Origin of the sequence: Temperatibacter marinus (genome assembly GCF_031598375.1) — a bacterium.
GTDB lineage: Bacteria > Pseudomonadota > Alphaproteobacteria > Sphingomonadales > Kordiimonadaceae > Temperatibacter > Temperatibacter marinus.
In genome coordinates, this window is record NZ_CP123872.1 from 2,965,077 (window position 1) to 3,022,747 (window position 57,671).

Consider the following 57,671-nt stretch of genomic DNA (forward strand, 5'->3'; position numbering starts at 1 on the left):
CGATCTGAGAAAACAACAGGCCCAGATCCAGGTCCACCTCCGCCATGGGGCGTCGAAAAGGTTTTGTGCAAGTTAAAATGCATGGCATCAACACCAAGATCACCGGGGCAAACTTTACCAGCGATGGCATTAAAATTCGCACCATCGCAGTAGAAATAAGACCCATTATCATGAATGGCGTCGGCAATTTGTCTCACTTCATTTTCAAATAACCCACAGGTATTTGGATTTGTGAGCATAACAGCAGCCACCGTTTCATCCAGAGAAGCTATCAAAGCTTGCATATCTACACGGCCATTATCTTTAGCCGGAATTGCTTTAACTTTATAACCGCAAAAGGCAGCAGTTGCAGGGTTTGTCCCGTGGGCTGACTCCGGACATAAAACGACAGACCGTGCATCTCCCTTCGCTTCATGAGCCTTACGCATGGCCATCACACCGCATAGTTCGCCGTGGGCTCCTGCTTTGGGGGACAAGGCGACAACCGGCATATTTGTCATGCGTGTGAGCCATGTTGAAAGCTCTTCCATGAGCTCAATTGCTCCTTGAACAGTCGACATTGGCTGCAATGGATGAACATTTGAAAATCCAGGCAACCGAGCAATCTTCTCATTGAGACGAGGATTATGCTTCATTGTACAAGAGCCAAGAGGAAAAACACCCATATCAATGCCATAATTTCTACGGCTAAGGCGCGTATAGTGGCGCATAACATCAGGCTCAGCCAAACCAGCGCATCCTATCTCACTTTGACGTTCTACGCCCCCAAGCTGAGCATCGAACTCTTCCAAATCTTCAAAGTCCACGCCAGTCAACTCTGTTGATCCTATTTCATAAATCAAAGGTTCTGCTAAACGTAAACCTTGATGACCTGAGTAACTTTCAAATTTAGTCGTAGTCGCTTCGACATTTTCTAGTCCTGTAGGACGCCCTTCGGAATTCATTGACATCAGAGAACCTCCTTCAAACCAGCAGTCAGTGCCGCAATATCATCATCAGTTACGCATTCAGTTGCTGCCAAAAGAATATGATCATCAAGGCCTGCATTTGGAAATAACCTCCCCCCAGGCACACCCGCGATAATATCTTTCTTCGCAAGTTTTTCCACAACATCCGTAGCATCTCCAGTGATGCGAAGAGTGATTTCATTGAAGAAGGCTTTGTTAAGAACCTCAACACCTTCAATAGAATTTAGCGCTGTTTTCAAATCAAGTGTTTTCTTATGATTAACCATGGCAAGCTGACGTATTCCCTTTTCACCCAAAAGAGACATATGAATTGAAAAAGCTAAAGCGCAAAGGCCTGAATTCGTACATATATTTGACGTCGCTTTTTCGCGGCGGATATGCTGTTCTCTTGTAGAAAGTGTCAAAACAAATCCACGCTTTCCGTCTGCATCAACAGTTTGCCCGCACAGCCGTCCCGGCATTTGGCGAACATATTTCTGGTTCGTTGCGAAAAGACCAACATAAGGACCACCGAAGTTCAGTCCATTTCCGATAGATTGCCCTTCACCTACAACGATATCAGCACCCATCTCACCTGGAGATTTAAGGGCCCCTAGAGAAACAACTTCCGTAAACACAGCCACTAATAATGCCTTGTGAGCATGGGCTTTTTCTGCCACTGCAGTTAGATCACGAACATTGCCAAAAACATCAGGGTTTTGAACGAGGACGCAACTTGTTGTGTCATCAATGGCGTCGATAACAGCCTGAAGTTCCGCCTCTGGATCAGAAGGGTTTGCCGCTTGAGACACCAACTCATCATCCGTATATTGTGTCTGAGTTAGACAAACCTCGCGGTAATGCGGATGAAGATTGCCCGCAAGAATTGCTTTCTTTTTCCTTGTGACACGACGAGCCATCATAATCGCTTCGGCACAGCCTGTGGACCCATCATACATGGAAGCATTGGCTACATCCATCCCTGTAAGCTGCGCAACTTGAGTCTGAAATTCAAAAATCACCTGCAAGGTTCCTTGGGCTATTTCAGGCTGATAAGGAGTATAAGCCGTCAGAAACTCCCCTCTTTGGATCAGGTGATCAACAGAAGAAGGAACATGGTGATGATAAGCGCCTGCACCAACAAAGAAAGGCACTGAGCCGGCTGCAGTATTTTTAGCAGCCAACTTGGACATATGACGCTCAACTTCCAACTCAGTTTTTCGTGTTGGCAAGTCAATTTTAGCGTTTAGAAATTCAGCAGGAACGTCGCTAAACAAAGCATCCACATTTGAGGCGCCAATGGTTGATAGCATATCCTGTCTATCAGCGTCCGAAAGAGGTAAATAACGCATCTAGGGGTCTCCAAAGGAAAAGTTAGAGACGCACACAATAGTCCGTCTCGAAATATGGTTTGGATTAGTCCGCGATGAAATCAGAATAAGCGTCTTCATCCATCATTTCATCAAGTTCATTGCTGTCCGCAATTTTCAACTTAAAGAACCAGCCTGCATCCGTCGCTGAACTGTTCACAAGAGAAGGATCGTCTTCTAGTGCACTATTCACTTCGGTCACTTCACCACTGATAGGTGCATAGACTTCTGAAGCTGCTTTCACAGATTCTACGACAGCGGCATCATCGCCTTGCCCATAAGCGGCCCCGACTTCTGGCAACTCAACAAAAACGACATCACCAAGAGCATTTTGCGCATGGTCTGTAATGCCGATTGTTGCAATATCACCGTCAACTGCGATCCATTCGTGGTCTTCTGTATATTTAATCATCTTTAATCTCCCTGACTAGATTTGATATGATTGATCGTTTGGTTCATGATCTACTTAAGATTTACGTTTATAGCGCTGTTCCACGAAGGGCATCGCAGCAACTTTTGCAGGCATTGCCTTTCCGCGCACTATCAAATTAACTTCGGTCCCCTCTGCTGAATAATCAGCTGGAACATATCCCATCGCAATAGGCCCCCCGACTGTTGGACCAAAACCACCAGAGGTTATCACGCCGATAACTGTACCTTCTGCGTTCGCAATTTCCGTCCCTTCTCGAGCAGGCGCTCTTCCCGACGGTAAGATCCCGACACGGAGGGTGTCGACACCTTCTGCCAGCTCTTTAAGAATTCTATCAGCACCAATGAAATCGCCAGCTTCTTTACGCTTTTTACCCAGGCAAAAAGAAATATTGGCTTCTACAGGGCTTTTAGAGCCATCAAAGTCATGGCCACTTAAACAAAGACCAGGCTCTAATCTTAAGCTGTCTCTCGCGCCGAGACCTATTGCTTCCACATCTTCATGGGCAAGAAGTCGACGTGCAAAGGCATCCGCAAATTCCTCAGGGACTGAGATTTCATAACCGTCTTCGCCCGTATACCCACAGCGAGCAACCCAGCAAACAACGCCTTCAAGGGTCACTGATGTTGCTTCCATAAACCCAAGGTTAGCAACTTCAGGAGCTATCTCAGCAAGGACTGATTCTGCCTGAGGACCTTGCAGGGCAAGCAAGGCTCTATCTTCTAAGGGTTCTAGGTTAAGATTGTCGCCAAGAGACTTCTCGATTAGGTCATAGTCTTTATCTTTGAATGCAGCATTCACGACGATGTAAGCCATGCCATCAGGCTCGTGAGTTCGTGTCACCATCAAATCGTCTTCGATGCCTCCCGCTTCATTTAGAAGGACTGTATACCGCATTTTTCCAGGCTTTAGGACCGCAAGAGCAGAAGGCATAATTTTTTCGAGGTGTTTAATCGGATCACTACCATCATTGGATCGAACGTAAGCCTGTCCCATGTGAGAAACATCAAACAGCCCGGCTTTCTCACGGGTATGATTATGTTCTTTCATCACGCCTAAGGGATATTGAACGGGCATAGCATAGCCAGCAAAAGGGACCATTTTACCGCCCAATTCAACATGGAGATCATATAAGGGTGTCTTTAAAAGAGTATTGGTATCAGTCATAAAATTTCCGTTCAAACAAACTTACAAATTTCGCATTACGTTGCGCTGGCTTTCGCCAGTTGCAAGCCCCCTCTGTCACGGAACCTGAGAGATTTCACGATTTGTAATCGCTTACCCCGTCGGTGAGAATGCTAACACATTCTGCTTTCCAGAGTGGTCTATCTTCTGCGGTCCTGAAGCCTGAGAGTTTCCGGGGCGGTTGCTCCTTCGGCGCTTTTGGAGGACCAAAATCTCTCCCGCTGAAGATATAGAGTTATCTCTATGACCTATGGCGCGAATATAGCCACAAAGATCGAGGAGTCAATCGTCCAATCTTAAATGAAGGAAAAAAGCAAGATTCGAACAAAAAAACGGAAAGAATGACTGATCCTTTCCGTTAAATCTTTGTAATATTACCCTGAGCTAGAGCCGAATCATCCTCAGCGCTTGATATTTCTCATCACCTCATTAGGTGTAAGATTTAGCGCAAGTAAGATTTCATAATCATACTCACGTGCCTGATCTATTGTCGGGACAAGGTGATCAATTGTTTGGCGTTTTGAAGCCCGGCCACTGCGATCAAATGTCAATGTAACAGAATAGGTTTTCTTAGAGATAAGGCTATAATTATCTTTTAATGTTAAGACAAAATAGTCAACCGTGACTGACCGGTCCTTATTCGCAGGCCCTGCAAGAACAGAGATATCAAAGGAAACCTTCGTTGCCACCTGTTCTTCCTGACTACACTCTGTATCAACGCGCGATAAAGTTGCCGTATACTCGATATCCTTAGCTAAGTCGCTATCCCCTTTTATGCGTGTAAAGGTGCCCATATCTCCCATCACAGCAACTGCAGGACAGTGATCAATCGTCACTTCTAGAGGATTCTCACGCGCACATGCCGAGAGGGCTGCTACTGATAGCCCAAGAACAAACCAACGCGATACTGTCTTTAATGACATATATACCCTTTCCTTCCTGCTCCGTATATGCAGGCGATACAATCAAAACTTTGCGCGATCATAGTGTCAACATTTACGACCCGCAAGAGCTAAAACAGCAAATCTTTCGTTTTGAAAAAACTGCCTCTACTCTCATAAGTCATATTTGACGATTGTGGCAAAAAATGGCACTTTGTCTGAAGGGAGATTGATATGGGGATAAATAATTCTGACGACACCCTCTGGATCGCCATTATTGGTGCTGGACCTGCTGGATATTACACAGCAGAAGCCTTGACTAAATTAAATGAAAATGCCCGGGTTGATATCATTGACCGGCTCCCTACCCCATATGGACTGATAAGAGCTGGTGTTGCTCCAGACCATCAATCCATAAAAAATGTAGCACGCCGTTATGAAAGTACTAATGAACAAGAAAATGTGCGTTTTGTGGGCAATCTTTCTTTAGGAAGAGACATCACACTGAAGGAGCTCCTCAATTTATACGATGCCGTCGTACTTGCTACAGGCGCTGCAAAAGATAGAGAACTGGGCATCGACGGTGAAGCATTGCACGGTGTTTATGGCTCAGGCGCCTTTGTAGGCTGGTATAACAGCCATCCTGATTATGCTGATCTTGACCCTCATTTAGATATTTCATCTGTCGCTGTCATAGGTAACGGCAATGTGGCCGTTGATGTTGCCCGAATTCTTGCTAAGACCCCAGCAGAGATGGAAGGAACGGATCTTGCGCGCCATGCCAGAGAAGCCATCAACGCTAGCCCAATCAAAGATATATATCTTATTGGCCGTAGAGGCCCCTTGCATGCAGCCTTCACACCAAAAGAACTTGGGGAATTAAATAAATTGGAAAATTGCGTAGCTCTTCTAGATCCAGATGATATGCCCAGTGAAAAGGCTGTTGAAGACTCTAAAGGAGCGACAAAGAAAAACCTAGCAATTCTAAAAGATCTTGCCACCAACAAGCCTGACGATAAGCCTATAAGATTGCATCTGAAGTTTTTCAGGCGCCCCATGGCTTTACTTGGAGAGGCTTGTGTGTGCGGTATTCGCCTTGAAACCACAGAAGTCAATGACGAAGGCCAGACAACTGGAACTGGAGAGAGTGAAGTCCTGCCTGCTGGGATGGTTGTCAGTTGTATCGGCTATAAAAGCAGTCCAATTGAAGACATCCCTTATGACAAAAATAAGGGACGATTTCTCTCAGATTCATCTGGCAAAATCGCCCCTGGTTTATACAGCAGCGGATGGGCCCGGCGCGGTCCGACGGGGACGATCGGCACGAACAAACCAGATGGTGTTGAGGTTGCAAGAACGATTTTAAATGATATCAAACCAGCAGGAAAACAAGGTCGAAAAGGGCTGAATGCAATCATTAAAGACAGATCCCTCGAGATTGTCACTTTTGAGAATTGGAAAAAAATCGACGAAGCAGAAATCGATGCTGCCTTGGAGTCTGAGAGCCGTCACAAATTTACAAATATTGACACTATGGTCACTGTCGCAAAGAGTAATTAAAAACCATGAGCAAAACTCTGTTACTCGCATTTACCCTCTGGGCTTTTCCTATAGCGGCCTCAGAAAAGCATCCCGCAGGCGACATTCTGCTGGATTGCATGGCCTGTCACACCTTTAATAAGGGCGGCACACATATTTATGGCCCCAATTTATATGGAATTCTTGGGCGCAAAGTAGCTAGCCTTCCTGACTATGGCTATAGTAGCTCTTTAAAAAACCACGACTATGTCTGGAATCGCCTCTCCTTAGAAGCCTTCTTGTTTAATCCTAATACAATGGTGCCCCAGACAAAAATGCATTTTCTCGGCCTTGAAAGTGCTGAAAAAAGGGACCGCATTCTCAAGGCTTTATTTGCAAATTTTGCAGAAGATAACAGCCGATTAAAACATGCTCTTCAACAGGGACATGCCCCTCTTGGTGCTTCTCTCTTCCCCCCCTGTTTGGCTTGCCATACAGCTGCACCCAATCAACCAAAGAAACACGGGCCAAATTTATGGAAGGTTTTTGGCCGTAAAATTGCGAGTTTAGACGGCTTTGACTATTCTGCTCAATTGATCGCAAGAAAAGGTATATGGGATGAAGAAGCCCTCAATCGTTACCTTTTGCAAGAGAAAGGCTTCAGACAAGGCAGCCATCGAGCACACAAAGCTTTGAATTCCACAGAGAAAAGAGCCCATCTGATTGCTTTTTTAAAAAGCCTTAAGGATTAGAGAGATCTTTTCTCCTTTCCTTATAGAGTAAACTCACCAAACCAAAACTCAATAAGAGCAATAAATACCATGCTAACATTTTATCAGGGCTAACAAGTTGCCAGCCGAATTTTTGATTTGGATAGAGCCATATACTACTGAAAGTCGCGATATTCTCTGCAATCCAGACAAAGAAGGCCGTCAAAAATGCTGCCAATAAAAAAGGCATTTTATGTTGCTCGCGACCAACTGTAAATGTGATTGTTGTCTTCCAATAAAGCCCTAAAGAAGCTGTTAAGAGTATATAACGAAGATCCCAAATATAGTGATGAATGAAAAAATTCAAATAAATCAAGAAAGAGAGGGATAAGGTAACCCAAGGCTGAGGAAAAGGATCAAACTTTAATGCCATCAAACGCCAAGCTCTTGCAATAAAGCTTCCAACTGCAGAATACATAAAGCCCGCGAACAACGGTACAGTCCCCAAGGAAAATAAGGCATCTTCAGCCCCTGGGTATGCCCATGAACCGATCGATGGTAAGGTTTTAAAGAGCTCCATCCCTGTTGCGACAAAATGGAAAATGAGGATGACTTTGACTTCTTTAATGCTCTCCATTTTTGTCACAACAAGAAATATCTGAGTGAGAACGGCGGTCAAAAGAAGGAAATCATATCGATGCAGGAAAAAGTCACTTGGATATATAAATTCTGTGAGAATGATAAAAAAGAGTAAGACAGCTCCAAAGACTGAGGCCCGTGCCTGAATCATGCCAAAGGCAATCAATTGCGTATGGAGATGGGCCATTTCTCTTTTATCCTCTGTAAGGCCTCTGGTTTAGCCTTTTTTCTTTTCCAACTTTTTAATTATGCCACTAAAATTTAAGAGACACTCATCCCCAACGAAGAGCCCTCCACTTGAAAAGATCATAGAGCCAGTTTCCCGCGTGACCTGCCCTTTTCCTTCTATAAGGTCGCCTACCTGCGCCCCCTTTAAGAAGTCAGCCGTCATAGAAACTGTAACGGCATTAAACTCACCAACAATCAAGTCTCTTGCAAAGGCAAATATAGCTACATCAGCCAGCGTCATCAAAGCCCCGCCGTGTATCGTCTTATGACCATTTAAATGTTTTTCTTCAACAACAAGGGCTGTCACCCACGACCCATCTTCTTGTTTCTTCATCAGAAAAGGACCATTATTTTCCTCAAATGGCTCGATTATATCCATATCCCAGGTATGATACCCTTGATCGCGTAAATCTTGAACAGTTGTCATATCATATCCACTTCTACTATACTCGCAACGATCCCCCGCAGGCCATCCTCAAATGTTTTATAATAAACCACAAGAACTTTCCCTAATGACATCTCTACAGCCCAAGGGTAGCCACAATCATGGCCATGACTGTCTTCACAGATAACATATTCTTCGGCGTCATCGAGGGCCTGATTTTTTTCCACGATCTTATATCGAACACCATAAGGAGCACTGCGATAGCCATAGCTTAAGAAAAGACGTCCATCCTGTAGAATGAGTGGATCATAGGGATGCCCTCTGGTTTGATGCACTTGCGGCTGTTTTGTCTTTAAGGTGTCAAGAGCCCCTCTAGCAGTCACAAGGTGATCGCCTCCCTCTAGGCCTTTCGTCCGGTGAAAGACAGTGAATTGATTTTCATCCGGCCAGTTTGCAAGCGCAGGCTCTCTTAAATGTATGGCGGGCATACAAAGGGTATCTCCTACCTCTCCCCACGTCTCACCTTCATCTAAAGATTGATAAAACTGAGTCACTTCAGGCGCACGACTTTCTTTGTCCTCTTTATAGACCGACAAGAGGATAGTCCCTTCTCGTGTTTGTATGGCACGCCCGCGAACAGGTCCTCCTTGCAAAGCTTTTTTTGCAATTTTATTCCCTTTGAAATAAGACGGTACCGGCAAAAGCGTCCGTGCGGACCAGCTTTGGCCGTTATCATCTGACGTCCGGCTGTAGCTCCCCCAAAACAAGTAATCGACGCCATAAAATTTATTACGTCTTGGATGACAACCCTGTGCCTTCAAGGCCTCATAATATTCAGGCAAAACTGGATAAAACATGAACCCATAGTGTATAATCCGTCCAGACGATAAAGTTAATAAATTGGCTTCTTGATCTGCCGCCTCTGGGTCACAAGGAAGAATAGACACTTCCCCGTCTTGCTTCAAATTTCGATCAAGTCTTATGAGAGCAATATGAGAGCGAGAGTGGATGTGATCAACCGAATTAAAATGATCTTTGAGGGGCAGGTCCTCATCTTTATTGACAAGCCAGCGGTGATCAGGTGCACGCCTAAAAGCAACAAGAATATCCCCAGAATGAGTCATCGTCACGCTGGGGAATGTCGCATAGAAGCAAGCTTCTTTATAGAGAGTGAAGGTTTTTACCGGAAACACTGTCTCGCCTAAAACCTTCTATCGCCGCCAATAATATCGCCGATACCTCCCAATATTGATCCTTCACCCTTATCAAGACCACCGCCTTGAGGGGCCGCTGCAAGAACACGTCCTGCAAGTCTAGAGAAGGGTAAACTTTGCAGCCATACTTTGCCAGGACCTTGAAGCCGAGCGAAGAATACGCCCTCTCCGCCGAAAATCATCGACTTAACACCGCCAACACTTTCTATATCCATATCGACATCTGCTGTCATTGCCGCGAGACACCCTGTATCAACATGCAGAATTTCACCCGGTTTTAGTTCTTTTTCGATCACAGTTCCTCCCACATGAACAAAGACCCAGCCATCTCCTTCAAGTTTTTGCATGATGAAACCTTCGCCGCCGAAAAGCCCTGTCATGATCTTTTTCTGGAAATGAATACCCACCGATACGCCTTTTGCGGCACAGAGAAAACTATCTTTTTGGCAAATAAGCTGCCCTCCCATATCATCAAGTTTCATGGGAATGATATTGCCAGGATAGGGCGACGCGAAGGCAACATGGGCTTTTCCGTGTCCCTCATGTGTAAAGACAGTCGTGAAAAGACTTTCTCCTGTCAGCAATCGCTTCCCGGCACCTAAGAGTTTGCCCATGAAACCGCCCTCTTGACCAGAGCCATCGCCAAACACAGCATTCATCGTGATCGTGGGCGCTTTATACATCATTGTTCCCGCCTCAGCGATAGCACTTTCACCGGGATCTAATTCGATCTCAACAAATTGCATCTCACTGCCCTTCACTTCATAATCAATGTCGTCATTGATACTCTCGCTTCTATAGTGACGGCTGCTTGTGGTTGTTGGAATATGGCTCATTCTTCTCTCCTCACTGATTTATAGTTATACTACTTACTTAAGCATCCAAACCTAGCTTTTTAAGTTCAGATTGAATTTTATTTGCAGAATTATCAGTTCCGATGGAATAAGAAGCAATACGACTGAGATAGGTATATGATAAGCCTGTTTCTTTATGCCATTGATTGAAGGTAGCTTGAATAGCCGTTAAATCCCTTTTGGATGTTGGATTTTCTGCAATATCAACGCCCGCATCTCTGATGGCCCAAATTACATCGCGAGAGAGAATAAAACTATCCTTACCAAGAAAGCGCAGTAAAAACATTCCTGTATTCCCTCCTAGACGGCTGCCGTGTTTCTTTAGATAGGCCATCAAATCAATCTGTTGATCTGCTCCATAACTGGCCATAAACCGTGCAAAAGACCCATGCTCTTCAGAAATATGGCTCACAAATCGAGCATTTTCCCAAACCGCCTTAATTTTTTGCCAATTTCGGACCACACGCTTGTCTTTTACATATGCTTCCCACTCATCTGGAGAGAGTTGAACCAATTTATCAACATCAAAACCAAAATAGGCCTCTTCGAATTGCGGCCATTTTTTAGTAATAACAGACCAGTTAAAGCCAGCCTGGTTGATCACGCGACACATCATGGATAAAACACGATCGTCTGGAATTTCTTCAAAAGCATGAGTTTGAGGTATGTCCTCTAACAGAGCCTGCAACGCCTTTTCCCCTCCTTTTCTTAAAAGAGCCCGATCCATTATTGATTGAAATGATGCTGTCATATTTTTTCCTCCCGAATTCTTTCTGTCTTATCAGAAAAATACTCAGGAAAAAAGGTTGACGTTCAAGGACCTAGCACCCAAATTAACAAGAGGCATCATATTTACAAAGCGAGGCACTCATGAAGGGTATTTGGGAAATCATAAAAGCTATTGGCAAATTCATACAAGGAACAGGCACGTTCGCCTTGGGCACTCTTGTTCTTCTCCTGTTAGTTTTTGCTCTCGCTGGCTCTCAGAGATCTTCTGAGCTCAAGGCAGGGGTGAGTGTTCCCAAAGGCGCCGTCCTACTCCTTAATCCAAGAGGAAATATTGTTGAACTCAAACAAGAAGTGTCCCCCTTTGATATCGCTTTAACAGAATTTTCGAATGCGCCAGTTGAAACGTCAATTCATGATATCCTCAAAGCCATTCACAATGCTAAGAATGATAAACGTATCGGGGCTATTGCTCTATATACGGATAGTATGGGCGGGGCTGGCATTGCTCATCTCCATGACATTGTCGATGCGCTTAAGGATTTTAAGACAACAGATAAACCGGTTTATGCTATTTCATCCAGCTATTCTCAAGGCGACTATTTAATAGCAAGCCAAGCAGATCAAATCTTTATGAACAAGGCTGGTAGCGCTCTGCTCACTGGCTACAATGCAAATCTAACATACTTTAAAGGCATGCTTGATAAAGTAGGCGTCACAGTGAATATCTTTCATGTTGGCGACTATAAGAGTGCGATTGAGCCCTATGAACGCACCAGTATGAGTGATGAAGCACGGGCTTCTTATGAGTTTCTTTTCAACGGCCTCTGGAACGATTATCTAAGCGTCATATCTGAAGCCCGCGGCATGGACAAAGCAGCACTTCAACAGCATCTGGACCAATTCCCCGAAGAGTTTAAAACCGTGAAAGGGAATTTTGCTGAATATGCACTTAAGACACGCTTGGTCGACACATTAGCTTCTCGTGTAGATTATCGTAATGTCTTGGCGGATAAACATGGTCAATCAGGCGATACCTTCAAACAAATTAGCATGCAAAATTACCTGAGAGCGACAAAAGATTGGAACAGTTCCTCTTCAAGTAATGAAATTCCAGTGTTGATCGCTCAAGGCAATATTGTTGGTGGATATGGCAACGTTACTGTTGTCGCAGCAGAGACTGTTGCCCGTGACATTCGACGCCTCAGAAAAGATGAAAACACGAAAGCCATTGTCCTAAGGGTCAATAGCCCAGGTGGGTCTGCTTATGCTTCAGAGATTATCAGACAAGAACTTGTTGCCGCCCAAGCTCAGGGCATTCCTGTGGTTGTGTCTATGGGACCTGTGGCAGCTTCTGGTGGGTATTGGATCAGCGCTGAGGCCGATGAAATTTGGGCGAGTCCCACGACAATTACAGGGTCCATTGGTATCTTTGGAATGATCCCAACATTTGAAAAAGTCACTTCTGAAATAGGTATTAGCAGTGATAGTGTGGGAACCAGCAAATGGATGAAGGGCATGGGCATAGCAGACCCTCTCAACGAAGCTTACAGTTCTGTCATTTCTGCTAATATACAGAATGGTTACGACGAATTCCTTGACCTTGTGGCGAGGGGGCGAAACATGACGAAGGAAACTGTTCATGAAATCGCTCAAGGACGCGTATGGACTGGTCGCCAAGCTCTAGAAAATGGGCTAGTCGATAAACTTGGCACCCTAGACGATGCTATCAATGCAGCGGCGAAGCTCGCAGATATTGAAAATTATAACAGTTATATCGTAAAAGATGCGCCTGACGAATTTGATGAAATGCTCAAGCAGCTTCTTCGCAGAAATTCTGATACCAATGCGCCGAAGATAAATCCTGCACAAAAAGTCCTTAAAGCATTTAAAAAGGAATTTGAATTCTTGTCCCTCTTTAACGATCCCCAAGGACGGTATATCTTATGCACTGGGTGTGGAGTCCAAGAATGAGTGAGGAAAAAATTCCGAAATCTGATGAAGAATGGCGGGAGAAGCTAAACCCTGCTGAATATGAAATCGCCCGATGTGGGGGCACTGAGCGTGCCTTCACAGGTCGATACTGGGACACGAAAACCCCTGGTATATATGAATGCGTCGGGTGCGGACAAAATTTATTTGATAGTAAAACCAAATATGATAGCGGCTCAGGATGGCCAAGTTATTATGAACCGATCAGTGAAAATGCCGTAAAAGAAACACGGGATGTCTCTCATGGAATGGTACGAATAGAAGTTGTCTGCGGACGCTGTGAAAGCCATCTTGGCCATGTCTTTCCAGACGGCCCGCCTCCTACCGGCCTTCGCTATTGTATAAATAGTGCCAGTTTAAATTTACAAGAAACATAAAAAAAGGCGGTCACAAATTATCTGGACCGCCTTCTGAAAATTGACCTGTTCGCTAATGGACAGGCTCTACTTCTTTATCATTGCCGTCTTCGCCCTTATCCTCGATCAACTTGCGTTTCTCAGCGGCTACTAATTTCGGTTTAGGGGCATGAGGAATAATTTCAAACGTGAGTTCACCCTCTTTCATACCGATTGTCACTTCTCCGCCTTTTTTCAATTTTCCAAAGAGCAATTCATCCGCAAGCGGTTTTTTAATGTGATCTTGGATCACACGACTAAGAGGACGTGCCCCATACAATTTGTCATATCCTTTTTTGGCGAGCCATGCCTTAGCTGCTTCAGTCAAGGCAAATTCAACACCCCGGTCCGCCAGCTGCATCTCAAGTTGAAGAACAAACTTCTCAACAACGCGTTCAACAATTTCCGGAGGTAAATAATCAAAGGCCACTGTTGCATCAAGGCGGTTTCTAAATTCTGGGGTGAACATCTTTTTGATGGCTTCCTCATCGGCCCCATCATTGGTCTCACGGCCAAAACCTATAGCTGATTTAGCCATATCTGCAGCGCCAGCATTGGTTGTCATGATCAAGATCACATTTCGGAAATCAATCTTCTTCCCGTTATGGTCAGTCAAACTGCCATTATCCATCACCTGTAGCAGGATGTTAAATAGGTCAGGATGCGCTTTTTCAATTTCATCCAGTAAAAGAACGGCATGCGGCGTTTGATCAATAGCATCGGTCAATAAACCGCCCTGATCAAAACCAACGTAACCAGGAGGGGCGCCAATCAAACGAGAAACACTATGACGTTCCATATATTCAGACATATCAAAGCGATGCAACTCAACACCCAAAAGGGTTGAGAGTTGACGGGCCACTTCTGTTTTCCCAACACCTGTAGGACCAGAAAATAGATATGAGCCGATAGGTTTGTTTGGCTCTCTTAGGCCAGCCCTTGATAATTTAATCGCGGCTGTCAGTGTTTCAATGGCCGCATCTTGGCCGTAAACTACCCGCTTCAAATCATCTTGAATCGTTTCCATGACACGGGCTTCATCTCTGGTCACATTTTTCGGAGGTATGCGTGCAATTTTAGCAACAACTGCTTCAATATCTTTTGTGCTAACCGTCTTCTTTCTACGGGATTGAGGCAAAAGCATTTGTGCAGCCCCAGTTTCATCAATCACATCGATCGCACTATCAGGCAGTTTCCGATCTCCAATATAGCGTTCTGACAATTCAACAGCTGTTTTAATCGCGTCCGCTGTATATCGAATACTATGATGTTCTTCAAATTTTGGCTTTAAGCCCATTAATATTTTAATGGCATCATTTACAGATGGCTCATTCACATCAATTTTTTGGAAGCGGCGCAAGAGAGCACGATCCTTTTCAAAATGGCTGCGATACTCTTTATACGTTGTCGAGCCCATGCAGCGCAAAGCACCACTTGATAAGGATGGTTTTAACAAATTAGAAGCGTCCATTGCACCGCCACTTGTGGCACCAGCGCCAACGACGGTATGTATTTCATCAATAAAGAGCACAGCATTGTCAATGGCCTCTATTTCTTTAACGATCGCCTTCATTCGCTCTTCAAAATCACCGCGGTATCGTGTCCCCGCTAAGATTGTGCCCATATCCAGAGAGTATATGACGGCCTCATTTAAGACTTCCGGTACGTCTCCTTCAACGATACGAAGTGCCAATCCCTCAGCAATAGCAGTTTTACCAACGCCAGGATCACCGACAAGAAGAGGATTATTCTTTGAGCGACGACATAAAATCTGAACCACACGTTCGAGCTCACTGGTCCGGCCTATTAAGGGGTCAATCTTACCCTCTTTTGCTTTTTGGTTTAAATCAACGGCATATTTAGCGAGAGCACTCTCTTTACCACTGTCTTTGCCAGATGTGTTTTGCTCTTCGTTGATAAATTCATCGTCCTCTGCCCCTTGTGGAGGACGGGCTTCCCCTTCCCCTGATTTAGAGATCCCGTGAGACATAAAACTGACAGCATCCAGACGGCTCATGTCCTGTTCCTGAAGAAAATAAACAGCGTGGCTTTCTCGTTCAGCGAAGATGGCGATCAATAAATTAGCGCCTGTCATCAGATCTCGTCCTGAGGACTGCACATGAAGAATTGCACGTTGCACTACCCGTTGAAAACCAGCAGTAGGGCTTGCTTCCATATCATCTGCATCAAGCACTAAACTTTCAAGGTCACTGTCTAAAAACTCAATCAGACGCTTTCTGAGCGCTTCCACGGAAACTTCACAGGCTTTGAAAACATCAATAGCATCAGGATCATCTAACAAAGACAAAAGAAGATGTTCAAGTGTCGCGAATTCATGATGTCGTTCATTCGCATAATCAAGAGCGCGATGTAATGTTTGTTCTAAATGCGGTGAAAAGCTTGCCAATTTTCAATCCTTAATAATTTACTTTTAACTCAATCCATACCTTTGATGACTGTCTTTGCATAAATCAGGCCATATATTTGATATTGGGCAGTCTTATTCTTTTTCAAGAGTACATTGCAAAGGATGCTGATTTTGCCTTGCATAGGACATGACTTGAGACACTTTAGTTTCCGCAATGTCGAGAGGAAAGATACCGCAGATACCAACTCCTTTATGATGAACATGAAGCATGACTTCTGTCGCCTGCTCTGATGTCATGCGGAAAAAAGATTGTAAAACCTCAATAACAAACTCCATTGGAGTATAATCATCATTAAGCATCAAGACTTTATACATTGATGGTTTTTTCGTCTTGGCTTCAGGACGCGTTAAAACGCCTGTGCCGTCATTCCCATCATTGCCATCGTCATTATCATATTCTGCCATGCATAACTCCAACATTCCTTAAACTTAGTTTACCCATATCTAAGAAGATTTAAACATATTTTTCATTATTTATATAAAGTAAAGCAAAGTGAATTAAAGGTGGAACCTGAAGTCTGAAGATCATTTGAGTGATTTCCAACTGCACGAGGATGCTATTCATCAATTAGTATTTTCTTAGCTTCATTGAGTTTGGCTGCAAGCCAGTCGCTCCCTCCTTTATCTGGATGGTTCTGGCTTATGAGTTTTTTATAGGCTGCCTTGATGTCTTTTTCGGTCGCTGTTTCATCAAGTCCAAGCACCTCAAGGGCCTCCTTACGCGACATAGAGCCCCTCTTATGCTGAGAAGAAAAACCAGTTGCTCCAAGAACTGTTGGTAAACGTGAAAGTTTCACAGCCATTCCTCCTAAAAACAGAAAGACAGGGATAAAGCCAGCTCGTCCTGTTAAGACTGCAAGAAGGCTCAGGCCACTCAAAAGGATAAGCACCGTCAACCCTAGCGACTTCATTCCTTTAGTGATCGATGTTGTTTCTGCGCGTGCAAGCCACTGCAAAATAACATAAATTACAAGCGCAAATACTAACCCTGCCACCAACCAAATCATTCAGAACCATCACTTTCTTTAACTGGTACGTCTTTCCTAAAAGGTAAATTTAAAGCATCGATGAGTGTTCTCAATTCCTGTCGAGCTGCCACATGCGACATTGTCAGACCTTTTCCGTCCATAACCCCTTCAGTTTTAAGATCCAGAAGCGTTAAACCATTCAGAAAGAGCTCTCTATAAATTACTCGTTCGCCGAGTCCTGGAACAAATCTAAAGCCTATACGCTGCCTCAAATCGCCAAGAACATTTTCTACATTTTCCATATTTTTTGCCCTAAGGGAAGAGAGCCTGTTTCGCAGCACAACCCAATCAATTTTAGATCCATCAGCACTCATACGACGTTGACGCGCTTTCCAGACCATTTCCGCATAAAAACTAGGGCCGGCAACTTTCATTGTCTTTGGATCCACTTTTGCTAACAAGTCAACATCGACAAAGCTGTCATTCACTGGGGTAATGAGCGTATCTGCTGCTGTATGCGCCATTCTTGCTAAAAACGTATCAGCGCCTGGGCAATCTACAATAATGATGTCCACATGGTCAGCCATTTCTGAATAAGTCATCTCAAAACGCTCTTTTTCTTCTTGTTCGCTGTCATCTTTATGCCGTTTATCAGACCGCGCTACTACGCGTTCGATCGGCATGGCAAGATCAACACCCTTTTGCTTGCAGAAACTGCGTCTATTTTCAATATAGCGAGTAAGCGTTTGTTGGCGACCATCCAGGTCAATTGTACCAACTCGATAGCCTTCATGCAGCAAAGCCGTCACAATATGCAAAGCTGTTGTAGATTTTCCTGATCCACCTTTTTCGTTACCCAAAACTATTAAATAAGGTCGAGACACTATGATACTCCTGATAAACAGCCTGATGGCTAAATCAAATAAACCGAATAGATCTTGCTTTTGCCATATTCAGAAAGCACATGACAACCACATAATTATTGAAACATTGATTTAATTCGCCATATAGTAGGAAAATTAAGAAATATCTGGGCCAATGAAACAATCAAGTGCGACAACAGGACTTATTTCCTTTTATCTTATCCTAAGCCTCTCTGTACCGGCGGTCCTGTCTTTGTGGCTTCTGTCTAATGCCCGAATGACCGCCATTAAAGGGGATGAGCCTAATTATCTATCACACCAATTGCCCGCCGAAGACAGTGCTAGTGTGAATAGTCAATTGCATTACAAGCTAGAAGATATTCACAAAGGTAAATTGGTAATCCCACGTTCCTTTTTATCAACCTTGCCAAAGAGTTTAAAAAACGAACCCAACGTGCGCGTAAAAAAAGACTTGTTTGTCAAGACCATGCTCCCTCTTATTTTGCGGGCAAATGAGCTTATAGTCGAGGACCGAATGAAGCTAATTGCTATGGATAAAAAGCTTCATAAAGGTGGAAAATTGAGCAAAAGAGAAATTAGATGGATCACGCCCCTCTTTAAAAAATACCGCGTTAAATACAAACCAACAAAAGACATTACACATCTTCATATTGAGAGTCTTTTTATCAAAATGGACATTATTCCTCCCTCTCTTGCCTTAGCTCAAGCTGCGATTGAAAGTGGTTGGGGTACAAGTTATTTCTCGCAGAATTATCAAGCGTTATTCGGGCAGTGGACATGGAATGCAAAAGATAAGGGCGTTGTCCCCGCAAATCGTCCAGACGGCATGACTCACCGTATCAGAGCCTTTGATTTCCTACTGGACAGTGTTATATCATATATGACCAATTTAAATAGACACAATGCCTATCAGGGGCTTAGAGATCGTCGTATTGAATTGAAAAAACATAGCTTGCCGATTACAGGCCCAGGCTTAGCACCTGCTTTGGAAAAATATTCTGAAAAAGGAGAAAGATATGTCACGGACCTCTTGAATATCATCTCATATAATAAGTTCACAAAATATGATCTTGCACGATTAGAAAATTCTGACATTAAAATGGCATCAATTGAATAGATATTTCCCATGAGCACTCCGAAAATTGTTAGAACAAAAAAAGAGCTACAAACTCATGTGCAGCGCTGGCATCGCGCTGGCCAAAAAGTGGGATTAGTCCCTACTATGGGAGCCCTGCATCACGGCCATCTTTCCTTGGTGGATTATATTGCTCACTCTGTGGACAAAATTATTGCGACCATCTTTGTCAATCCTACTCAATTCGGAGCAGGCGAAGATTTAGACAGCTATCCTCGTCAGGAAAAACAAGATTTAGAGGCCTTGTCTCGAACGGCCTGTGATTTGGTATTTATCCCTGATGCGTCAGAAATATACCCAGATGGTTTTTCCACGACAGTCAGCCTATCCGGCATCACTGAAATATTAGAAGGAGCAAAACGGCCTGGGCATTTTGATGGGGTTGCTACAGTTGTAACCAAACTTTTACTCATGAGCCGATGTAACGTGGCTGTCTTTGGGGAAAAGGACTATCAACAACTCGCCGTCATCAAACAAGTCACCAAAGACCTTGATCTTCCTGTGACAATTCTAGGGGCTCCCTTGATCAGAGAAAAGGACGGATTGGCCGCCAGCAGTAGGAATGCTTACCTCTCTGAGAAAGAAAGGGCAATTGCGGCTCATCTTAATCAAGTCTTAAAAGAATGCGTCACCCTGATTCACACAGGCACTCCTCTTAGAGAAGCAGAAAGAATTGCCCGGCAATCCCTCTTAGATATTGGCTTTGAAAGCATTGATTATATCACCATCGTCGATCCTACCAGTTTAAAGCAACTTGATAGTGTCACTGACATAAACACTGCACGCCTCTTGGCTGTCGCAAGACTAGGGCGCGTAAGATTACTCGATAATATGCCCGTTTAGGCCTTAGTCGGGCTTATATTTTAGACTTTAAAATTAGTATAATCATATGCTGCAATCGGCTGGCCACCAGCCATGCCGAATCTGGCATCAAGAGCCAAGTCGTTAAAGCTGCTGAAAAGAACTGGCACTTCATCGCGCCAAATAACATCAATCCCTTGCGTAATCACATACATTAAATCTGGAAATCTGAAAAAATGTTCAAACTCATAGCCACCTTTTATGAGTAACAGAGACGCACGAGCCACATAAATCATTCGTTCGATATACGTCAAGCCAAAGGTTTCTGGCATGCCTTCCAGTTCATTTTGGATCTGCAGCAGTACATCGCGCATCAAGACCGTATTTAAGGCAATACGATCATCTAAGGCACGAATATTTTCTTGTTCTGCCCTTAAACAAAAAAGCGCCCTTCTTCGCAAGTCAGGGGGGAGGCCTTTAAACTCTGAAGCAATCCAAATAGCAAGACGAGAGGAAAAGGTCGCATCGACCATATCATAAGGAATGACATCGTCCATACCAGCCTCTACAGATGTAAGAAGGGCGTGTTTATCTTCACATCCTCCCACTTGGATTTTAACCACATTATCAAGGCCGCGAGCATGCATTTCATGAAAGAGTTCTGCAGCCGTGTGTGGCTCTTCACCAAATTCATCGCAGGCAACAACCATCATCATTGGGTATTTATCAATGTAAGCGAGTGCCGTATATAAATCATGCGCTACCATTGGCATCAGCGCCATTTTTTGCGCCAAAAAGAGCAAATTTTCGCCAACCATCTGATTATCATGCACGATTAATACTGGTTCTACTGCCATGTATGTTTCCTGAGCCTCTATTCTTGCCTACTCACTATATAAATAAAAAATTTGATTGCAAAGAATTGCGGGGATTTTTTCGCAAATCGTGAAGATTTTATAAACTATAGCGGTGGGAGAACGACTGTCGCTAAGCCAAGAAAAGCAAAGAACCCAATTACATCTGTGATTGTGGTCACAAAGACACTGGAAGCAATTGCTGGGTCCTGTCCAAGTTTATCAATGGAGAGAGGAATTAAAATTCCACACAACCCTGCACACATCAGGTTAAAAATCATGGCCGCTGCAAACACACTTCCAAGCAGAGGGTTTCCAAACCATAAAACAGCAACCCCCCCAGAAATCAATGATAGGAATATCCCGTTAATCATGGCGACTTTAAACTCTTTCCAAACGGAGCGACTGGCATTTGCAGGACTGATTTCTTTGGTCGCAAGTGCGCGGACGGTCACTGTCATTGTTTGAGTTGCCGCATTGCCCCCCATACTGGCTACAATGGGCATGAGCACAGCAAGAGCCACTAATTTTTCTATGGTTTGCTCATAGAGACCGATGACCAGTGATGCGAGAATAGCGGTCAACAAATTAACAAAAAGCCATTTAAATCTGTCTTTCGAGATAGAAAAAACACTATCTCCCATAGATTCCTCACCGACCCCAGCAAGAGCAAGAATGTCTTCTTCGGCCTCCTCCTCGATGACATCCACAACATCATCGACAGTGATCATGCCTACAAGGCGATTATTTTCATCCGTCACGGCAGCAGATATGAGGTGATATTTTGTAAAGCGATACGCCACTTCTTCCTGATCAGCCATCACATTCACTGTTGGCGGGTCTTGCTCCATAATACTTTGGATTTTAGTACTGCGACGCGCCCTCATTATCTTAGCTAAAGACACTTTACCTACTGGATGATGGATGGGAGAAACTACAAAGACATCATAAAAGTCCTCAGGTAAATCGCTGCTTTGATCCCGCAGAAGATCAATGGCCTGGCCCACACTCCAAAACTCTGGTAACGCAACCAAATCCTTTTGCATCATACGACCGGCAGAGTCCTCAGGATAACTTAAGCTTTCTTTAATAGCCTCACGATCATCGTGAGGTAAAGCGCTCAATACTTCTGATCGATCTTCCTCATCAAGCTCTTCAATCACGTAAACGGCGTCATCAATTTCCATGTCAGTGACAGCGTCTGCGATTTGTTCATTGGAGAGCTGATCGTAAAGATCATCCTGAGCTGATCCTTCAATTTCTGACAGCACTTCGGGATCAAGCTTTTCACCCAAAAGGCGGATTAGATCTCGACGCTCTTTATAGGAAAGAACCTCCATAAGGTCAGCAACATCTGCTGCATTATAGGGCTCTAGGAAGTTGAAGACGTTATCAGGACTATCACTCTCGATATGAGCGACAAGCTCATCAATGAAGTCTTTATCCTGATGAAGTTCAATATACACTTCAGCATGAGAAAGCTCATCGGCGCGACTGTCTTCATGCGTAAAATTTGACTCTGTCATGCCCTTCCCTTTCGTCACTACTCTCTGTTAATTTGTTCCTTATCACTAAGCCTCGCTCAAGGGAAACTTCTTTTATAGGATTACCATAAAATAGATTAAATCTATGATTTTTATTACAAACTGCTGTTAATTAAATCTACAAATTGCTTTTGCACAGGCCGATGCCATAAAGATTCACTATCGAGAACAGCTTTAAACTTCTGATCACTGCCCCCTTCTCCAAAGAGCGATTCTGCTTCTCTTGGCATCTCAAGTGCTTGAGTAATTGCCTTCATAATTGATGCTTTATCGCTCTGAGATTTAAGTAAAGTCTTTGGCTGAGCCCGATTTGACTGCCGGGATCCTATATCGATCGCTGGCACACCAAAATAAGGGGCTTCCATTACGCCACTTGAACTATTTCCGACCATAAAGGAGGCTTGCTTCATCAAAGACAAGAAATATTCAAAACGCATTGACGGAAAAATTTTAAACTGATCGTGACCCTCAAATTCTTTATATGCTTCTAGAATTCGGTCAGCCCCTAAGTCATTATTTGGATAGATCACAATATAATTTTTACCACTCTCCTTAAGGGCGGAGACCAATTCCATGGCCTTGGCATATCGCCCTGACGTTTCTGTCGTTACAGGGTGATAAAGCAGGATACCATATTCCTGAAAAGTAATGTCATATCTTTGCTTCACCTCTTCAAGAGAAGGGAGCGCATCAGATCTCATAATATCCATATCCGGAGATCCAATCACATGGACTGCTGTTTCTTCTTCGCCGAGTTGCATTAACCTTAATTTTGCTTTGGCATTAGCAACAAAATGATATCCGGACAATTTTGTGACAGCATGGCGCAAGGTTTCATCAATAGTTCCAGATATTTCACCGCCTTCAATGTGACCGACACGTACATTTGACAAGGCTCCAACAGCCGCGCCAGCCAAGGCTTCTAAGCGATCCCCGTGAACAATGATCATATCCGGCTGAATTTCTTTAACATAATCAGATAAGCCACTGATGGTCTTCCCTAAGATGGCATCCATACTGTCGTATTCATTTTGATTGATATATTTAAAGAGATTTCTAAATCCTGACTTTTCAACCTCAGAACAGGTATACCCATATTTTTGTAACATATGCATGCCCGTCACAAAAAGGTGGACTTCATAGTCTTCGCTCTGCTGCAGTATAGAAATAAGCGACTTTAGCTTACCAAAATCAGCACGTGTTCCGGTTAAAAAGACGACACGCTTTTTACCTTCCTCAAGGATGTTAGCTTCTGTCATTATTCTTCCTCTACTGAACGTCTTGGGCTCTGAGTTGATGATCGGCAGGAATGTTAGCTGTCACCTTTTGTCCCAGCAACCCTTCAAAATCATCCGCTTTAAATTCACCTGTCCCTGGACGCTTCACCCAAATATTTTCCATTGTAAGAACTTCTCCAGCCTGAATAGGCTTAATCGTTACAACCGAGGCAAAAGCAAAATCTGCAGTCACAATTTCTTCTTGGACTAAACCCTTTTGTCCTCCTCGTGCTTTTTGGAGCACTGAGGCGCCTTCAATTAAATCAGACATTGCCTCAGGATCCATGGAACAAACAATATCGGGGCCTTCTCTTTCCATAGTATCTGTAAAGTGACGCTCTAAAATGTCGGCGCCGACAGCCACAGCTCCTAAACAAGCATAGTTTCCTACTGTGTGATCAGATAAACCAACCACAGCATCAGGAAAAGCTTCTTTCAACTCTTGTACCCCTCCTAAGCGCACGAGTTCAGGAGGGGTAGGATAGATATTTGTACAATGCAACAAGGCAAAAGGCACCCCTGCATCTCGCATAATCTCAACGCTAGGGCGAATTGAGCTGATATCATTCATACCAGTGGACAGAATGATTGGCTTTCCAAATCCTGCCACATGCTTCACAAGAGGATAATTATTACATTCGCCTGAGCCAATTTTATAGGCTGCAACATCTAATGTTTCCAAGAAGTCTGCAGCCGCTCTTGAAAAGGGTGTACTAATAAAGATAACGCCAAGGCTTTCTGTATAGTCTTTCAGTGCTTTTTCATTTTCTGGAGTTAAGGCACAATCATCCATGATTTCATAGATAGAAATATCAGCATTGCCCGGAATCACTGCTTTTGCGTGGCCACTCATCTCATCTTCAACAATGTGGGTCTGGTGCTTTATTATTTCTGCGCCTGCATCAGCAGCAGCCTTAACCATTTGTTTAGCTGTCTCTAGATCACCGCCGTGATTAATGCCAATCTCCGCTATAACCAATGGAGGTTCAGCTGGACCAATTTTACGATTACCTATAAAAAATTCAGCCATCTTTTAGTTTCCGTTTCTTCATCAATATCTGTGCAAGTTCCAGGTCATCCGGAGTATCTATATCAAGACTATCTTTCACACTCATTACATAGGGTATAACCCCTGTTCTTGGAAAGTGTCTTTCCTTCATGAACAGCTCTACATCAAAGATATAGATCGCGCCATTCGGCATATAAAGTTTAGGGAGCTTCTGGCGAGGTGTGTAAGGCGCCTGATCGCTCCAAAAACCATGCAGGGTACCATTTTCCGAGATTTCAAAAGCTTTCATTGGATGTTCCGATGGCTCTGTGACGCTCACAATCGGCGCTTCATCATGGGCTTGACTTTTTTGCAAAGCCCTCAGGATATGATCTTCTGTTCGAAAGGGGCTCGTAGGTTGCAACAATAGTCCTTGAACCTTCTCAGGAAGATCCAGTTGATAGAGAAATAAATGACTTAAACTATCTGCTGTGGTTGTCTCATCTTGAGCCAGTTCTGCAGGACGTTTATAACATTCCGCCCCGTAACCACGCGCTACTTCTAGAATTTCATCATCATCGCTGGTGACAATAACGCGATCAACGAGACCGCTTTTGCGTGCTGCCAAAATCGAATAGGCAATAAGCGGCATGCCATTTAAATCGACAATATTCTTTTTAGGGATACCCTTGGATCCCCCTCTTGCAGGAATGATTGCCCATATCGGTTTTAGATCTTCACTCACAGTCTGCCCCTAAATCCTCTCTAACTTATAGTACAATAAGGATAAAACACCCTCAGAGGCAAGCTTATTTCTAGGAAGCTGCTTTCACCATCTCTTGAAGTTCCTCCCTATATTGTTGGAATAATTTATTCCACTCATCATAAAAGGGAACAACGTCTGGTCGGGCGTTCGGAAACATGGGTATTCTATCATCGCAGCCAAGGCGCGTATAATTCATCCGTTTTGCAAACATCCAAGTCCGTGTACCTGCTGTCGCTCCTATTATACCGGGCGTAATGCCGGGGGAAATGATCAGATCTAAATTAGCCGCAATGGCATAATTCGTTTCAATATCGGCTTTAATATCGAAATCGTCCCAAACATGAATGGTGGCACCTGATTTTTCTTCTAATCTTTGCAGTTCTTCAGAGACATCACCGTATTGAAGGTTGATGAAATTAACCCCCTCAACGCTTAATATAGGTAAGTAATCTTCCTCAACAGCATAACTGACTTTACGGGAGGCTGACATATTCCCAGAACGCCATGCAATTCCAACATTGATTTTGCCAGGCAATTCAGCAAGTCGTTCCTTCCATTTTTCAATTTCAGATTCTGCTGCGCGTAAGTAGCCGCCTTTATAAACAGGCATCGTCTCTAAATTATTCCACATATACCGAGCAGGTTCCGCTATGGGTGTATAACAATCAATCTTGATTTCTCCAGATTTCATCAGTTTATCAATTTCAGGAAAACCCCTATAAATAAATCCTAAATGTTTTTTCGTTCCATAGCTGACGATGGTCGCGTCAGGAAAAGCTCTCTGGAAAAGGCTAACAAGCCTGCGTTCCACCCCTACATAGACTTTCTCTGCCTGTTCAATCAATTGCTTTACTGTCGCACCGTATAAAATCTCATCACCAATCCCTTGTTCTGCGCAAACAAGAATTGTTTTTCCGGCTAAATCCTCACCCTTCCACTCAGGAAGGTTATGCGTATAGATCATCGATTGATTTTTAGTGGCCTTTCGGATATTTGAATTCCGGTATGAATAATATTTCCATCCTTCTTCTAGATATCCTTGGTCCAAAAGCAGATGCGCCAAACCGATATAAGGTTCAATATTAGAAGCTTCTAATTCTACAGCTTTTTTGGCACAGTCTATGGCCTCTTGAACATCATCAGTGGCGATTGACATATTGCTCCAAATCATGCTGAGAGAAGGATCGAGCCGTGCAGCCTCTCTTAAGAAAACCATAGATTTATCGTAGCCATCTCTATATTGGACCTGAATAGCTAACGTATTCCAAAGTAACGCAGAGTCTGGAAACATTTGAATCACTTCTTGCAAAAAGGCAATTGAGTCATCAAATTTCTCCAAATCCCCAAGAGAGGTAGCCAAGTTATTATAAAATAAGACATTATGCGGCGCATATTCAATGCCTAAGCGATGTAATTTTACAGACATATCATGCATCTGCATGTCCATAGCTAAACGACCTAGCACCATGAAGAGATCAGAATCTGGCTTATTCACCTGCAAACATCGCTCTATCACTTCGAACGCAACATTGCGAATTCCCAACTTTACAAGACAATCCGCTATATAGGTCAAATATTCTGTATTTGTAGGATCCAAGTCCCAAACATCCATGAATAAACTAAGAGACTTTTTATAATCATCCTGCTCATAAGCAATCAGGGCGTTCTTAGCTTTAGAGAACCGCTTTTTTAAAGCTTTCATCTCTTTTTTTGACAAATTATTTAAATCAATTTCAGTCATAGGCTTACTTGTATCTGGCATTTTGGGCTCCCTTGTGCAGGTTGCATTAGTCAAACGCCCCATCCTAAATTATTTTATAGGGACGATGGTCTCTGCACTTCTATCTGCAAAAGGCTTGCCATATTAATCAAAGGCTGAACTTATTATGGTTCCATTTATTGCTTTTATCAAAATTATTTTATGCTACACTATAAAAAACAAGCATTTAGCTAGAAAAAGCTATTAAAATACGGGGAGTCTTGTCTATGGCCTTGAAACTTTCTTTAAAGCCAGATGAAAAATTAGTCATAAATGGCGCGGTTGTTGCAAATGGAGAAAGGCGGGCAACTTTGATTGTCCATAATAAAGCGTCAATCTTGCGTGAAAAAGATATCATGCAAGAGGATGAAGTCTCTACACCAGCACGTCGGATCTATTTCCCGGTTATGCTGATGTATATGGATAACAGCGCAACAAATAAATATTATGATGAGTTTGTTCTCAGAATGACAGAATTTATGAGCGCTATTACCACTCCATCCGCGATTGAGTTGTGTGTATCAATAAGCCGAGAAGTAATGGATAGAAATTACTACAAAGCATTGATAAATTGTAAAAAGTTGATGAAGTTCGAGACGGAGAGATTGAACGGGTCAACATAGGAAGCGTAACATGTCATATAATGCCTATCAGAAAGCTCAGCAAAGTACAGAGACCCATGCTGAAGTTGAATATAGACTATTTGCAACAGTGACGAGAGCCCTTATTTCTGTTGAAGAAAAAGAACGCTATGACCCTGAATTTGTTAAAGCTCTAGATTGGAACAGAAGAATGTGGTCTACCCTTTCTTCTGATTGCGGTACAGAAGGCAACAATCTCCCTAAAGAATTGAGAGCCAGTATTATCTCCCTTGCCATATGGGTTTCTAAACATTCTTCTCACGTAGCGCGTGGCAGCGAGAGTATTACAGATCTAATCGCCATCAATAAAACCATCATGGAAGGCTTGCAACTTCAAATCCAGAACAGTAAACCTACCAAGGCCGCAACACCAACCAACTCTGGCTACCAAACATCTCAAAGCCCACAGTCCCAGAACCAAACAGCTAGCGCACAACCGCCTACTTTCAAGTCCACTAGTATTTAATAGGCAATATATACCCTTATGAGGCAATATTTTCCCCATTAACGGCATAATTTACCTACTCGGCACTAGAGAACGGCGCACTTTACCACTTACCCAGCACCCCCACCTTGTCCAACCTCCCTATTTTCTTCTTTATAAACAGTGCATTACGATTTATTGCCCTACATTATGTTAAAACTGGCACAATCAATGCAAATGTCTAGCTGAGGCAAAAAGTGCCTTATGAGCAAAATGCTCATTCGTTTTAGAAGTAAACACTAATCTCAGAATGGAGATATATTATGGGTTTTTCAGTAAACACCAATGCGGGCGCGTTCGCGGCCCTTCAAAACCTTTCCGGTACAAATAAAAAGCTAGAAATGACACAGACACAGATTAATACTGGTCAAAAAGTGTCATCTTCGAAAGACAATGCTGCTATCTTCGCTATCGCTCAGAAATTGCGTAGTGACGTTGCTGGCCTTGGCGCTGTACAAGGATCACTTGACCGTGCTCTTTCTACAATTGACGTTGCGATTGCTGCTGGTGAAGCAGTATCTGACCTACTGATTGAAATGAAAGAGAAAGCTGTATCTGCGAAAGACACTGGTCTGGACAGTACAAGCCGTGCATCTTTGAACGATGACTTTACTCAGCTACGTGATCAGATTACATCGATTGTTAGTAACGCTGAATTTAACGGTACAAACGCCGTGAAAAATGGTGGTGACGAGATCGTTGCGATTACAGATGACACAGGCTCATCTGCTATTACAATTGCTGCAGAGGATTTCTCTCTTGCCGGCTCTAAAGTAAATATCGCTGCAACTGACACAATTTCTACTCAGACAAAAGCGTCTTCAGCTGTAACCAAGCTTGAATCTTCTATTACAGATGTGAACACAGCCCTTTCTAAATTGGGTGCGGGTTCAAACCGTCTGTCTCTACAGAAAGATTTCACAACCAAGCTCTCTGATGCGATCGAAGTTGGTATCGGTAACCTTGTGGATGCTGATATGGCTAAGACCTCTGCGAACTTGCAGTCATTGCAGGTGAAGCAGCAGTTGGGTCTTCAGGCTCTATCTATTGCAAACCAGGCTCCAGGAACAGTCTTGTCACTCTTCCGTTAATCGGTTCTCAATCTTCAAAAAGTTCGAAGGGCCCTTGGGCCCTTCTTTTTTTATAGACCTGCCTAAAGAGCAAGGTATCCGAATCTTAACATCAAGGCCTAAAAAGCGCTTTATAACCATTCTAAAACATCATGAGAATGCCCGTCAAAAGCTGCAGAAAACATAGACTTATCAGTTTTTTTTAAAAAAATTGAAAAAAGGGCTTGATGGGAAAAAAATATTCGCTATAAACCCTCTCACACGGCGCAACGCGCTGCACTGATCCGCCTTAGCTCAGTTGGTAGAGCAAATGACTGTTAATCATTGGGTCGCTGGTTCGAGCCCAGCAGGCGGAGCCAATAAAGTAAAGGCCTTAGCTTTAACGAGCTAGGGCCTTTTTCTTTTGCTCAGTCATGAAATCGATCTTAAGACGCCCCCCCCTCTCCTCATACTTTAGTTCACACTTATTTCACATCGTTTGATTTAGAAAGGATGTGAAGGAGACAAATGATGACAACTCAGACCTCAATAACAATAAAACAATCGCTGATAGATTTAGCTTCAGTGGTTTGCGTTCTTGTCCTTATTAAACAGAGCCTCTTGCCTTACTCAATCGTTTGGGCGGGTCCAGTTTCTACCTTGAGCGCCATGATTGTTGCAACATTTTGTCTTTACCGCCGCGGGCATACATGGGCAACCCTCGGGTTCAAATTACCCGAAAGTTGGCCGACAACACTCAAGTGGACGGTAGCCGTGATCGCCTTAATAATTGGCACTTCTGCAATTGGAGGGTCCATCGCAGATCTTTTCTTCGAAAAACTCTCTAGAGAAAATCGTTTTGGTAACCTTGCAGGGGAGTGGGGAAAGTTTGCCTTTTATTTTTTCCTTATTTGGACTCATTCGGCCTTCTTTGAAGAATTACTATTCCGAGCTTTCCTTATTAATCGACTAGAACTATCTCTTCCGCTTGGCAAATGGGCTGCCCCTGTTGCCGTTCTTATCGCAGCGATCTTTTTTGGCTATCGTCATTATTACTACCAAGGCTTAAACGGCGCCCTCACCACGGGGCTAATCGGTCTGAGCCTTGGGTTTTATTATATTCGACGAGGCCGTTTCGATATGTGGCCACTTATCATCGCTCATGGATGTATCAATACATTGGGCTTTTTACTCAGAACTTTAGACATCGAGGACTAAGGCAGGACTATAGACTGACAGCGATTGGGCCTTACTTTGTTTCGGAGAAAGGCCCAATGCTCTTATTGTCCCTCGTGGTAAGTCTTAATGAAAGCATTTAACAACCTAATGCCATATCCTCTTGATCCAGGTGAAGCCTTTGTGGGCGTCGCTTTATCTGCATAGGCGATCCCGGCAATATCAAGATGAGCCCACGGTGTTGTTTCGCGAACAAAAGTACCTAGAAAAGCTGCCCCAGCACTCGCACCTGGTGCTGTCGGACCTGAGTTCATTACATCAGCAACATTATTCTGAATCGCCCTAAAATGATTGTCATTCAAGGGGAGCCGCCACAGCCCGTCTCCACTGGTCTTGCTTAGCTTCAATAGTTGATGAGCCAGTGAATCATGCCGCGAGAAAAGAGCAGCATAATCACCCCCCAGCGCACGACGGGCAGACCCAGTAAGAGTTGCTAGATTAATAAGGACCACAGGATCATAAACCGTATCCGCATAATAAAGGCCATCGGCTAGCACAAGACGCCCTTCAGCATCAGTGGATCTAATTTGAATGGTTTTACCTGACATCGATTTTACGACATCTCCAGGACGCTGCGCTTTACCACTCGGCATATTTTCTGCGAGCGCAGCAATCCCAACAACATTCACTTCTGCTCCGCGGGCAGCAAGCGCATAAAGCGTGCCCATGGTGCTGGCTGCCCCTGACATGTCAAATTTCATATTCCACATATTTGGAGGATTTTTCAGGCTAAGACCGCCAGTATCAAAAGTGATGCCTTTACCTGCGATAACAACAGGTTTGCTTCCTTTTTTGCCCCCGGCATACTCAACAATCATCATCCGTGGTGGTCGGTGACTGCCCTGCCCTACCCCGTAGATGGCGCCCATTTGTTTCTCGAGCATTTCTTTTTCATCAATCACTTTGATACTGATGTTCTCAAGCCCATCAAAATATTCTGTCCATCGATCAACAAAAGACTGTGGATAAATCACATTTGCTGGCTCATTAGAGATATCACGTGCCAACCAAATACCGTTGGCGACAGGATCTATTTCTGTGTTGTAAAAAGCCTGAGCCTCTTCATCCTGAGAGGAGATAATTGTCACTTTTTCTTGTGATAAATTTCGATCCTCTTCTGTGAAATATCGATCAAAATAGTAACTGCCCAATTTTACACCCAAAGCAAATTGAGCCACAGACTCTACTGGTAAATCTGTAGCGATTTCAATATCAACCCCAAAGGACTTTATAGCCTTCTGAACCGCATTCCCGCCTATATGTTGATATCTTAAATCTGAGTGTTTTTTCTTTACACTCCCAAGCCCCATTAAAAGAATTTGTTCAACTCCCGAACCTTTGGGCGCAGGGATAAGAAGGGTTTCCATAGCCTCCCCATTAAAACCACTCACTTGAATTGCATAAGACAAAGAACCACGGGATTTACGGTCGATAATTTTACCAAACTTTCCTAAAACTCTATTTTCGTATACGCCGAGTACAAGTGAGGTTTGAGAGCTTATTTTGTCCTCAAAGACTATTTTGGTTTGTGCTTGCCCTCCATTTTCAAAGATGAAAATAGCAAAGACAGCAATAAGTAAAAATTTAACGACCCTCATAAAGACCTCCAATTGTTTTCATACTCATAAAATATTCTTATGACTAGCAAATACAAGTTAAGAATAATTCATATCGTTATGGGAGAGATTTTCGCATATTGATGAAAGATAGTATGAAACTAAAAATTTTCTCCAAAGATCATGAATTTGGCTAAAATTCTTCTTGTATTTGACACATTTTGGTCTAAAGCTCTATTCAATTCAAAAAGCCTGTACCTTGCAGAATACCAGTATTTTGCAGGAGAAAAGGCTTTTTAAAATATTTGTAAATTTCTAGACGAAAGACTAAGGGGATATCCTATGCGTCGTACATTCATTAGCCTGCTCACAGCTTCATGTCTTGTGAGCCCTGTCGTTCTTGCGGATGATAAAGAAAATTTTTATGTAGGTGGAAGCATTAACTGGCTTCTCGACAATACAAACCACTACGGCCTTACCGGCGGCGAAAAGCTCAGCTATACAGAATCAGATAATGGTTTAGATTTCAGTGTTTTTGCCGGACAGCGCTTCAACAAAATTAAAGCAGAACTTGAATATTTTCATATTAGTCACGGTACAGACTTAATTCGCCTAAAGGGCCCTGCTATTGCTGCTGCGTTTAATGGCCTTGCGGTTGGGAACAACACAATCACAGGCGATGCTACCACAAATGCGTTGATGGTGAATGTTTGGTATGAACTGGCGGAAAGTGGGTCTTTATCTTTTGACGTGGGCGCAGGTTTTGGTGTTGCGAAAACAAACTTAAATACTCTTGGCACATCTGCTGGGATATTTGCTGACAGCGCTGACTGGACGACAGCATACCAAATGCTTGCTAAAGTAAATTATGACCTGTCAGACTCAGTCGATATGTTTGTCGGCTATCGATATCATAAAACAAATTCATCCGATCAAGTCAGTTCTAATAATACGAGTTTTCTAGCAAAAGCGACAAACCATTATTTAATGGCTGGCTTAACTTATAACTTTGGCATGAAGACAAAGAAAACAGTTGCAGAGCCTGTTGTTGCTCCGACGCCAGCGCCTGAGCCAAAGCCTGTTGTAGAAAAAGTTGTAACCAAGCCTGTTGCAGCAAAGCCTTTGCCCAAACCTGCCCTTCCAGCGACGAAAGAGTTTATTGTATTCTTTGATTTTGATCAGGCAACCATTACAGAAACTGCTGCTGCTATTTTAAGAGAAGCAAAGTTGGCTTTCGAAAAATATGAATTTGTTTCGATCAAAACAACCGGCCATACAGATTCACGAGGCAGCAATGCATACAATAATCGCCTCGCCTTAAAAAGAGTTCGCGCCGTCCAAGCTGCTCTTGTCGAGATGGGTATTCAATCGAATGATATAGAAATAGATGCCAAAGGCGAAGCAGACCTGTTAGTCAATACAGGCGATAATGTTCGGGAAGCTCAAAACCGCCGTGTGGAGATTACATTGAAGAGATAATAATTACTTTATTACTCTTACTCATTAAAAGGCCAGAGTTATTGCTCTGGTCTTTTTTTATGATTGTTACTTTTGGCCGAACAGCATAGCGTGTGCAGGTTGTTCACAGAGCTGTTTCGGAATTTTATAATGCACTGGCAAAACCGTGATCACAGGTAAGGGGTCCTTCATAGAAAGAGCCATTTCGCCAGCAACTTTCATTTTTCCGCAAAAGTCTGATTGCCGCACACTCTCAAGCGAGACTTTATTTGCAATGGATGTCAGATATGCTGTCACGGATAACTTCTCATCGCGTTGGAGGTAAGTGGATAATATCCGCTCGCTTTCCTGCAGTTCTAGTCTATTATTTTTTACAAAATCATTATAGATCTGTGGCAATACGCCCCCATAACCTCTCCGACACTGTAACGCAGCAACCATCATTTGAGTTTGTATAAACCTTTTCTGGTCGGCCTTCATTTCGGTCTCAGTAATACACTGAGCCAGTGCACCAGTTGAAATGCTTATAATTCCTGAGAAAAGAAACAAAATAGCTCTAGTATTTTCCATGATAGCCTCCTGAACACTCACTAATTTTCATGGCTATTTTGCGGTCCATTTTGAGGAAGTAAATGAATTGGTAAAATGTATAAAAATGCTTTAATTACAATATATTAAAATCTAGATAAAATTCTAATTTCCTTCTCTGAATCCATTACACTCTTTCCTTTTATCCCGCTTTCCTTTAGGGTGTGTCCCAGTCAAAAAAATCTATGGGAGGGTTTCATGCTTAAAGCATGGTTTGATACAGCATTATGGAAAAGAGTATTACTTGCTCTAATACTCGGCGTTATCGCAGGCAGCCTTTGGGGCGAAGGAGCCACAGCCATTAGTTGGCTTGGTGATATGTTCATCCGGCTTATTCGCATGGTCATCGTTCCCCTTGTCTTCTTAACACTTGTTTCTGGTGTAATTGCCATGGGCGACCCAAAACGTTTAGGGTCAATTGGCATTAAGACAATTATGCTTTACATGGGCACGACCGCAGTCGCCATTGTCATAGGGCTTGTCCTTGCCACACTCATTCAACCTGGTGTTGGAGTTGACCTTGCTGCAGCTGGGACTGAGAGCAAAGCGCTTGTTCGTCAAGCAATGACCTTAGATGGTTTCATAGAAATGCTCATTCCTAAAAATCCTGTGAAGGCTATGGTTGACGCTAAAATGCTGCAAATCATTTTCTTCGGGGTGATGTTCGGTGCAGCATTGATGATGACAAAAGAAGACGGCAAACCTGTTGCGAATGTGATTGAAGCTGGCTCAGAAGTGATGCTCAAGATGACCCATATGGTTATGGAAATGGCACCGTTTGGGGTTTTTGCCCTTATCGCAACAACAGCGGGAACACAAGGCGCCAGTGCTTTACTTGATGTCGTGCCGCTTGTTGTCACTGTCGTTGGTGGCTGTATCATCCATGTGCTTGTTACGCACGGGATCATCATGAAATTTTTGCTGGGCTTGCCACCTGTTCGTTTCTTCAAAGATATCATCGAGCCTCAGCTCGTGGCTTTTTCAACATCCTCAAGCTCTGCTACTTTGCCAGTCACTATGGCAACAGCGGAAGATAACCTTGGTATTAAAGCGCCAGTTGCATCGTCTGTATTGCCGTTAGGCTCTACAATTAATATGGACGGCACGGGGATTTATGTCGGGGCTGTTGCAATCTTTGCCGCACAAGCACTCGGCATTGATCTCTCCTTGATAGATTATTTGTTAATAGCAGCCTCGACAACTCTTGTGTCTATTGGGACAGCTGCAGTGCCTTCGGCCAGTCTTTTCCTTTTAACTGCTGTCTTGAGTGTTATCGGCGTTTCTGGGGAACAAACAGCCATCATCGTTGGCTTCCTCTTCGCTTTTGATCGGCCTCTGGATATGTGCAGAACTGTTGTGAATGTCACCGGAGATCTTTCCGTTGCGACGGCGGTTGCTAAATGGGAAGATGAAATTGACGAGGATGTCTTTAGGGACGACCCAAAAGTCTAACATAAACAGTGATAAAAAGCCGAGTATGCCTCGGCTTTTTCTTTGCACAACTCTTAAAAGAGATCCTTCTTTAGAGATTCGAGGCGAGGCGAATAGTTAGGTCTACACTTTCATCCAGCCCTAGCTTTTCACTTTTTCTAACAGCCGCTTTGATGGGAAGAATATAACTGTCAGTCTCTTTTGAGGGAAATATCGATGTTGACCACTGGGTCTCCCCAATCTGCACGTCCACTTTAACGGATCCAAAGCCTCTTCTACTAGGTTGAAACATTTTGACTTGATCTGCATTTTCTTTAGGCAGGGTAACAAAATGCCAACTGGCCTTTTCTGCTGTCCAAAGCCATATGCGCGCTGTAAAGGTAAACTCAAGGTCAAACATATTCTATCCTTCCACAAATAGGGCTGTTCAAGATATCCCACTTTTGCTATAGCATCGACGATAATATCAAGAGGTAAACTATGTCTAATAAAAAAGCCATTGTCCTGCTGTCTGGCGGTTTAGACAGCGCCACCGTCGCTGCAATTGCAAAAGCAGAAGGTTATGATGTCTATGCCCTGTCCTTTAGTTACGGCCAGCGTCATAGTGTCGAGTTAACAGCAGCCAGTCGAGTGAAAGATCAACTGGGTCTTATAGAGAGACGCACTGCGAATGTTGACTTGCGAACTTTTGGTGGCAGCGCACTCACAGATAATATTGACGTGCCTAAGGATCGTGATGAAGACACGATGGATAGTGATATTCCTGTGACATATGTGCCAGCACGGAACACCATATTTTTATCTTTCGCGCTTGCATATGCAGAAGTGATTGGTTGCAAAGACATCTGGATAGGGGTAAATGCACTTGATTATTCTGGTTATCCAGATTGCAGACCAGAATATATTGCAGCCTTTCAGGCGATGGCAAATCTGGCCACGAAGGCAGGCGTTACCGAAGATGATAAAATGTCCATCAGGACCCCCCTACTCAATTTAACAAAGGCAGAGATTATTAAAGCAGGCATAGAACTTGGTGTTGATTATAGCCTGACAATTAGTTGCTATGATCCAGACCCATCTGGGGCAGCCTGTGGGCACTGTGATAGCTGTTATTTGCGTAAAAAAGGGTTTGATGAAGCGGGTGTCGTTGATCCTACACGCTATCGTGAGACTGGCGATTAATGAAAACATATTCTGCGAAAGAGATTTTTTATACCCTGCAGGGGGAAGGCGCCAACGCTGGACGTGCCGCTGTCTTTTGTAGGTTTTCTGGCTGTAACCTGTGGTCTGGCTTAGAAAAGGATCGAGCGTCTGCTGTTTGCCAATTTTGTGATACTGATTTTGTTGGCGTGGACGGCTTAGGCGGAGGAAAGTTTAAATCAGCAGAAGCTATGGCTGAGGCGATCGACGGCTATTGGCCGCAAACTAGTTCTGGGACGAAACTGGTTGTCTGCACCGGTGGAGAACCTCTGCTTCAACTTGATAAAAACCTCATAGAATGCCTACATGAAAAAGGGTTTGAAATCGCAGTAGAAACAAATGGGACAATCAAAGCCCCTGAAGGCATCGATTGGCTGTGTGTGAGCCCGAAAGCAAATAGCGAGATAGTCCAAACATCAGGTCATGAGCTTAAACTGGTCTTTCCGCAGGAGGAAAACACACCAGAAGACTTCTTAGATTTTAAGTTTGATCACTTCTTCTTGCAACCCAAAGACGATTTAAACCAAGCCCATAATATTCAAGCGACAATTGACTATATACACCGTCACCCTCAGTGGCGTCTCAGCCTTCAAACTCATAAAATCACAGGTATCAGGTAAGTGAAGGCCGCCTTCATAAGAAAAGCCATCGTCTTGATCCTCTGCATGCTCGCCGTAGGATATATTTCTATTGCCATACAGTCGCCTCACTCCATCGAAACACTTGTCTCAAGGGGGTATCTCTTTTTGGTGGGAGTCTTTGCAGCCACCATTGCAAACTCCACAGGAATGGGCGGAGGTGTTGTCTTTTTACCCGCCTTTGAATTTATAAGAGATACGGGGCTTGCGATCACTGCAGCGCAAATTATTGGTATGAGTTTCGTTATCCAATCTTTTGGTATGACTGTTGGTTCCTCTCGATGGCTTTATAAAGCCTATTCGAACAAAGAACCTGTTACTGGTGTGGCTGAGAAAGATTTCTGGAAAATCATAGGTTGGGTCTTACTTTTTGCAGCACCAAGTCTGTTACTTACACAATACGCACTTGTCTTTGACAAAGATTTTCTACTCTTCCTCTTCAAAGGCTTCTCTATTGCACTTGGGCTTAAGCTTCTTATGGCCACCTGGGTCAATTCAGCTGACAACGACCGGCGTGACCATCTTCATGCTGTCGATTATCAAATACTTGCGATCGCAGGCATAACAGGAGGGATCGCTACGGCGCTTTTCTCAGTTGGTGTTGGAGAGCTTGTGGCCCTCTACCTCTTTATTCGAAATTACCCCCTAGTGACCTGCGCTGCCACTGCCGTGATTTTATCGTCTCTTACAATCCTGATCGGTTTACCTTGGCATCTGATGAATACAGATCTTCCGTGGGATTTATTAACTGTGGTAATTCCTGGTGCAATATTAGGGGGCTATTTTGCTAGAGCCTTTGCTTATTGGCTTGGCAATAAACGGCTTAAAATATTTGCCGCCCTATGGATCATAGGATCGAGCAGCTTTCTTCTTTTTAGATAACAGTTCAGACTATCCCCGTCCTCTATAGGTAGGAACAGCTTGTTCTGGCACCCATACACCCTCTGGGGCAGCGCCGGTCTGATAGAAAACATCAATTGGAATACCGCCCCTCGGATACCAGTAGCCTGCAAATCTAAGCCATTTAGGTGCCATCTCTTTCACAAGGCGTTCCCCAATGCCAACTGTACAATCTTCGTGGAAGGCTTGATGATTTCTAAAGGATTGAAAGAACAATTTAAGAGATTTGCTCTCCACAAGAGTTTCCCCAGGAATATAGTCCAGAACGAGATGCGCAAAATCTGGCTGACCGGTTACGGGGCAGAGGCTTGTAAATTCGGGGCAGGTAAAACGAACGACATAGTCGCTGTCAGGACGTGGATTTTTTACATATTCAAGAATTGCTTCTTCAGGTGTTTGGGCAGCCCCCCCTGTTTTACCAAGTTGTTCCAATTCACCGTATATAGAGTTAGCCATTGTCAGTCCTTTTTTCTAATCACCCGCTATGTACCCTGATTAACGAAAGAGTCAACGATATTTATCCAAGCATTCCTCTTAAGTTTTTCTTAGGAAAGATTACCCATTCCTTAACATAAATCTTCATTTGATTCAGCATTTATTAAGATCACTTTGGTAGAGTTAAATCATCAGGCGACCAAAGCTCTTTTGAGCTGTTATGAGTAATTTTGTTTTGAGTATCTCGCCCTTTTTAACAGCCTGCCTTGAGAATATATTCTAAAGGCATTAGTTGGAGAATACCAATGACACATTTACAAAGCATAACCTGTGACCCAGTCAAGATTACACCTGTCTTTAGCGAGGCAAAATTTGCACCCGGCATGTACGTTCGACACCGTCTCTTTGGTTATGTTGGTCTAATATTTGATGTGGATGCCCGATATTCTCAGTCGGAAGAATGGTATGAAATGATGGCAAAATCTGCTCCGAAAAAAGACAGCCCATGGTATTATGTGATGGTTGATGGTGAAAGTCATACCACTTATGTTTCGGAAGACCATCTGATTGCTTGTGAAAATGATCATAATATTGATCATCCTATGTTTAAAACCCTATTTACTCGTGAAGGCGATGATGTGCATATCCGTACAACTTTGAACTAGTTGCTTGTCGCGAGACACCTGAATTGGATCCCCTGATCTGATTGATAAAACCTCATGGTTTTGTTATTTCCTCCCTATCTCTGGCGGTTCTTAATTGAACCGCCATTTTTTTCTTTTCTCACACAGTGAAGCTGTTACCCTATATAAAATGGAGGAAAGTATGGGACCGCTTGTTTCAACTGACTGGGTGCATGAACACCTAACAAACTCACAAATAAAACTCATTGATTGCAGCTGGCATATGCCTGCAACCAATCGATCTGGCCTGCGCGAGTTTGAAACTGCCCATATCCAAGGCGCACAGTTTCTTGATATTGACAGTGTTGCCGACCAAACATCAACCTTACCGCATATGATGCCTTCTAAAGAGCTTTTCCAGTCTTTTGCTGAAAGCGCTGGATTGACCAACCAAGATACTATAATTTTGTATGACAATAGTGACCTCCGAACCGCAGCGAGAGGACGGATGATGTTTCTTGAGTTCGGCCATGGCGCTGTATACGTTATGAACGGGGGGCTGCAAAAATGGGTCTCAGAATCCAAACCTGTCTGTTCCAACCCGGTAAAAGCAGATGTTGGGCATTTTGAAATTAAGCCCTCCTGTATCGCGGTCGCGTCCTTAGAAGATATGTGTCACTTTGTTGAGAAAAAGGATCGCCAAATCCTTGATGCCCGATCTCATGATCGTTTCTCTGCCAAGGTTCCGGAACCCAGAGAAGGTCTTAAAAGCGGGCATATGCCAGGAGCGCTCAACGTTCCTTTTACACAGTTAATTCAGGACGACGGCACGTATCATGGGCCTGAATTCCTTGAGCAAACTTTCAAGCAAGCCGGTCTTAACTTTTCCAGGCCTGCTGTCACAAGTTGTGGTTCCGGCATAACAGCCTGCGTGGTTGGCTTGGCACTAGAAATCCTTGAAAAAAAGGATGTTGCCATATATGACGGATCATGGTCAGAATGGGGCGCGCAAGAAACCACCCCCGTAGAAAAAGGGTAACGAGTAATCTCTATGAAAAAAGAAACAACTATTGTGAGCGCTGGGCGCGGTAAAGAGTATACACACGGTATCGTAAACCCGCCTGTCTACAGAGCTTCCACCTGTATTTTTGACACCTATGCAGAAATGCAAGAACGCAATGCAGATCCCTATCAAAAACATCTCTATTATGGCCGAAAAGGAACGCCGACCCACTGGGCATTGAGCGATGCGTTGATGGCCCTGGAAGGAGAGAAAGCTGCGGGCTGTTTGCTCTTTCCCTCAGGCCTCGCAGCCATGACATCTGCAATTCTCAGTCAAGTTAAGGCTGGGGATCATGTACTGATTACTGACAGTGCGTATGACCCAACGCGGTATTTTTCACAGACACTGCTTAAAGACAGTGGTGTTGAGGCTGAATATTATGATCCAATGATTGGCGGTAACATTGTAGATCTTCTAAGAGAGAATACGGCTTGTATCATTGTAGAAGCCCCCGGCTCCTTGACCTTTGAAGTTCAAGATGTCCCAGCTATTGTCAGGGCTGCGAAAGATCACAAAGCAACAGTGATCATGGATAATACGTGGGCCACAGCCCTAAATTATCAAGCCTTTGAATACGGGGTTGATGTTGTGGTACACGCCGCCACTAAATATATTGTAGGCCACTCTGATGTGATGATCGGTGCTGCTCTCGCGAATGAAGCCTGCCTACCAGCACTGCGATCCTATGCAATGGCGACAGGACAAACTTGTTCCGCAGATGATGCCTACCTGGCCCTTCGCGGCCTTAGAACCATGAGCGTTCGTCTCAAACAACATGAAGAGAATGCTCTTGCCGTTGCCCAGTGGCTTGCAGCTCATCCTGCTGTGGACCGGGTTCTCCATCCCGCTCTGCCAGACTGTCCTGGACACGAAATCTGGAAGAGAGACTTCTCGGGATCAACGGGCCTTTTTAGTTTTGTTATGAAAGATGGAAGTTTAGATCATGCCGCAGCGCTCGTAGATGATCTGCACCATTATAAAATGGGTTTCAGCTGGGGAGGTTATGAAAGCCTCATCCTGCCAACTGACCCACGCAGTTACAGGAAAAAATCGAAGTTTCAGGCGAATGGACCAACATTCAGGCTGCATATCGGCCTTGAGGATCCCGAAGATTTAATTACAGACCTTTCAGCGGGAATTGATCGCTATTTAGTAGCCATAAAAGGATAGACTATGACTGACTTAACGGGAAAAATAGCCCTCATCACAGGCTCTACAAGTGGCATTGGCCTTGGTATTGCTGAGCACTTCGCGAAAGCAGGGGCAACCATCGCCGTGAATGGGTTTGGAACAGCAGAAGAAATCACCTATGTTGTGGAAAATTTATCTGCCTACAAGGGCAATCAAGCACGCTTTTTTCCCGCTGATTTAATGGACGGTGAGGCTGCCATAACGCTCGTCAATCAGGTGGTTAATCACTTCGGAAAAATAGACGTTCTCATCAACAATGCAGGCATTCAACATGTTGAAAAGGTAGAGGACTTTCCTGCGGATCGATGGGAATCTATTATTAGCCTAAACCTCTCCAGTGCCTTTTATACGTCAAAAGCAGCCGTGCCTCATATGCGTCGATCAGGTTATGGTCGCATTCTGAATATTGCCAGCGCCCATGGCCTCGTGGCCTCCCCCTTCAAATCGGCCTATGTGGCTGCGAAGCACGGTGTGGTTGGCTTCACCAAATCTCTTGGCCTAGAATTAGCTGAAGAAGAGAATATATGTGTGAATGCCATCTGTCCCGGCTATGTACGCACGCCGCTCGTTGACATGCAGATCAAAGATCAAGCCAAAGTTCATAATATGACTGAAGAAGAAGTGATCCGCGAAGTCATTCTAGCCGCTCAACCCAATAAACGATTTGTGACTGTCGAAGAGGTAGCTGATTTAGCCTTGTATCTTTGCAAAGATGCTACGCGAAGTTTTAACGGCGCAGCCCTCCCCATTGAAGGCGGATGGACAGCCCGTTAAGCCAGACATAAAAAAGGCTGCGATAAACGCAGCCTTTAAAATATGGCGATCCCATCAGGACTCGAACCTGAAACCCTCTGCTTAGAAGGCAGATGCTCTATCCAGTTGAGCTATGGGACCATCTATGGAATGTGGAATAGCATAATTATTCTAACGGTCAACTGTAAAATGGCTGAAGCTAGAAAAAAACCGCAAGGCCTGTCAAAACAGCCCCTGCAGTCCTATCAATTTCTTAAACTGTAGCAACCAAGGCTTCTCGCTCTTCTTTCAGCATTTTGGCCACTAAAAAGGCCAACTCTACAGACTGACTAGCGTTCAAACGCGGGTCACAGTGGGTATGGTAACGACTGCCAAGGCCCTCTTCAGTAATGGCCGCTGCACCGCCTGTACATTCCGTTACATTCTGACCCGTTAATTCAAGGTGGACACCGCCTGCGTAGGTGCCTTCGGCTTTATGGCAGGCGAAGACTTGACGCACTTCGCGGATCACACGCTCAAAGGGGCGTGTCTTATAACCGCTTGCTGAAATCGTATTTCCGTGCATTGGATCACAGGACCAAATAACTTTTTTCCCTTCTGCTTTCACAGCTCTCAGCAAGCGAGGTAAATGTTCTTCGACTTTATCTGCTCCAAAGCGAGTGATTAAGGTCAATCGCCCTGCTTCGTTATTCGGATTAAGAGCATCAATCAACTGCAGCAATTCATCCGTTTCCATTGTTGGACCAACTTTACATGCAATCGGGTTACTGATGCCGCGCATAAATTCGATATGAGCGCCGTCAAGCTGACGCGTGCGGTCCCCGATCCATAACATGTGGGCAGATGTGTCATACCAATCTCCTGTGGTGCTATCCACCCGCGTCAAAGCCGTTTCATAATCAAGCAGCAAACTTTCATGAGAGGTATAAAAGTCCGTCCCTTGAAGCTGCGTGACTTCGTTAGGGTTAATGCCGCAGGCCTGCATAAACTCGAGCGCATTAGAAATGTTATCGGCTAATTCTCGATATTGCTCTGCAGCCTCAGTTTGACCGACAAAGTCTAATGTCCATTTATGTACTGACATCAAATTTGCATAGCCCCCCTGCGCGAAAGCTCTTAGCAGGTTCAAGGTCGCGGCAGATTGAGAATAAGCTTTTATTTGACGATCCGGATCAGGGATTCGTGATCCCTCTGTAAAGTCGATTCCATTGACAATGTCACCGCGGTAACTTGGCAACTCTTGACCGTCTTTCTTTTCAATATCGCTTGACCGTGGCTTCGCAAATTGACCTGCTAAGCGTCCCACCTTAACAACGGGGCAAGAAGCCGCAAATGTCAATACAACAGCCATCTGCAGGAGCACACGAAAAGTATCTCTAATATTATTAGGATGAAACTCGGCAAAGCTTTCGGCACAATCACCGCCTTGCAGAAGAAATCCGCGCCCTTCTGCAACTTCGGCCAATTGTGATTTTAAGCGTCGTGCTTCTCCAGCAAAAACCAGCGGTGGATAAGATGCAAGCTCTCCTAAAACTCGTTGATGCTTTTCAGCATCTGGGTAAGTCGGCACTTGTTTAATTGGGAATTTTTTCCAACTATCAGGTTTCCAATCACTCATTACAGTATCCAATCGCATTTCTTCACTAGCCAGTGGTTATTATCATTCAATTCAGGAGCCATAGACTCGCGTTTAATTGCTTACCTCTATTACTAAGAGAACGCAATTGTTTCAGAAGAAACCTGGTTTTTTATTCCTCAAACAGCATAATTTTCGTTATGATAGGCACTCTGGAAGCAAGACACAGTTGAGGCTGGCATCTGAGATACTGCAAATGGCAAAGAGGGGGCATAGAATGTCTATATGTGACTTAATCGAAAAAGGTGATATCAGGGCCCTTCAGACCCACCTTAAAAATCACCCTGCGAAGGCCAATGACAATCACAGCAGCGGCATCAGTGCTTTGATGTTTGCGCTTTATTATCAACGCAAGGACATGGCCGAGGTTATTGCATCCTATAAGCTTTCCTGTAATTTTGGCGAACTGATTGCGATGGGGCGCCTAGAGGATGTTAGAGCGCAGCTTGACGCTGACATCTCACTTCTAAAACAGCCATCACCTGATGGATTTTATCCCCTGCATTATGCTGCATATTTTAAAACTGATGAAATTCTCGCCTATCTTATTCAAAAAGGATGTAACTTGAATATCCCAGCAGAAAACCCAAGTGCCGTCTGTCCCATTCATACTGCTGTGGCTGCGGGAGATGCGGCTTGCGTCACCTTACTGACAGAGGCGGGCTGTCTCGTGAATGTAAAACAGGCAGGAGGGTGGACACCCTTAATGGCAGCAGCCAAGAGCGGCAGGCAAGATCTGATTGATATTTTGCTGGCTGTTAAGGCAGATCCCCTGCTTACATCCGATGATGGTCAGACGGCAAGTGACCTTGCACGGGAAGCAACGCATACACAAATTTCTTTAGCGCTTGATCAAGGTTGACTTCCTCGGTAGTGTTCCCAAAACCCTGATCAAAATGAGGATGAAGTGTGACTGATTATCAGTATGACGGTGTTGTGTTTGATTTAGACGGCACTCTAGTAGATACCGCCCCTGACTTGCTCGCGAGTACAAATTATGTGATGGATCTATACAGCCGCCCTGCCGTTACAATGGACATTATCAAGGACGGGATTAGTTTTGGTGCCAAGAGGATGATGCGCGATGCTTTTTTAAGCAATGGGGGCATAACTGGAATCAACCTTGATAGCGCCCTGCCCGACTTCTTAAACTATTACCATGAGCACATTTGCATTCACTCAAAACTTTTTGAAGGGGGCTATAAATTTCTTATTGCGGCGAAAGAGGCTGGCATCCCTGTCGCCGTTTGTACAAATAAATCAGTTGAACTTGCAACCCATCTTCTCAATGAATTAGACATCATGTCTCTGCTCACCGCTCTTACGGGGGGCAATAGTTTTACCTTTAAAAAACCTGATGCACGTCACTTGACGGAAACCAGAAATCTAATGAAATTAGACAAGTCTCATACCATATTGATGGTCGGTGACAGCTCCAATGACATCAATGCTGCTAAAAATGCTGGCTGGGATAGCGCTGTCGTCACATTTGGCTATTTGGATGTTTCTCTCGAAAGTTTGCAGGCGACCTATGAAATTAACTCACTTGCTGATTTAATTCCCATTGTCGGTTTATGACCGTCCCCACGCATTCTTGTAATATTTAAATTTGATCATAAAATCCTTCTTGGCTTTCGTAAAAAGATGCGCTGCCAGCATCCCAAGAGGCATTCTTAAATAATGTGACCGACAATAAAGAAATAACTTTGATATCCCCTTAGGCTCGAGAGCAAGTTGATCAAGAAACGCCTTAGATACAAGGGATGACGTATGTTTCTTGATGAAAGAAAGAGAAGATTCAAGACGTGAATCCTCCGTTATTGCATAGATGGCAGACAGAGCATAAGCAACGGCCTTTGAAGCACCTACCTCTGCAGCGCGCGCTATAACAAGATCTAGCGAACAGTCTAAATCGTCAAAGAGATCAAGTAACTCTACTAAACTGCGGCCGAAATTATCTCCCTCTTCATCAAGCATATGATGAACAGCGGCATGAATGAATAAATCAACATCTGCAAATCTGAAGAAGGGGGTCCCCTCTATAGGAACTGCTGTCTCGATCATGGGGTCTATTTTTATAGAAAAGCGGTGCGTCAGGGGCAGAAGTGCATGATGAATATCAAGAACAGACTTTCTCGTTTTATGTCTAAGCGGCGGTAATTCATGCATATATGTACGGTAGTAAACCTGATCATAGGGATTATCTGTTGTGCTATCATATCCCCAGTCATTTTGAAGCATGAAGCGCTCTAACGCGGCCAACTGAGGTTTCGGGACCAAAAGATCCACATCTGTCACCCGCCTACCTCTCGCAGCTTTCTTACCTGCCATAATATAGGCACTGCCTTTCAGCAGAATTATTTTCCCCTCTTCTTTCAGCAGAAGGCGATGTAGCCTATTAATTTCAAAAGATGTCCTTCGCACATCTCCAGACGACACTACTCTCTGATCTTCAATGATCTCCCTAAGAATTTGATCGAATTCAGAAGATCTCTCCTGCGCAAGCATATCTTGTTGTTCATGGGCTATTCTGCCAAGCAAGTGATGCTTTTTTGCCCATTTTATAAAACCACTACGACCAGCGTTGCCCTGCAGGGATTTTTTGCCTCTGGTAAACTCAAGATACTCTTTCATCTTCATGAGAGCACCCCGATCTGCCTCAAAAGAGACTGACAATCTTCTAAAGAGTTATACTCAAGAGAATAACATGTTGCTTGTTCCGCGACAGAAGAAAGAGCGTCAAACCCTGATCGCCCTAACGCTTTATAATTGGTCGAGCCAGGGATCATTTTCAAAATACTTTCACTGGTCCGTAATTCTTTAAGCTGGCCTCCTGAGGGGGCGTTCACCTTGAACTTTGGAAATAGAATATACTTACAACCAGCATCAAGTGTGCGGCCTTCAAGATCCATCTGCCTTGGCCGTCTATACGCGAGCGTCCCTTTGGGTGTTTTATAAAAACGATCACTGAACTGGTCTGATTCAGTAAAAGACTTAACAACATCAATACTTGCATTTTTTAAAGACACAGGGCGAGGAAAGGGTTTCAACAGTCCTGATTTCATATCAATGATGCCAAATTCATCACTTAACAATCGGTAATTATTTTCCATGAGAAAGGCCGTCATCGTGCTCTTTCCTGAGCCAGAGCCTGCCGGCATCAATATGGCTTCGCCTTTGCTATTTGCTACAGCCCCAGCATGTAAAATTAAATGCCGGTAAGTCCCAAGAGCAGTATGCAAATTCAATCCCATTTCTAAGGACAAAGGAGCTAAATGAAGAGGCAGCGGCATCAATCCTTGAAAACCAGTATTCACAGGAACAACTTGGCGCCTAAAATATTGACGTAATTTTGTCGGTGCCTGAAGCTGCAAGGTAAAATGAGACAGTTTCTCTTCTATACAGACAGGAACATGATGATATTGATTTCTCAGGAAGGGTATAATGTTACGATAGGATGTTTTCACCGTGAACTTTATGGTTCCCATATCAAATTGTAACTTGCCAGTCTTTAAAGCCTTGGCGAGATGGTGATCGGTAAAATTGGATAAAAACTGCTCCATCCTACAATCTCATCTCACTTGGTTCAATCAGCCCTGCCTCATCCAAAGATTTTAGGGCATTATTCAAGAGTTGATCATGAACCTCCGTAGATGTCACCTGAAGGCGCTGAGCAAAAACTTCTTTCAATTGCCCTGCTGGTACAGGATTTTGTGCGATCAGTTCAAGCAATTCATACGAGATTGCATTTAATACATGTGTATCACCAGACCGATAATTATATATAAGAAAATAATCATCAACCATTTTGGTTGAAAACCAAGAAGCGTCAGAAAGCCAGTTTAGCGCGGTAAATTGCACAAGGTAGTCCCTTGTTGATATATAAGAAATGATTAATCTTGTCCAAAGCCAACGAGAATGGAATGAATGCAACTAATGCCAGGAAAAGCACCGTCATTGCCGTATTCTTGGGCATAGAGGACCATTAGATAAATGTAGAGTTGATTAGCGTTTTGCGGTTCAATCCAATTACCGGAGCCATCTACGTAATTGTTTACATTTGTCGCCGCACCAGTGGTTTCGTAAATTTTATAGGTGCCACACAAATCTTCTTCACAGCTGCTACTATCGTCGCTGCTGTCATCGCCTTTGCCACTGCTGTCATCATCGACTGTACAGCTATTATCATCACTGCTGTCATCGTCTTTGCCTTTGCCTTTGCCCTTACTACTACTATCATCACTCTCCTCTTCAACAGGTCCTGAAGGGCAATCATCCTCATCAGGTCTGAATTGGTTAGGGGCCGCTTGACGGTCTGTAGTAATATCAGCCTGGTTTTTAATGTCGTCCACAAGTGCTTGAGTAATTTTCTCCCCTTGCCACTGAGCCGAAATACTATCGCCCATCCAGACTTTACCATTGCTTCTCACCATCATTACATAACCAGCCGGGATCGTAAAAAGGCAATCTAGTTGTGAAATAACAGAAGCTGAAACCCCAGAGTTCACTGTCATCATCATAGGTAGCCCCGCAGCACCCATTTGCAAAAGGCGGCGCCGGTTAGCTTGATTAGATGTTAATGTCTCGCTCATTCTCCCCGTATTTTCGGGAGTCTGAGAATGGTTTGAATTTGTCACAATTCAACTCCTTAGATCACAATCTCATTTCATATAGAGTTAACTATACGTACAAAAAGAGTTATTTGCATCTAAAATATCAATAATTATGAGGAAAGTGCAAGCTTTTAAGCAGTTTAATCATATTCAAAGGTGTAAAGACCTCCTCTTTAATCAAGAAGGAAGATCACAAAAAGGGCTAGGAATGTCCTCTTATAACTGCCCATGAAAGAGAAGAGCAGAGTGAATACAGCTAATGCCAGGCAACCCGCCGTCATTTCCAAATTCATCTGCATAAGCCTTCATCAAATGAAGATATAGACCATTCGCATTGTTTGGGATGGACCAATTCCCGTTTTCGTCAAGTATGTTCGTTATGTTGATGGGACCACCTGACGTTTCATATATTTTAAATCGCTCACAGCGATCTTTTCGGTCAATAACAGGTTCATCGTCCCCCTTCCCTTTAGACGTATTGGGCACAGAAGGGCAGTCAGCTATGGTCGGTCTAAAATTTGAAGGGGCAGAATTTCTTCCTAGAATGATATCAGATTGATCCTTTATGTCTCGAATGATGCTGTTAGTAATCATTTGGCCCTGCCAATTAACGGTAATACTATCCCCCATCCAAACTTTGCCGTTATTGCGCACCAACATCGTAAAATTGGCAGGGATTGAGAAAAGACAATCCAACTGAGAAATTATATTTGATGAAGCCCCTGCTTTCATTGTCAGCATCATCGGCAATCCCGCAGCACCCAGCGCAAGCAACCGTCGTCTTGACGCCTGGTCTTCAGTCATACCTGCCTGTTGATCATCCACTGCTGTATGGGGGGATGGATCTGTCTTCGATGTGGGAAATTCCATATTACCCAGCTCCTACACTATACTTCTTATCGACCCTCAGTGAGTATAGCCTCAATCCATGAGTAAGCCTATAAAAAAACACAAGAACAGTAAGAAGGTTTCATTTCAAAAGCTTTCTAATGCCCTCTTGCTTCTTATATCTGTAACAATTCAACTATATCGTCACGACAGAGGCAGAAGGATAAAGGAACTACAAAGATGAAGCCGAATATTTTAATTGTAGAAGATGATGATAATATTTCTGAGTTGATGCGATATAACCTAGAAAAGTCAGGGTATACAGTAGAAACCTGCGATGACGGTGAAGAAGCTCTGTTCTGTGCAGGTGAATTAAATCCAGACGCTATTTTATTAGATTGGATGTTACCAAACCTATCAGGCATAGAGATATGTCGCAGGTTAAGACGAGCACAGAAAACTGCCAATGTCCCCATTATTATGATCACTGCACGTTCGGAGGAGGCTGATCGAATTAGGGGATTAGAAATTGGCGCAGACGACTATCTCACAAAACCCTTCTCGCCTCGAGAACTTGTTGCACGTGTCCAAGCTGTTCTACGTCGTGTGCGCCCAGCTCTGACCGCTCAGAAAATTTCTTTTGAGGACATTGTGGTCGATACTTTATCACACCGTGTCACCCGCGGGAATCACCCTATACATCTGGGACCGACAGAATACCGACTTCTCAGTCATCTTATGAATAATCCGCGGCGGGTTTTTTCTCGGGATCAATTGTTAGATAAAGTCTGGGGACATGATGTTTACGTAGAAGAACGAACAGTAGATGTACATATAAGGCGGTTAAGAAAGTCATTAAATCAAGATGATTTGCCAGACTATATCCGTACGATCCGCTCTGCAGGCTATGCTCTTGATACGGAAGCATAACACTTTAAGTTATGAAAACCCCGTTGAATGACAAAAAACTTATGCTGCGTCTTTCCCTAGCAGATACGATAGACTTTCATCCAACATAATGAGGGCCCACAGTGTCCCTTCATGATTTTGCATACCGCTTGTGTGCTCTTTCACCATCTTATCAATGGAGTCAGTATTTAAATAGCCGGTTTCTTTTAGAGCTGGTGACTTGGATAGGCTTTGCAACTTCGTTAAAAGCTCATTATTCATCCAGTCGCCAACGGGCACATTAAACCCTTTTTTCTCGCGGTAAATAATATCTTTATCAACAAATTCTTCTAGGGCTTTTTTCAGGCAAGCTTTGCCATTCGTCCCTTGCAGTTGTTCTGTTTCCGGGACTGTTGCTGCCCATTCAACAAATTTGTGATCTAAGATAGGCACCCGCACCTCAAGGCTGTGGTGCATACTCGCTCGATCAACTTTAGTTAAAACACCTCCCGCTAAATAGGTTTTAAAATCAATATATTTAATCCGAGCCATTTCAGTATCAGCGGGCGCTTCGGCATAAAGCCCTTTAAACAGGTCTCTCGTCCTATATCCCCCCAGGTCCCGCTCCAATTTATCGCTTCGCAAAATATTCATTACCCGCGACGGCGTTTTAGAAACTGTATGACAATAGGCCTCTGCATCTGTCATTGCCAAAGCCTCAAAAGTGGACTTTGCTCTCAAAAATCTTGGTAGATAGTCAAATTTTGGATAGTAACGCCCTAAAAAGCCGAATAAATTACGGCGAATATTCTCAGGAATTAACTTTCTTAATTTGTGCTCTTGCATGTGAAGATACTGACGTCGATACCCAAAAAAGACTTCATCTCCACCATCTCCAGATAAGGAAACTGTGACATTCTCTCTGGCCGCTGCTGAAACTTTCAGCATTGGAATGGCTGAATTATCGGCAAATGGCTCATCATAAACACGGGCAAGGAGCTTTAAATCCAGCCACCGTGCAGGATCAGCCAACCGCATGCTGTGCTTGGTATTGAATATTTTAGCAACTTTATCGGCATAGCCACTTTCGTCCATTTCGACATCATCAATACCGATTGAACAAGTGTTAATAGCTTGATCACTGCTTGTGGCCATCAATGAGACCACAAGAGAAGAATCAACGCCGCCAGACAAGAAAGCCCCCAGCGGAACGTCTGAAATCATACGAATATCAACAGCTTCTCTTAAACGGTCCACCAATTCTTTCTGAAGGTCGCCAGGATCTTGTTCCACCATAAAATTCAAATCCCAGTATTTTCTGATGACGGGCCCTTTGGCGCGACGGCTATAGGTGAGAGAATGTCCGGGGGGTAATTTGTATGAATTCAAGAAAATTGTCTTAGGATCAGGGATATAGCCTAGTGTTAAAAAGTCTTCGATCGCTTCAGGGTTTATTTCACGGCATAGGTCAGGAATTGCCAATAATCCTTTTAACTCCGAAGCAAATGCAAAAACGTCCCCAACTTGGGTGTAATAGAGAGGCTTTATGCCTAAACGGTCCCGCGCAATGAACAGCTGTTGACGCATTGCATCCCAAATTGCAAATGAGAACATCCCCCTGAAATGAGTGACACAGTCATCCCCCCAATATAAATAAGCGTTCAGTAACACTTCGGTATCAGAGTGACTGGTCTGAAAAGTATAGCCCTCAGCTTCAAGTGTTTCTCTGAGTTCAGCAGCATTGTAGATTTCACCATTAAAAGTCAGAATTGCAGCCCCCCGAGAAGCATGCATTGGCTGAACGCCCCCTTCAAGATCCACAATCGACAGTCTTAAATGACCAAGAGCGATGCCTCTATCAATAAACTGGCCGGTACCATCCGGACCACGGTGTTGCATAGGGTCCATCATGGAATTTAAATTAACAGGAAGGAATTCCTGTTTTCCAGATACTGAAAATAAGCCAGCTATGCCGCACATGATAAAACCTCACACTGAGTAATTTCTAGAGCATACATTGCTCATCACCCTTAACGGAATAAGTAACTAAAGGCAGAAAGTCACGTAATATTTTACGCGCCGCCTCTATGGTTTTTTCTGACGTGATTTTATCCATACTTACTGAAAGCAACAAGACTGATGCCGAGCTGTTTGTTCCAGAGATCCGCTCTATTGTTAATTCTTTCCATAATGCAATTCTATCAACTATGGGCTCATTCTTCTTATAGTAGATGGTCCAAACAAGTTTGTTTGACCGTCGTTCCTGATTGCCTAAGGACACAATCCCTTCATGAACTGTCAAACCAATAGCTTCAAAAACTTTATCATGGCCATTTTGTTTTCTATATTTAGACGACCCAATTGAATTTCTTAGCGCGACAAGTTCATGTCCATCTCTCTGATATTGATAGTAATAATACCTGACATCAACAAAACGATCAGCCTGGCGGAAGAGATATTTTTCGCTCAAATCAGCCCCCACGAAATTAGGCGTCCATAAATTCACACTTGTTGGCAGGGGACGCCAGTCAGCGGTAACATTAAGATGCAGAGTAGGACGTTCACAGTTATTTACACGGGCTGAGGCCAGCTTGTAATTCAAAAGGGCTGGTAACATGAGCAAGAGACCCAAACCTAAAACAGGCATCCACGAGCTTGCAGCAGGATACCGCAGAGGCAAGCGTATAAAAGGTTTTTTAGGCGCTTTCTTAAAAGCATAAGAGATCAAAACAAGCATGATAACGGATAAAAATATCCAACCGTAAATCATATGATCTGTAGACATAGCAAATTCATAACTATAATATTCAGCGATCAAAATGATCGTCACAACGCGCAAAATATTAGCAAATATTGGGATAACAATCGAGAGCCCGATGACCAACAATTTATCCCTAAAGCGCTCAAATAACATGGCTGATAAAAAATACCCAATCATCATAGACGTGGTTAAGAAGTTCAACCCTGCACAAGCCTTCGCTATGAGATAGGAACCGCCCGACATGTGAATAAAGATACCATCACTTCTCAAATCCTCTGCAACCAGAGACAAGAGCGTGACAGCCCCTTTAGCGCTGATTGACTGCAAGTAAGGAACAATGACAAAACCGAAAGGAACGATGAAAGCAAAACAGGCAAGGGCATAGAAATAAAATTGAAATTGACGACGCCCTATGACTGTCAAGGCAATTGACCACCCCCCTAAAACGATCGAGATATGACTTAACGAGGCAATAGACATTAGCTGCCCTGATGTATAAATAAGAATAGCGATGACGGCAAGTAACAGACCCAGCCCGTCAATTTTTGGAGGTACGGGGCGCCCTCGGTCTTTTAATATTGTGTATCTTTGATAGAGCAAATAAAGAGTGAGCAATGGTGCAAATAGAGCGTAATCATATGTACCGTGATGCCATAAAACATCCCATAAATGAATAAAGGCGGGAAAAAAGGCCCAAACCATGGCAGCCATTAATAGGATGGCAATCGCTAAATGTGTTGGCCATAGCCCTAATCTCATGCCTTAGTCCTCGCTGTCCGTCTCAATCATAGAAGTCAAAAGACTATCTAATGTTTGAAATTGGCTTTCCCAACTAAAATTGGCCATGACCCATTCCCTAGCTTGAGCCCCTATGCTATTTGCGTGAGGCACATCTTCAAGCAAGCTTAAGATTTGTTTCGCCATAAGAATAGGATCATCCCGAACAAATATTGTCGTCTCTTGAGGGGCTTCAATGCCGGTATAAGCCTCAGTTGTTGAGACAACAGGTTTGGCCATTGCCATACCTTCAAGCACTTTATTCTGCACCCCTCTTGCCGTTCTAAGCGGTGCAACCATGATTTTTGACGCTTTTATCCAGTCGCGCGTTTCTGGCACACGGTCAGTGACAATCACGCCCTCGATCTCCGCAAGCCTCTGCACATCCTGAGAGGGCTTCCCCCCCACAATTGCAAAGGTTATGGTTGGGTATTTATTTTTTAACATAGGAAATACATTTTCACAAAACCAACAAACAGCTTCAATGTTTGGGCGGTAATCCATAGCGCCGGTAAAAACAAGGTCTGAGGCTTCCGCTGCAGATACGTCTGCTTGCTCAGCACTAAAATAGTGGCAATCAACCCCATTATTCAAACCAGAGACTTTCTGTGCTAGATCGGCGGATTGAGGTGACATACGCTCTTTAAACAGCGCAGCTTCCTCTGCACTGACTAAGATTGTTTCATGTGAAGAACGAGCGGCAAAATCTTCTTCTTTTCCAAGAGTTATCGCTTCTCGGTTATAGATCCAGCTCATGGGGAAGGAACTGTCTGCGCTATAAGCTTCCCATTTGGCTGAATCAACATCAACCATATCCATCAAAATAGGAATATTTCCAGCATGTTTTTCACTAAACTGTGCCATACCACAAGAAAAAACAAATACACCGTCGACCTGTTTCGATTGAATGAGCGCGTCCGTATAACGCTGCATAGAACGACTTGTATAGGAAGCTCGCGTGATTGATTGCCCTCTAAAAAGCCCCGAAAGACCATATATTTTATTCATCAGTCCAGTACGCTCTATTGCATGAACAGATTCACAAAGAGACTTTAAATAACTTATATGCTGTCGGTCTTCAGGGTCATCTATAAAACATCCCAAATGCACTGAGTGGTTGTTTAAGAGATGTTTTAAAAAATTCCATGATCTGATCTTATCCCCTTTATTCGGAGGGTATGGAATACGATGCGCTAAAAAGAGAATATTCGCCATATGACACCTATGAAAGATCCTTTGAGACAAGAGGGCCAATAATATTTGCTAGAAAGAGTGGCATTTTCTGCCAAGTCTTGATCATCAATTGATATTTAGGGTTTTTCGGCGACATATCAGGCATTTCACTTCCGTCCAACATCAAATATTCATACTCATATTGTTCGGGGGTATAGCCTAATTTCTTTTTGAAATCATAAGAGCCTGTTCCAACCTTGCTCCGTCCAAGGTCATAGGTATGACATCCTTTTTCACCCGCTCTGACTAATTGTTTAAAAAGCATGAAATCATTCACTGCCCATTGTCTTGCCTCGGGCAAACTTCCCATATAATAAGGCAATCCTATGCCTTCATAGAAAAATGTCAGCAACGCACCGATAGACTTTCCCTCTGGGGTCCGAACTACCAATATCTCTCTTTCTTCGCTTGGGACAAATTTTAAAAGCGCTGTAAAATATGACTTTGAAAAAACCGGCGTACCAAGTCGGTGAACACTTGCACTATAGTGCGCATGAAATTCTTCAAGATCATCACCGAAAGTACAGACTAATTCAGCCTTCATCCCCTTGCGCACAGTTGGGCGTTGTTTATTGGGCAGCGCTAGAATATTTGCATCTTCACCTTCCAAGATTGGGCGGCGAAACCTTGCATACATACCATCTTTTACATGCCAATTTATCTGTTCTCTGTGAGAGGCCTTCACACTTCGATATTCAAGATAAGGACTTCCGTGGCTCTTGCATTCATTTTGAGCTGCATGATCTAGGGCCTTCCTCGCTTCCTCATTTATAGTGAGAGGGCCGCCCTCAACACCGAAAGCAATGGATTTGACAGCTTTGCCGAAGACAAGAGATTTGTGCAAAGTCAAAGGTAAGACGCCAACAATTTTAGTCTCGTCATAAGCGATCAAGAAAACGCAGGAAAGTCCAGCACCCTGTGTACAGATGTCATACCAATATGAAAGATGAAAAAAGCTACCCTCAGGGTGACTTCTGACAAAATCATCCCAGGCTTGACGGGTTTCTTCGCACCCTGTTAACTTCCGAACCTCAAGGGTCATTCCTCCTCACCCCCAAAATACACATCTTGAAAGGTTGACCATTCAAAATCAGCGCATAACGCGTCCAATTTTCCGAACATTCTCGACAGGTTCACATAATGTCTAAATTTACTTTTCGCTGGCAACGCAACAACTCTAGGCTGATCCGGGTCAATCTCCCATGGATGGAAGTAAAAATTCCCTGGAAAATTCAACTGCTTATGAGCAGACCGCATCCCACTTCTCATCAAGCTATAAGGAAAAAGCCTAAAAAATCCGCCCCCCGCTACAGGTAAATTTTTACCAAACTTTGACAGCGTTGTCGGAGGAATTTCTACAATAGAGAGCCCCTCTTTAGGCAAGAAAGCGACCCGTTCAGCAGCAGGGCTACCGTAATGATCATGAGCGATAGGATACAGACTTGAAGAATATGTAAAACCCTGCTCTTCCAAAACATCATAAGCCCAAAAACAGTCATCCCTTATTGAAAAGCTGGGAGCACGATAGCCTTTTACGGCAACGCCTGCTGCCTCTTCTAAACAGGCTTTGGCCTTTATAAGGTCTTCCCTAAACTCCTTCTGAGAAAAATTAAAGACACGTCCATGATCATAACCATGACAAGCTAATTCATGGCCGGCATCAGTCATTTTTCTAATCAGGGAAGGATTTTTCTCAGCAACCCAACCAAGGGTAAAAAATGTAGCTCTAATGGAATGCTTATCAAAAAGCTCTAATAAGTGTGACATTTGAAAATCCAGGCGATGAGCGCACTGTGCCCAGTCGTCTTTACTCAAATGTTTTTCAAAGGCCCCGACCTGGAAATATTCTTCCACATCGACACTCATTGCATGAAGGCCTTTTTGGGGCTTGATTATCTCTGTCAGTGCACTCATTTCAAACCAGTCTCTGATCTAGACATTCAAGAATTAGTCCTTATCAGATAGCTTAGAGACCATTTCAGTCAATTTCTTAAGCGAATCTTCTTGAGACTTAATATATTCCTCAAGGTTATTGACCTTGCTTCGTAAATGATCAGCCTCTTCCTTGGCAGTGTCTCTCTCTTGTTCCATTTGAGAAAGGGGTGCCATGTCGTCTTTAGCTGTCAACGTTGGTCCCGATTGCTGAGACTGAACTCGCCCCTTTGCTCCTTGGTTTTCTGCCATTTCTGAAATGACTTTCCGAACAACATCACCTGTTATTTCATGAACTTCCTCAAGCGAACCATAAAGTAATATTCGAGACATCAGTGTATTCAAAATACGCGGAACACCTTGCGTATAATCATAAATTTCTGCAACAGCCTCGATATCGAATTCTGGATCACCATCCCAACCAACGAGACTTAATCTGTGTTCAATATAATCCGCAACCTCTTCCGGCTCCATGGGATCAATATGATGAGTTGCAATCACGCGCTGGCGCAGCTGTTCTAACTCTGGCGCATTAAAGATACGCGTTCTAAACTCTGGCTGCCCTACTAAGAAGCTTTGTAACAGAGCATCTTCCCCAGACTGAAAGTTAGAAATCATCCGCATTTCTTCTAAAGCCGCACTGGATAAATTTTGCGCCTCATCAACCACGAGTAAGACACGTTTCCCAAGGCTATTCTGCTCCCGTAAGAAACGCTCCAACCTAGTAATCAGCTCGCCTTTTTCCTCGGCCTGTGTATCAAGCCCATAAGCTGCAGCCACCGTACGGAGAAGATCGTCAGCGCTCAACTGAGTTGACACAATCAAAGCCGCTACAAATTCATTCCGATCAAGAGTGTCGAAAAGGTGACGAACAAGGGT

Annotated in this window: 58 protein-coding genes, 2 tRNA genes and 1 riboswitch (2 of these 61 cut by a window edge); of the genes, 23 read left to right on the plus strand and 37 right to left on the minus strand. The window is 43.7% G+C overall.

Features of this window, described 5'->3' with window-relative positions:
• The 5 genes from gcvPB to QGN29_RS13440 form a co-directional block, all read right to left on the minus strand.
• Window positions 1-950: the 5' portion of an aminomethyl-transferring glycine dehydrogenase subunit GcvPB gene (gene gcvPB, locus QGN29_RS13420; RefSeq protein WP_310798382.1), read on the minus strand. 604 nt of this gene lie to the left of the window's left edge; only the first 950 of its 1,554 coding nucleotides appear in the window; its start codon is at window positions 948-950; the stop codon falls past the left edge of the window.
• Window positions 950-2,299: an aminomethyl-transferring glycine dehydrogenase subunit GcvPA gene (gene gcvPA / locus QGN29_RS13425; protein ID WP_310798383.1), complete on the minus strand. Its 1,350-nt coding sequence runs from the start codon at window positions 2,297-2,299 to the stop codon at window positions 950-952. The genes gcvPB and gcvPA overlap by 1 nt, the downstream gene beginning before the upstream one ends.
• Before the next feature lie 64 nt (window positions 2,300-2,363).
• Entirely contained in the window at window positions 2,364-2,729 is a 366-nt protein-coding gene (gene gcvH, locus QGN29_RS13430) for a glycine cleavage system protein GcvH (protein WP_310798384.1), read from the minus strand.
• Window positions 2,730-2,783: 54 nt separating this feature from the next.
• Window positions 2,784-3,914 (minus strand): glycine cleavage system aminomethyltransferase GcvT, encoded by a 1,131-nt coding sequence (gcvT, locus tag QGN29_RS13435; protein WP_310798385.1) that lies wholly within the window; start codon window positions 3,912-3,914, stop codon window positions 2,784-2,786.
• Between the two features lie 158 nt (window positions 3,915-4,072).
• Window positions 4,073-4,163, minus strand: a riboswitch (glycine riboswitch).
• Between the two features lie 170 nt (window positions 4,164-4,333).
• Entirely contained in the window at window positions 4,334-4,855 is a 522-nt protein-coding gene (locus QGN29_RS13440) for a hypothetical protein (protein WP_310798386.1), read from the minus strand.
• A 192-nt stretch (window positions 4,856-5,047) separates the two neighbouring features.
• Between QGN29_RS13440 and QGN29_RS13445 the strand changes: the two genes are divergently transcribed.
• Together QGN29_RS13445 and QGN29_RS13450 are read left to right on the plus strand one after the other, a co-directional pair.
• The gene (locus QGN29_RS13445) at window positions 5,048-6,373 is read left to right on the plus strand and encodes an FAD-dependent oxidoreductase (protein WP_310798387.1); all 1,326 of its coding nucleotides are present in this window, start codon (window positions 5,048-5,050) and stop codon (window positions 6,371-6,373) included.
• A 5-nt stretch (window positions 6,374-6,378) separates the two neighbouring features.
• Window positions 6,379-7,083: a c-type cytochrome gene (locus QGN29_RS13450; RefSeq protein WP_310798388.1), complete on the plus strand. Its 705-nt coding sequence runs from the start codon at window positions 6,379-6,381 to the stop codon at window positions 7,081-7,083.
• Here QGN29_RS13450 and QGN29_RS13455 read toward each other — a convergent pair.
• From QGN29_RS13455 to QGN29_RS13475, 5 genes are read right to left on the minus strand one after another with little or no spacing between them, the layout of a single operon-like run.
• The gene (locus QGN29_RS13455; protein WP_310798389.1) at window positions 7,073-7,867 is read right to left on the minus strand and encodes a DUF817 domain-containing protein; all 795 of its coding nucleotides are present in this window, start codon (window positions 7,865-7,867) and stop codon (window positions 7,073-7,075) included. The genes QGN29_RS13450 and QGN29_RS13455 overlap by 11 nt on opposite strands.
• 30 nt (window positions 7,868-7,897) lie before the next feature.
• Window positions 7,898-8,335, minus strand: a complete 438-nt coding sequence (locus QGN29_RS13460) for a PaaI family thioesterase (RefSeq protein ID WP_310798390.1) — start codon at window positions 8,333-8,335, stop codon at window positions 7,898-7,900.
• On the minus strand, window positions 8,332-9,486 hold the full coding sequence (locus tag QGN29_RS13465; RefSeq protein WP_310798391.1) for a sialidase family protein: 1,155 nt from the start codon (window positions 9,484-9,486) through the stop codon (window positions 8,332-8,334). Before QGN29_RS13465 ends, QGN29_RS13460 begins: the two co-directional genes overlap by 4 nt.
• Before the next feature lie 8 nt (window positions 9,487-9,494).
• Window positions 9,495-10,343 (minus strand): TIGR00266 family protein, encoded by an 849-nt coding sequence (locus QGN29_RS13470; protein WP_310798392.1) that lies wholly within the window; start codon window positions 10,341-10,343, stop codon window positions 9,495-9,497.
• Between the two features lie 37 nt (window positions 10,344-10,380).
• Window positions 10,381-11,112 (minus strand): DNA-3-methyladenine glycosylase I, encoded by a 732-nt coding sequence (locus QGN29_RS13475; RefSeq protein WP_310798393.1) that lies wholly within the window; start codon window positions 11,110-11,112, stop codon window positions 10,381-10,383.
• Between the two features lie 119 nt (window positions 11,113-11,231).
• Here QGN29_RS13475 and sppA point away from each other — a divergent pair, with 119 nt between their 5' ends.
• Both sppA and msrB read left to right on the plus strand, forming a co-directional pair.
• A complete protein-coding gene (gene sppA, locus QGN29_RS13480) occupies window positions 11,232-13,061 on the plus strand; it encodes a signal peptide peptidase SppA (RefSeq protein ID WP_310798394.1) in 1,830 nt (609 codons plus the stop codon).
• Entirely contained in the window at window positions 13,058-13,456 is a 399-nt protein-coding gene (gene msrB, locus QGN29_RS13485; RefSeq protein WP_310798395.1) for a peptide-methionine (R)-S-oxide reductase MsrB, read from the plus strand. Before sppA ends, msrB begins: the two co-directional genes overlap by 4 nt.
• Window positions 13,457-13,508: 52 nt before the next feature.
• Here the strand turns inward: msrB and clpA are convergent, their stop codons facing one another.
• The 4 genes from clpA to QGN29_RS13505 form a co-directional block, all read right to left on the minus strand.
• Window positions 13,509-15,881 (minus strand): ATP-dependent Clp protease ATP-binding subunit ClpA, encoded by a 2,373-nt coding sequence (clpA, locus tag QGN29_RS13490; RefSeq protein ID WP_310798396.1) that lies wholly within the window; start codon window positions 15,879-15,881, stop codon window positions 13,509-13,511.
• 93 nt (window positions 15,882-15,974) lie between these two features.
• On the minus strand, window positions 15,975-16,307 hold the full coding sequence (clpS, locus tag QGN29_RS13495; protein ID WP_310798397.1) for an ATP-dependent Clp protease adapter ClpS: 333 nt from the start codon (window positions 16,305-16,307) through the stop codon (window positions 15,975-15,977).
• A 152-nt stretch (window positions 16,308-16,459) separates the two neighbouring features.
• A complete protein-coding gene (locus QGN29_RS13500; RefSeq protein ID WP_310798398.1) occupies window positions 16,460-16,909 on the minus strand; it encodes a DnaJ domain-containing protein in 450 nt (149 codons plus the stop codon).
• Entirely contained in the window at window positions 16,906-17,754 is an 849-nt protein-coding gene (locus QGN29_RS13505; protein ID WP_310798399.1) for a division plane positioning ATPase MipZ, read from the minus strand. The genes QGN29_RS13500 and QGN29_RS13505 overlap by 4 nt, the downstream gene beginning before the upstream one ends.
• Before the next feature lie 154 nt (window positions 17,755-17,908).
• Between QGN29_RS13505 and QGN29_RS13510 the strand changes: the two genes are divergently transcribed.
• Both QGN29_RS13510 and panC read left to right on the plus strand, forming a co-directional pair.
• Window positions 17,909-18,871, plus strand: coding sequence for a glucosaminidase domain-containing protein (locus QGN29_RS13510; protein ID WP_310798400.1), 963 nt, complete (start codon window positions 17,909-17,911; stop codon window positions 18,869-18,871).
• 9 nt (window positions 18,872-18,880) lie between these two features.
• Window positions 18,881-19,732 (plus strand): pantoate--beta-alanine ligase, encoded by an 852-nt coding sequence (gene panC / locus QGN29_RS13515; RefSeq protein ID WP_310798401.1) that lies wholly within the window; start codon window positions 18,881-18,883, stop codon window positions 19,730-19,732.
• A gap of 20 nt (window positions 19,733-19,752) precedes the next feature.
• Here panC and QGN29_RS13520 read toward each other — a convergent pair whose 3' ends face one another.
• The 6 genes from QGN29_RS13520 to QGN29_RS13545 all read right to left on the minus strand — a co-directional run bounded on the left by QGN29_RS13520 (window position 19,753) and on the right by QGN29_RS13545 (window position 26,881).
• Complete coding sequence (locus QGN29_RS13520; protein ID WP_310798402.1) at window positions 19,753-20,547, minus strand: hypothetical protein; 795 nt, start codon at window positions 20,545-20,547, stop codon at window positions 19,753-19,755.
• A 104-nt stretch (window positions 20,548-20,651) separates the two neighbouring features.
• A complete protein-coding gene (mgtE, locus tag QGN29_RS13525) occupies window positions 20,652-22,070 on the minus strand; it encodes a magnesium transporter (RefSeq protein WP_310798403.1) in 1,419 nt (472 codons plus the stop codon).
• A 113-nt stretch (window positions 22,071-22,183) separates the two neighbouring features.
• On the minus strand, window positions 22,184-23,347 hold the full coding sequence (neuC, locus tag QGN29_RS13530) for a UDP-N-acetylglucosamine 2-epimerase (RefSeq protein ID WP_310798404.1): 1,164 nt from the start codon (window positions 23,345-23,347) through the stop codon (window positions 22,184-22,186).
• 10 nt (window positions 23,348-23,357) lie between these two features.
• Window positions 23,358-24,395, minus strand: coding sequence for an N-acetylneuraminate synthase family protein (locus QGN29_RS13535; protein WP_310798405.1), 1,038 nt, complete (start codon window positions 24,393-24,395; stop codon window positions 23,358-23,360).
• Window positions 24,388-25,098 carry an acylneuraminate cytidylyltransferase family protein gene (locus QGN29_RS13540; RefSeq protein ID WP_310798406.1) on the minus strand — a complete coding sequence of 237 codons (711 nt, stop codon included), beginning with the start codon at window positions 25,096-25,098 and terminating at the stop codon, window positions 24,388-24,390. The genes QGN29_RS13535 and QGN29_RS13540 overlap by 8 nt, the downstream gene beginning before the upstream one ends.
• A 70-nt stretch (window positions 25,099-25,168) precedes the next feature.
• Window positions 25,169-26,881, minus strand: coding sequence for a tetratricopeptide repeat protein (locus QGN29_RS13545; RefSeq protein WP_310798407.1), 1,713 nt, complete (start codon window positions 26,879-26,881; stop codon window positions 25,169-25,171).
• 224 nt (window positions 26,882-27,105) lie between these two features.
• Between QGN29_RS13545 and flbT the strand changes: the two genes are divergently transcribed.
• From flbT to QGN29_RS13570, 5 genes are all read left to right on the plus strand, one after another.
• On the plus strand, window positions 27,106-27,501 hold the full coding sequence (gene flbT / locus QGN29_RS13550; RefSeq protein ID WP_310798408.1) for a flagellar biosynthesis repressor FlbT: 396 nt from the start codon (window positions 27,106-27,108) through the stop codon (window positions 27,499-27,501).
• A gap of 10 nt (window positions 27,502-27,511) precedes the next feature.
• Window positions 27,512-27,985, plus strand: coding sequence for a flagellar biosynthesis regulator FlaF (gene flaF / locus QGN29_RS13555; protein WP_310798409.1), 474 nt, complete (start codon window positions 27,512-27,514; stop codon window positions 27,983-27,985).
• A gap of 281 nt (window positions 27,986-28,266) precedes the next feature.
• Complete coding sequence (locus QGN29_RS13560) at window positions 28,267-29,094, plus strand: flagellin (RefSeq protein WP_310798410.1); 828 nt, start codon at window positions 28,267-28,269, stop codon at window positions 29,092-29,094.
• Window positions 29,095-29,356: 262 nt separating this feature from the next.
• Window positions 29,357-29,432: transfer RNA gene (locus QGN29_RS13565), tRNA-Asn, on the plus strand.
• A 151-nt stretch (window positions 29,433-29,583) separates the two neighbouring features.
• The gene (locus tag QGN29_RS13570; protein WP_310798411.1) at window positions 29,584-30,270 is read left to right on the plus strand and encodes a CPBP family intramembrane glutamic endopeptidase; all 687 of its coding nucleotides are present in this window, start codon (window positions 29,584-29,586) and stop codon (window positions 30,268-30,270) included.
• A gap of 62 nt (window positions 30,271-30,332) precedes the next feature.
• On the opposite strand, the gene QGN29_RS13575 is transcribed toward QGN29_RS13570, so the two are convergent.
• Window positions 30,333-31,886, minus strand: coding sequence for a leucyl aminopeptidase (locus tag QGN29_RS13575; RefSeq protein WP_310798412.1), 1,554 nt, complete (start codon window positions 31,884-31,886; stop codon window positions 30,333-30,335).
• Window positions 31,887-32,186: 300 nt separating this feature from the next.
• Between QGN29_RS13575 and QGN29_RS13580 the strand changes: the two genes are divergently transcribed.
• Entirely contained in the window at window positions 32,187-33,323 is a 1,137-nt protein-coding gene (locus QGN29_RS13580; protein ID WP_310798413.1) for an OmpA family protein, read from the plus strand.
• A gap of 66 nt (window positions 33,324-33,389) precedes the next feature.
• Here QGN29_RS13580 and QGN29_RS13585 read toward each other — a convergent pair whose 3' ends face one another.
• The gene (locus tag QGN29_RS13585; RefSeq protein ID WP_310798414.1) at window positions 33,390-33,872 is read right to left on the minus strand and encodes a hypothetical protein; all 483 of its coding nucleotides are present in this window, start codon (window positions 33,870-33,872) and stop codon (window positions 33,390-33,392) included.
• Between the two features lie 216 nt (window positions 33,873-34,088).
• Between QGN29_RS13585 and QGN29_RS13590 the strand changes: the two genes are divergently transcribed.
• A complete protein-coding gene (locus QGN29_RS13590; RefSeq protein WP_310798415.1) occupies window positions 34,089-35,342 on the plus strand; it encodes a dicarboxylate/amino acid:cation symporter in 1,254 nt (417 codons plus the stop codon).
• A gap of 70 nt (window positions 35,343-35,412) precedes the next feature.
• On the opposite strand, the gene QGN29_RS13595 is transcribed toward QGN29_RS13590, so the two are convergent.
• A complete protein-coding gene (locus QGN29_RS13595) occupies window positions 35,413-35,721 on the minus strand; it encodes a DUF1905 domain-containing protein (protein ID WP_310798416.1) in 309 nt (102 codons plus the stop codon).
• An 80-nt stretch (window positions 35,722-35,801) separates the two neighbouring features.
• On the opposite strand from QGN29_RS13595, the gene queC reads away from it, so the two are divergent.
• The 3 genes from queC to QGN29_RS13610 are packed head-to-tail and all read left to right on the plus strand — an operon-like array spanning window position 35,802 to window position 38,041.
• Window positions 35,802-36,503: a 7-cyano-7-deazaguanine synthase QueC gene (gene queC / locus QGN29_RS13600; RefSeq protein WP_310798417.1), complete on the plus strand. Its 702-nt coding sequence runs from the start codon at window positions 35,802-35,804 to the stop codon at window positions 36,501-36,503.
• Window positions 36,503-37,141: a 7-carboxy-7-deazaguanine synthase gene (gene queE / locus QGN29_RS13605; RefSeq protein ID WP_310798418.1), complete on the plus strand. Its 639-nt coding sequence runs from the start codon at window positions 36,503-36,505 to the stop codon at window positions 37,139-37,141. Before queC ends, queE begins: the two co-directional genes overlap by 1 nt.
• Complete coding sequence (locus QGN29_RS13610) at window positions 37,142-38,041, plus strand: sulfite exporter TauE/SafE family protein (protein WP_310798419.1); 900 nt, start codon at window positions 37,142-37,144, stop codon at window positions 38,039-38,041.
• A 9-nt stretch (window positions 38,042-38,050) separates the two neighbouring features.
• Here the strand turns inward: QGN29_RS13610 and queF are convergent, their stop codons facing one another.
• Window positions 38,051-38,515, minus strand: coding sequence for a preQ(1) synthase (gene queF, locus QGN29_RS13615; RefSeq protein WP_310798420.1), 465 nt, complete (start codon window positions 38,513-38,515; stop codon window positions 38,051-38,053).
• Between the two features lie 284 nt (window positions 38,516-38,799).
• Between queF and hspQ the strand changes: the two genes are divergently transcribed.
• The 4 genes from hspQ to QGN29_RS13635 all read left to right on the plus strand — a co-directional run bounded on the left by hspQ (window position 38,800) and on the right by QGN29_RS13635 (window position 42,145).
• Window positions 38,800-39,159, plus strand: a complete 360-nt coding sequence (gene hspQ, locus QGN29_RS13620) for a heat shock protein HspQ (RefSeq protein ID WP_310798421.1) — start codon at window positions 38,800-38,802, stop codon at window positions 39,157-39,159.
• 160 nt (window positions 39,160-39,319) lie between these two features.
• Window positions 39,320-40,156 (plus strand): sulfurtransferase, encoded by an 837-nt coding sequence (locus QGN29_RS13625; RefSeq protein WP_310798422.1) that lies wholly within the window; start codon window positions 39,320-39,322, stop codon window positions 40,154-40,156.
• A gap of 6 nt (window positions 40,157-40,162) precedes the next feature.
• Window positions 40,163-41,350, plus strand: a complete 1,188-nt coding sequence (gene metC, locus QGN29_RS13630) for a cystathionine beta-lyase (protein WP_375164715.1) — start codon at window positions 40,163-40,165, stop codon at window positions 41,348-41,350.
• 3 nt (window positions 41,351-41,353) lie between these two features.
• Complete coding sequence (locus QGN29_RS13635; protein ID WP_310798424.1) at window positions 41,354-42,145, plus strand: 3-hydroxybutyrate dehydrogenase; 792 nt, start codon at window positions 41,354-41,356, stop codon at window positions 42,143-42,145.
• 43 nt (window positions 42,146-42,188) lie between these two features.
• Here the strand turns inward: QGN29_RS13635 and QGN29_RS13640 are convergent.
• Window positions 42,189-42,265, minus strand: a tRNA-Arg gene (locus QGN29_RS13640).
• Window positions 42,266-42,377: 112 nt separating this feature from the next.
• A complete protein-coding gene (locus QGN29_RS13645) occupies window positions 42,378-43,742 on the minus strand; it encodes a class II 3-deoxy-7-phosphoheptulonate synthase (RefSeq protein WP_310798425.1) in 1,365 nt (454 codons plus the stop codon).
• A 235-nt stretch (window positions 43,743-43,977) separates the two neighbouring features.
• Between QGN29_RS13645 and QGN29_RS13650 the strand changes: the two genes are divergently transcribed.
• Together QGN29_RS13650 and QGN29_RS13655 are read left to right on the plus strand one after the other, a co-directional pair.
• The gene (locus tag QGN29_RS13650; RefSeq protein WP_310798426.1) at window positions 43,978-44,622 is read left to right on the plus strand and encodes an ankyrin repeat domain-containing protein; all 645 of its coding nucleotides are present in this window, start codon (window positions 43,978-43,980) and stop codon (window positions 44,620-44,622) included.
• A gap of 47 nt (window positions 44,623-44,669) precedes the next feature.
• On the plus strand, window positions 44,670-45,338 hold the full coding sequence (locus QGN29_RS13655; RefSeq protein WP_310798427.1) for an HAD-IA family hydrolase: 669 nt from the start codon (window positions 44,670-44,672) through the stop codon (window positions 45,336-45,338).
• Here the strand turns inward: QGN29_RS13655 and QGN29_RS13660 are convergent.
• The 5 genes from QGN29_RS13660 to QGN29_RS13680 form a co-directional block, all read right to left on the minus strand.
• A complete protein-coding gene (locus tag QGN29_RS13660; protein ID WP_310798428.1) occupies window positions 45,333-46,400 on the minus strand; it encodes a nucleotidyltransferase family protein in 1,068 nt (355 codons plus the stop codon). The two genes, QGN29_RS13655 and QGN29_RS13660, sit on opposite strands and share 6 nt — an antisense overlap.
• Entirely contained in the window at window positions 46,397-47,323 is a 927-nt protein-coding gene (locus QGN29_RS13665; RefSeq protein WP_310798429.1) for an HprK-related kinase A, read from the minus strand. The genes QGN29_RS13660 and QGN29_RS13665 overlap by 4 nt, the downstream gene beginning before the upstream one ends.
• Before the next feature lies 1 nt (window position 47,324).
• On the minus strand, window positions 47,325-47,621 hold the full coding sequence (locus tag QGN29_RS13670; protein ID WP_310798430.1) for an HPr-rel-A system PqqD family peptide chaperone: 297 nt from the start codon (window positions 47,619-47,621) through the stop codon (window positions 47,325-47,327).
• A gap of 32 nt (window positions 47,622-47,653) precedes the next feature.
• The gene (locus QGN29_RS13675; RefSeq protein WP_310798431.1) at window positions 47,654-48,397 is read right to left on the minus strand and encodes a hypothetical protein; all 744 of its coding nucleotides are present in this window, start codon (window positions 48,395-48,397) and stop codon (window positions 47,654-47,656) included.
• A 192-nt stretch (window positions 48,398-48,589) separates the two neighbouring features.
• The gene (locus QGN29_RS13680; protein ID WP_310798432.1) at window positions 48,590-49,243 is read right to left on the minus strand and encodes a hypothetical protein; all 654 of its coding nucleotides are present in this window, start codon (window positions 49,241-49,243) and stop codon (window positions 48,590-48,592) included.
• Between the two features lie 198 nt (window positions 49,244-49,441).
• Between QGN29_RS13680 and phoB the strand changes: the two genes are divergently transcribed.
• A complete protein-coding gene (phoB, locus tag QGN29_RS13685) occupies window positions 49,442-50,131 on the plus strand; it encodes a phosphate regulon transcriptional regulator PhoB (RefSeq protein WP_310798433.1) in 690 nt (229 codons plus the stop codon).
• Window positions 50,132-50,170: 39 nt separating this feature from the next.
• Here phoB and asnB read toward each other — a convergent pair whose 3' ends face one another.
• The 6 genes in view from asnB to QGN29_RS13715 are tightly spaced (at most 33 nt apart) and all read right to left on the minus strand, a layout consistent with a single transcriptional unit that may run on beyond the window.
• A complete protein-coding gene (gene asnB / locus QGN29_RS13690; protein ID WP_310798434.1) occupies window positions 50,171-52,069 on the minus strand; it encodes an asparagine synthase (glutamine-hydrolyzing) in 1,899 nt (632 codons plus the stop codon).
• A 25-nt stretch (window positions 52,070-52,094) separates the two neighbouring features.
• Window positions 52,095-53,609 (minus strand): exosortase C-terminal domain/associated protein EpsI, encoded by a 1,515-nt coding sequence (locus tag QGN29_RS13695; RefSeq protein WP_310798435.1) that lies wholly within the window; start codon window positions 53,607-53,609, stop codon window positions 52,095-52,097.
• Between the two features lie 3 nt (window positions 53,610-53,612).
• A complete protein-coding gene (locus QGN29_RS13700; RefSeq protein WP_310798436.1) occupies window positions 53,613-54,842 on the minus strand; it encodes a TIGR03087 family PEP-CTERM/XrtA system glycosyltransferase in 1,230 nt (409 codons plus the stop codon).
• Between the two features lie 7 nt (window positions 54,843-54,849).
• Window positions 54,850-55,902, minus strand: a complete 1,053-nt coding sequence (locus QGN29_RS13705; protein ID WP_310798437.1) for a FemAB family XrtA/PEP-CTERM system-associated protein — start codon at window positions 55,900-55,902, stop codon at window positions 54,850-54,852.
• Entirely contained in the window at window positions 55,899-56,774 is an 876-nt protein-coding gene (locus QGN29_RS13710) for an XrtA system polysaccharide deacetylase (RefSeq protein ID WP_310798438.1), read from the minus strand. Before QGN29_RS13710 ends, QGN29_RS13705 begins: the two co-directional genes overlap by 4 nt.
• Before the next feature lie 33 nt (window positions 56,775-56,807).
• Window positions 56,808-57,671, minus strand: partial view of an XrtA/PEP-CTERM system-associated ATPase gene (locus QGN29_RS13715; protein ID WP_310798439.1) — the 3' portion only. Its footprint extends 171 nt past the window's final position; only the last 864 of its 1,035 coding nucleotides appear in the window; its start codon lies off the right edge, out of view; the stop codon is at window positions 56,808-56,810.

Excerpts from the sequence above, each read along its gene's own strand:
- QGN29_RS13710 (WP_310798438.1), bottom strand. The coding sequence starts at position 56,774 with ATGAGTGCACTGACAGAGATAATCAAGCCCCAAAAAGGCCTTCATGCA.
- QGN29_RS13645 (WP_310798425.1), bottom strand. The coding sequence starts at position 43,742 with ATGAGTGATTGGAAACCTGATAGTTGGAAAAAATTCCCAATTAAACAA.
- QGN29_RS13705 (WP_310798437.1), bottom strand. The coding sequence starts at position 55,902 with ATGACCCTTGAGGTTCGGAAGTTAACAGGGTGCGAAGAAACCCGTCAA.
- QGN29_RS13665 (WP_310798429.1), bottom strand. The coding sequence starts at position 47,323 with ATGGAGCAGTTTTTATCCAATTTTACCGATCACCATCTCGCCAAGGCT.
- flaF (WP_310798409.1), top strand. The coding sequence starts at position 27,512 with ATGTCATATAATGCCTATCAGAAAGCTCAGCAAAGTACAGAGACCCAT.
- queF (WP_310798420.1), bottom strand. The coding sequence starts at position 38,515 with ATGGCTAACTCTATATACGGTGAATTGGAACAACTTGGTAAAACAGGG.
- QGN29_RS13545 (WP_310798407.1), bottom strand. The coding sequence starts at position 26,881 with ATGCCAGATACAAGTAAGCCTATGACTGAAATTGATTTAAATAATTTG.
- QGN29_RS13460 (WP_310798390.1), bottom strand. The coding sequence starts at position 8,335 with ATGACAACTGTTCAAGATTTACGCGATCAAGGGTATCATACCTGGGAT.
- asnB (WP_310798434.1), bottom strand. The coding sequence starts at position 52,069 with ATGTGCGGCATAGCTGGCTTATTTTCAGTATCTGGAAAACAGGAATTC.
- QGN29_RS13590 (WP_310798415.1), top strand. The coding sequence starts at position 34,089 with ATGCTTAAAGCATGGTTTGATACAGCATTATGGAAAAGAGTATTACTT.
- mgtE (WP_310798403.1), bottom strand. The coding sequence starts at position 22,070 with ATGACAGAGTCAAATTTTACGCATGAAGACAGTCGCGCCGATGAGCTT.
- QGN29_RS13635 (WP_310798424.1), top strand. The coding sequence starts at position 41,354 with ATGACTGACTTAACGGGAAAAATAGCCCTCATCACAGGCTCTACAAGT.
- QGN29_RS13570 (WP_310798411.1), top strand. The coding sequence starts at position 29,584 with ATGACAACTCAGACCTCAATAACAATAAAACAATCGCTGATAGATTTA.
- QGN29_RS13440 (WP_310798386.1), bottom strand. The coding sequence starts at position 4,855 with ATGTCATTAAAGACAGTATCGCGTTGGTTTGTTCTTGGGCTATCAGTA.
- QGN29_RS13455 (WP_310798389.1), bottom strand. The coding sequence starts at position 7,867 with ATGGCCCATCTCCATACGCAATTGATTGCCTTTGGCATGATTCAGGCA.
- QGN29_RS13475 (WP_310798393.1), bottom strand. The coding sequence starts at position 11,112 with ATGACAGCATCATTTCAATCAATAATGGATCGGGCTCTTTTAAGAAAA.
- neuC (WP_310798404.1), bottom strand. The coding sequence starts at position 23,347 with ATGACAGAAGCTAACATCCTTGAGGAAGGTAAAAAGCGTGTCGTCTTT.
- QGN29_RS13580 (WP_310798413.1), top strand. The coding sequence starts at position 32,187 with ATGCGTCGTACATTCATTAGCCTGCTCACAGCTTCATGTCTTGTGAGC.
- QGN29_RS13650 (WP_310798426.1), top strand. The coding sequence starts at position 43,978 with ATGTCTATATGTGACTTAATCGAAAAAGGTGATATCAGGGCCCTTCAG.
- QGN29_RS13470 (WP_310798392.1), bottom strand. The coding sequence starts at position 10,343 with ATGAGCCATATTCCAACAACCACAAGCAGCCGTCACTATAGAAGCGAG.
- QGN29_RS13695 (WP_310798435.1), bottom strand. The coding sequence starts at position 53,609 with ATGAGATTAGGGCTATGGCCAACACATTTAGCGATTGCCATCCTATTA.
- queE (WP_310798418.1), top strand. The coding sequence starts at position 36,503 with ATGAAAACATATTCTGCGAAAGAGATTTTTTATACCCTGCAGGGGGAA.
- phoB (WP_310798433.1), top strand. The coding sequence starts at position 49,442 with ATGAAGCCGAATATTTTAATTGTAGAAGATGATGATAATATTTCTGAG.
- gcvH (WP_310798384.1), bottom strand. The coding sequence starts at position 2,729 with ATGATTAAATATACAGAAGACCACGAATGGATCGCAGTTGACGGTGAT.
- QGN29_RS13595 (WP_310798416.1), bottom strand. The coding sequence starts at position 35,721 with ATGTTTGACCTTGAGTTTACCTTTACAGCGCGCATATGGCTTTGGACA.
- gcvT (WP_310798385.1), bottom strand. The coding sequence starts at position 3,914 with ATGACTGATACCAATACTCTTTTAAAGACACCCTTATATGATCTCCAT.
- hspQ (WP_310798421.1), top strand. The coding sequence starts at position 38,800 with ATGACACATTTACAAAGCATAACCTGTGACCCAGTCAAGATTACACCT.
- flbT (WP_310798408.1), top strand. The coding sequence starts at position 27,106 with ATGGCCTTGAAACTTTCTTTAAAGCCAGATGAAAAATTAGTCATAAAT.
- QGN29_RS13510 (WP_310798400.1), top strand. The coding sequence starts at position 17,909 with ATGAAACAATCAAGTGCGACAACAGGACTTATTTCCTTTTATCTTATC.
- queC (WP_310798417.1), top strand. The coding sequence starts at position 35,802 with ATGTCTAATAAAAAAGCCATTGTCCTGCTGTCTGGCGGTTTAGACAGC.
- QGN29_RS13520 (WP_310798402.1), bottom strand. The coding sequence starts at position 20,547 with ATGGCAGTAGAACCAGTATTAATCGTGCATGATAATCAGATGGTTGGC.
- panC (WP_310798401.1), top strand. The coding sequence starts at position 18,881 with ATGAGCACTCCGAAAATTGTTAGAACAAAAAAAGAGCTACAAACTCAT.
- clpS (WP_310798397.1), bottom strand. The coding sequence starts at position 16,307 with ATGGCAGAATATGATAATGACGATGGCAATGATGGGAATGACGGCACA.
- msrB (WP_310798395.1), top strand. The coding sequence starts at position 13,058 with ATGAGTGAGGAAAAAATTCCGAAATCTGATGAAGAATGGCGGGAGAAG.
- sppA (WP_310798394.1), top strand. The coding sequence starts at position 11,232 with ATGAAGGGTATTTGGGAAATCATAAAAGCTATTGGCAAATTCATACAA.
- QGN29_RS13625 (WP_310798422.1), top strand. The coding sequence starts at position 39,320 with ATGGGACCGCTTGTTTCAACTGACTGGGTGCATGAACACCTAACAAAC.
- QGN29_RS13535 (WP_310798405.1), bottom strand. The coding sequence starts at position 24,395 with ATGGCTGAATTTTTTATAGGTAATCGTAAAATTGGTCCAGCTGAACCT.
- QGN29_RS13700 (WP_310798436.1), bottom strand. The coding sequence starts at position 54,842 with ATGGCGAATATTCTCTTTTTAGCGCATCGTATTCCATACCCTCCGAAT.
- QGN29_RS13560 (WP_310798410.1), top strand. The coding sequence starts at position 28,267 with ATGGGTTTTTCAGTAAACACCAATGCGGGCGCGTTCGCGGCCCTTCAA.
- QGN29_RS13445 (WP_310798387.1), top strand. The coding sequence starts at position 5,048 with ATGGGGATAAATAATTCTGACGACACCCTCTGGATCGCCATTATTGGT.
- QGN29_RS13585 (WP_310798414.1), bottom strand. The coding sequence starts at position 33,872 with ATGGAAAATACTAGAGCTATTTTGTTTCTTTTCTCAGGAATTATAAGC.
- QGN29_RS13500 (WP_310798398.1), bottom strand. The coding sequence starts at position 16,909 with ATGATTTGGTTGGTGGCAGGGTTAGTATTTGCGCTTGTAATTTATGTT.
- QGN29_RS13660 (WP_310798428.1), bottom strand. The coding sequence starts at position 46,400 with ATGAAGATGAAAGAGTATCTTGAGTTTACCAGAGGCAAAAAATCCCTG.
- QGN29_RS13450 (WP_310798388.1), top strand. The coding sequence starts at position 6,379 with ATGAGCAAAACTCTGTTACTCGCATTTACCCTCTGGGCTTTTCCTATA.
- QGN29_RS13575 (WP_310798412.1), bottom strand. The coding sequence starts at position 31,886 with ATGAGGGTCGTTAAATTTTTACTTATTGCTGTCTTTGCTATTTTCATC.
- gcvPA (WP_310798383.1), bottom strand. The coding sequence starts at position 2,299 with ATGCGTTATTTACCTCTTTCGGACGCTGATAGACAGGATATGCTATCA.
- QGN29_RS13680 (WP_310798432.1), bottom strand. The coding sequence starts at position 49,243 with ATGGAATTTCCCACATCGAAGACAGATCCATCCCCCCATACAGCAGTG.